This is a genomic window from Achromobacter sp., from assembly GCF_057314935.1.
Genome location: NZ_DBHKZA010000034.1, coordinates 1 through 53,672, shown reverse-complemented (window position 1 = coordinate 53,672; position 53,672 = coordinate 1). Strand labels below are relative to the sequence as shown.

At 66.3% G+C, this 53,672-nt stretch carries 57 protein-coding genes and 1 tRNA gene (1 of these 58 running past the window's edge); 33 read left to right on the top strand and 25 right to left on the bottom strand.

Annotation, left to right across the window (positions count from 1 at the left end):
* From tolA to ACO6D5_RS14635, 6 genes are all read left to right on the top strand, one after another.
* Nucleotides 1-910: the 3' portion of a cell envelope integrity protein TolA gene (tolA, locus tag ACO6D5_RS14660; protein ID WP_315527766.1), read on the top strand. 209 nt of this gene lie to the left of the window's left edge; only the last 910 of its 1,119 coding nucleotides appear in the window; its start codon lies off the left edge, out of view; it ends in the stop codon at nt 908-910.
* Nucleotides 911-926: 16 nt separating this feature from the next.
* Nucleotides 927-2,249: a Tol-Pal system beta propeller repeat protein TolB gene (gene tolB / locus ACO6D5_RS14655; protein WP_315527944.1), complete on the top strand. Its 1,323-nt coding sequence runs from the start codon at nt 927-929 to the stop codon at nt 2,247-2,249.
* Between the two features lie 31 nt (nt 2,250-2,280).
* Nucleotides 2,281-2,781, top strand: coding sequence for a peptidoglycan-associated lipoprotein Pal (pal, locus tag ACO6D5_RS14650; RefSeq protein ID WP_006217420.1), 501 nt, complete (start codon nt 2,281-2,283; stop codon nt 2,779-2,781).
* An 86-nt stretch (nt 2,782-2,867) separates the two neighbouring features.
* Entirely contained in the window at nt 2,868-3,554 is a 687-nt protein-coding gene (ybgF, locus tag ACO6D5_RS14645; RefSeq protein ID WP_315527770.1) for a tol-pal system protein YbgF, read from the top strand.
* Nucleotides 3,554-4,597, top strand: coding sequence for a FecCD family ABC transporter permease (locus ACO6D5_RS14640; RefSeq protein WP_485825777.1), 1,044 nt, complete (start codon nt 3,554-3,556; stop codon nt 4,595-4,597). Before ybgF ends, ACO6D5_RS14640 begins: the two co-directional genes overlap by 1 nt.
* Nucleotides 4,594-5,391: an ABC transporter ATP-binding protein gene (locus tag ACO6D5_RS14635; protein ID WP_485825776.1), complete on the top strand. Its 798-nt coding sequence runs from the start codon at nt 4,594-4,596 to the stop codon at nt 5,389-5,391. Before ACO6D5_RS14640 ends, ACO6D5_RS14635 begins: the two co-directional genes overlap by 4 nt.
* 51 nt (nt 5,392-5,442) lie before the next feature.
* Here ACO6D5_RS14635 and ACO6D5_RS14630 read toward each other — a convergent pair whose 3' ends face one another.
* Entirely contained in the window at nt 5,443-5,940 is a 498-nt protein-coding gene (locus ACO6D5_RS14630) for a YbaK/EbsC family protein (protein WP_485825775.1), read from the bottom strand.
* A 110-nt stretch (nt 5,941-6,050) separates the two neighbouring features.
* On the opposite strand from ACO6D5_RS14630, the gene ACO6D5_RS14625 reads away from it, so the two are divergent.
* Nucleotides 6,051-6,860, top strand: coding sequence for an alpha/beta fold hydrolase (locus ACO6D5_RS14625; protein WP_485825774.1), 810 nt, complete (start codon nt 6,051-6,053; stop codon nt 6,858-6,860).
* Nucleotides 6,861-6,872: 12 nt separating this feature from the next.
* On the opposite strand, the gene ACO6D5_RS14620 is transcribed toward ACO6D5_RS14625, so the two are convergent.
* Nucleotides 6,873-7,343: an Lrp/AsnC family transcriptional regulator gene (locus ACO6D5_RS14620; RefSeq protein ID WP_006225974.1), complete on the bottom strand. Its 471-nt coding sequence runs from the start codon at nt 7,341-7,343 to the stop codon at nt 6,873-6,875.
* A 244-nt stretch (nt 7,344-7,587) separates the two neighbouring features.
* Here ACO6D5_RS14620 and ACO6D5_RS14615 point away from each other — a divergent pair, with 244 nt between their 5' ends.
* Entirely contained in the window at nt 7,588-8,544 is a 957-nt protein-coding gene (locus ACO6D5_RS14615) for a DMT family transporter (RefSeq protein ID WP_315527780.1), read from the top strand.
* Nucleotides 8,545-8,559: 15 nt separating this feature from the next.
* Here ACO6D5_RS14615 and fusA read toward each other — a convergent pair whose 3' ends face one another.
* The 4 genes from fusA to ACO6D5_RS14595 form a co-directional block, all read right to left on the bottom strand.
* On the bottom strand, nt 8,560-10,671 hold the full coding sequence (gene fusA / locus ACO6D5_RS14610; RefSeq protein ID WP_315527783.1) for an elongation factor G: 2,112 nt from the start codon (nt 10,669-10,671) through the stop codon (nt 8,560-8,562).
* A 278-nt stretch (nt 10,672-10,949) separates the two neighbouring features.
* The gene (locus ACO6D5_RS14605) at nt 10,950-11,414 is read right to left on the bottom strand and encodes a universal stress protein (protein ID WP_315527787.1); all 465 of its coding nucleotides are present in this window, start codon (nt 11,412-11,414) and stop codon (nt 10,950-10,952) included.
* 99 nt (nt 11,415-11,513) lie between these two features.
* Complete coding sequence (locus ACO6D5_RS14600) at nt 11,514-11,858, bottom strand: TIGR01244 family sulfur transferase (RefSeq protein WP_315527788.1); 345 nt, start codon at nt 11,856-11,858, stop codon at nt 11,514-11,516.
* 29 nt (nt 11,859-11,887) lie between these two features.
* On the bottom strand, nt 11,888-13,303 hold the full coding sequence (locus ACO6D5_RS14595) for an aminotransferase class I/II-fold pyridoxal phosphate-dependent enzyme (protein ID WP_315527945.1): 1,416 nt from the start codon (nt 13,301-13,303) through the stop codon (nt 11,888-11,890).
* A 218-nt stretch (nt 13,304-13,521) separates the two neighbouring features.
* On the opposite strand from ACO6D5_RS14595, the gene ACO6D5_RS14590 reads away from it, so the two are divergent.
* Nucleotides 13,522-14,442 (top strand): DMT family transporter, encoded by a 921-nt coding sequence (locus tag ACO6D5_RS14590; RefSeq protein ID WP_485825773.1) that lies wholly within the window; start codon nt 13,522-13,524, stop codon nt 14,440-14,442.
* The gene (locus tag ACO6D5_RS14585; RefSeq protein WP_485825772.1) at nt 14,439-15,083 is read left to right on the top strand and encodes a LysE family translocator; all 645 of its coding nucleotides are present in this window, start codon (nt 14,439-14,441) and stop codon (nt 15,081-15,083) included. The genes ACO6D5_RS14590 and ACO6D5_RS14585 overlap by 4 nt, the downstream gene beginning before the upstream one ends.
* Before the next feature lie 10 nt (nt 15,084-15,093).
* On the opposite strand, the gene ACO6D5_RS14580 is transcribed toward ACO6D5_RS14585, so the two are convergent.
* Complete coding sequence (locus ACO6D5_RS14580) at nt 15,094-15,786, bottom strand: LrgB family protein (protein WP_485825771.1); 693 nt, start codon at nt 15,784-15,786, stop codon at nt 15,094-15,096.
* Nucleotides 15,776-16,180, bottom strand: a complete 405-nt coding sequence (locus tag ACO6D5_RS14575; protein ID WP_315527793.1) for a CidA/LrgA family protein — start codon at nt 16,178-16,180, stop codon at nt 15,776-15,778. Before ACO6D5_RS14575 ends, ACO6D5_RS14580 begins: the two co-directional genes overlap by 11 nt.
* A gap of 96 nt (nt 16,181-16,276) precedes the next feature.
* Here ACO6D5_RS14575 and ACO6D5_RS14570 point away from each other — a divergent pair, with 96 nt between their 5' ends.
* The 9 genes from ACO6D5_RS14570 (at nt 16,277) to ACO6D5_RS14530 (ending at nt 24,599) form a co-directional block, all read left to right on the top strand.
* The gene (locus ACO6D5_RS14570; RefSeq protein ID WP_315527794.1) at nt 16,277-17,164 is read left to right on the top strand and encodes a LysR substrate-binding domain-containing protein; all 888 of its coding nucleotides are present in this window, start codon (nt 16,277-16,279) and stop codon (nt 17,162-17,164) included.
* A gap of 38 nt (nt 17,165-17,202) precedes the next feature.
* On the top strand, nt 17,203-18,090 hold the full coding sequence (locus ACO6D5_RS14565; RefSeq protein WP_035213653.1) for an alpha/beta hydrolase: 888 nt from the start codon (nt 17,203-17,205) through the stop codon (nt 18,088-18,090).
* A gap of 211 nt (nt 18,091-18,301) precedes the next feature.
* Nucleotides 18,302-19,213, top strand: a complete 912-nt coding sequence (locus ACO6D5_RS14560; protein ID WP_315527795.1) for a dihydrodipicolinate synthase family protein — start codon at nt 18,302-18,304, stop codon at nt 19,211-19,213.
* Nucleotides 19,214-19,316: 103 nt separating this feature from the next.
* Nucleotides 19,317-20,072 (top strand): ABC transporter ATP-binding protein, encoded by a 756-nt coding sequence (locus tag ACO6D5_RS14555; protein WP_006225961.1) that lies wholly within the window; start codon nt 19,317-19,319, stop codon nt 20,070-20,072.
* Nucleotides 20,065-20,790, top strand: coding sequence for an ABC transporter ATP-binding protein (locus tag ACO6D5_RS14550; protein WP_485825770.1), 726 nt, complete (start codon nt 20,065-20,067; stop codon nt 20,788-20,790). Before ACO6D5_RS14555 ends, ACO6D5_RS14550 begins: the two co-directional genes overlap by 8 nt.
* Before the next feature lie 57 nt (nt 20,791-20,847).
* On the top strand, nt 20,848-22,053 hold the full coding sequence (locus ACO6D5_RS14545) for an ABC transporter substrate-binding protein (RefSeq protein ID WP_315527799.1): 1,206 nt from the start codon (nt 20,848-20,850) through the stop codon (nt 22,051-22,053).
* A 26-nt stretch (nt 22,054-22,079) separates the two neighbouring features.
* Complete coding sequence (locus ACO6D5_RS14540; RefSeq protein WP_315527801.1) at nt 22,080-22,982, top strand: ABC transporter permease subunit; 903 nt, start codon at nt 22,080-22,082, stop codon at nt 22,980-22,982.
* 1 nt (nt 22,983) lies between these two features.
* Nucleotides 22,984-23,949: a branched-chain amino acid ABC transporter permease gene (locus ACO6D5_RS14535; protein ID WP_006225957.1), complete on the top strand. Its 966-nt coding sequence runs from the start codon at nt 22,984-22,986 to the stop codon at nt 23,947-23,949.
* Nucleotides 23,949-24,599 (top strand): GntR family transcriptional regulator, encoded by a 651-nt coding sequence (locus ACO6D5_RS14530; RefSeq protein WP_006225956.1) that lies wholly within the window; start codon nt 23,949-23,951, stop codon nt 24,597-24,599. Before ACO6D5_RS14535 ends, ACO6D5_RS14530 begins: the two co-directional genes overlap by 1 nt.
* Here the strand turns inward: ACO6D5_RS14530 and ACO6D5_RS14525 are convergent.
* Nucleotides 24,586-25,071: a multidrug/biocide efflux PACE transporter gene (locus tag ACO6D5_RS14525; RefSeq protein WP_315527803.1), complete on the bottom strand. Its 486-nt coding sequence runs from the start codon at nt 25,069-25,071 to the stop codon at nt 24,586-24,588. The two genes, ACO6D5_RS14530 and ACO6D5_RS14525, sit on opposite strands and share 14 nt — an antisense overlap.
* 119 nt (nt 25,072-25,190) lie before the next feature.
* On the opposite strand from ACO6D5_RS14525, the gene ACO6D5_RS14520 reads away from it, so the two are divergent.
* Nucleotides 25,191-26,054, top strand: coding sequence for a LysR substrate-binding domain-containing protein (locus ACO6D5_RS14520; RefSeq protein WP_315527805.1), 864 nt, complete (start codon nt 25,191-25,193; stop codon nt 26,052-26,054).
* Between the two features lie 19 nt (nt 26,055-26,073).
* On the opposite strand, the gene ACO6D5_RS14515 is transcribed toward ACO6D5_RS14520, so the two are convergent.
* Nucleotides 26,074-26,889 carry a ChbG/HpnK family deacetylase gene (locus tag ACO6D5_RS14515; RefSeq protein ID WP_315527808.1) on the bottom strand — a complete coding sequence of 272 codons (816 nt, stop codon included), beginning with the start codon at nt 26,887-26,889 and terminating at the stop codon, nt 26,074-26,076.
* A 36-nt stretch (nt 26,890-26,925) separates the two neighbouring features.
* Here ACO6D5_RS14515 and ACO6D5_RS14510 point away from each other — a divergent pair, with 36 nt between their 5' ends.
* Nucleotides 26,926-27,321 carry a GtrA family protein gene (locus tag ACO6D5_RS14510; RefSeq protein ID WP_315527810.1) on the top strand — a complete coding sequence of 132 codons (396 nt, stop codon included), beginning with the start codon at nt 26,926-26,928 and terminating at the stop codon, nt 27,319-27,321.
* Here the strand turns inward: ACO6D5_RS14510 and ACO6D5_RS14505 are convergent.
* Nucleotides 27,281-28,867 carry a glycosyltransferase family 39 protein gene (locus tag ACO6D5_RS14505; protein WP_315527812.1) on the bottom strand — a complete coding sequence of 529 codons (1,587 nt, stop codon included), beginning with the start codon at nt 28,865-28,867 and terminating at the stop codon, nt 27,281-27,283. The two genes, ACO6D5_RS14510 and ACO6D5_RS14505, sit on opposite strands and share 41 nt — an antisense overlap.
* Nucleotides 28,868-28,869: 2 nt before the next feature.
* The gene (locus tag ACO6D5_RS14500; protein WP_485825769.1) at nt 28,870-29,922 is read right to left on the bottom strand and encodes a glycosyltransferase family 2 protein; all 1,053 of its coding nucleotides are present in this window, start codon (nt 29,920-29,922) and stop codon (nt 28,870-28,872) included.
* 273 nt (nt 29,923-30,195) lie between these two features.
* On the opposite strand from ACO6D5_RS14500, the gene ACO6D5_RS14495 reads away from it, so the two are divergent.
* The 5 genes from ACO6D5_RS14495 (at nt 30,196) to ACO6D5_RS14475 (ending at nt 34,371) form a co-directional block, all read left to right on the top strand.
* Entirely contained in the window at nt 30,196-30,702 is a 507-nt protein-coding gene (locus ACO6D5_RS14495) for a GNAT family N-acetyltransferase (RefSeq protein WP_485825780.1), read from the top strand.
* 166 nt (nt 30,703-30,868) lie between these two features.
* Nucleotides 30,869-32,077 (top strand): sodium/glutamate symporter, encoded by a 1,209-nt coding sequence (gene gltS, locus ACO6D5_RS14490; protein WP_315527816.1) that lies wholly within the window; start codon nt 30,869-30,871, stop codon nt 32,075-32,077.
* A gap of 2 nt (nt 32,078-32,079) precedes the next feature.
* Complete coding sequence (locus ACO6D5_RS14485; RefSeq protein ID WP_485825768.1) at nt 32,080-33,588, top strand: TAXI family TRAP transporter solute-binding subunit; 1,509 nt, start codon at nt 32,080-32,082, stop codon at nt 33,586-33,588.
* Nucleotides 33,589-33,630: 42 nt separating this feature from the next.
* Nucleotides 33,631-33,897: a hypothetical protein gene (locus tag ACO6D5_RS14480; RefSeq protein ID WP_088590330.1), complete on the top strand. Its 267-nt coding sequence runs from the start codon at nt 33,631-33,633 to the stop codon at nt 33,895-33,897.
* 6 nt (nt 33,898-33,903) lie between these two features.
* Complete coding sequence (locus ACO6D5_RS14475) at nt 33,904-34,371, top strand: YaiI/YqxD family protein (RefSeq protein ID WP_315527817.1); 468 nt, start codon at nt 33,904-33,906, stop codon at nt 34,369-34,371.
* A 25-nt stretch (nt 34,372-34,396) separates the two neighbouring features.
* Here ACO6D5_RS14475 and ACO6D5_RS14470 read toward each other — a convergent pair whose 3' ends face one another.
* The 7 genes from ACO6D5_RS14470 to ACO6D5_RS14440 form a co-directional block, all read right to left on the bottom strand.
* Complete coding sequence (locus ACO6D5_RS14470; protein ID WP_315527819.1) at nt 34,397-34,564, bottom strand: hypothetical protein; 168 nt, start codon at nt 34,562-34,564, stop codon at nt 34,397-34,399.
* 451 nt (nt 34,565-35,015) lie between these two features.
* Nucleotides 35,016-35,090: transfer RNA gene (locus ACO6D5_RS14465), tRNA-Val, on the bottom strand.
* Nucleotides 35,091-35,151: 61 nt separating this feature from the next.
* The gene (gene dnaQ / locus ACO6D5_RS14460; protein ID WP_088590327.1) at nt 35,152-35,874 is read right to left on the bottom strand and encodes a DNA polymerase III subunit epsilon; all 723 of its coding nucleotides are present in this window, start codon (nt 35,872-35,874) and stop codon (nt 35,152-35,154) included.
* A gap of 3 nt (nt 35,875-35,877) precedes the next feature.
* Nucleotides 35,878-38,994 (bottom strand): efflux RND transporter permease subunit, encoded by a 3,117-nt coding sequence (locus ACO6D5_RS14455; RefSeq protein WP_315527823.1) that lies wholly within the window; start codon nt 38,992-38,994, stop codon nt 35,878-35,880.
* Nucleotides 38,995-39,027: 33 nt separating this feature from the next.
* A complete protein-coding gene (locus ACO6D5_RS14450) occupies nt 39,028-40,110 on the bottom strand; it encodes an efflux RND transporter periplasmic adaptor subunit (protein ID WP_315527825.1) in 1,083 nt (360 codons plus the stop codon).
* Between the two features lie 176 nt (nt 40,111-40,286).
* Nucleotides 40,287-40,748, bottom strand: a complete 462-nt coding sequence (gene rnhA, locus ACO6D5_RS14445) for a ribonuclease HI (RefSeq protein ID WP_006225940.1) — start codon at nt 40,746-40,748, stop codon at nt 40,287-40,289.
* 52 nt (nt 40,749-40,800) lie between these two features.
* Nucleotides 40,801-41,580, bottom strand: a complete 780-nt coding sequence (locus tag ACO6D5_RS14440; protein WP_169273992.1) for a class I SAM-dependent methyltransferase — start codon at nt 41,578-41,580, stop codon at nt 40,801-40,803.
* A 20-nt stretch (nt 41,581-41,600) separates the two neighbouring features.
* On the opposite strand from ACO6D5_RS14440, the gene gloB reads away from it, so the two are divergent.
* The 3 genes from gloB to fabI all read left to right on the top strand — a co-directional run bounded on the left by gloB (nt 41,601) and on the right by fabI (nt 44,752).
* Nucleotides 41,601-42,422, top strand: coding sequence for a hydroxyacylglutathione hydrolase (gloB, locus tag ACO6D5_RS14435; RefSeq protein WP_315527830.1), 822 nt, complete (start codon nt 41,601-41,603; stop codon nt 42,420-42,422).
* Between the two features lie 7 nt (nt 42,423-42,429).
* Nucleotides 42,430-43,848: a transglycosylase SLT domain-containing protein gene (locus ACO6D5_RS14430; RefSeq protein ID WP_035213646.1), complete on the top strand. Its 1,419-nt coding sequence runs from the start codon at nt 42,430-42,432 to the stop codon at nt 43,846-43,848.
* Nucleotides 43,849-43,966: 118 nt separating this feature from the next.
* A complete protein-coding gene (gene fabI / locus ACO6D5_RS14425; protein WP_485825767.1) occupies nt 43,967-44,752 on the top strand; it encodes an enoyl-ACP reductase FabI in 786 nt (261 codons plus the stop codon).
* A gap of 43 nt (nt 44,753-44,795) precedes the next feature.
* On the opposite strand, the gene ACO6D5_RS14420 is transcribed toward fabI, so the two are convergent.
* Nucleotides 44,796-45,194, bottom strand: coding sequence for an OsmC family protein (locus tag ACO6D5_RS14420; RefSeq protein ID WP_315527839.1), 399 nt, complete (start codon nt 45,192-45,194; stop codon nt 44,796-44,798).
* A gap of 158 nt (nt 45,195-45,352) precedes the next feature.
* Here ACO6D5_RS14420 and ACO6D5_RS14415 point away from each other — a divergent pair, with 158 nt between their 5' ends.
* Entirely contained in the window at nt 45,353-46,042 is a 690-nt protein-coding gene (locus ACO6D5_RS14415) for a DUF533 domain-containing protein (RefSeq protein ID WP_315527841.1), read from the top strand.
* Between the two features lie 46 nt (nt 46,043-46,088).
* Here the strand turns inward: ACO6D5_RS14415 and ACO6D5_RS14410 are convergent, their stop codons facing one another.
* From ACO6D5_RS14410 to ACO6D5_RS14400, 3 genes are all read right to left on the bottom strand, one after another.
* Nucleotides 46,089-47,075 (bottom strand): tripartite tricarboxylate transporter substrate binding protein, encoded by a 987-nt coding sequence (locus tag ACO6D5_RS14410; RefSeq protein ID WP_485825766.1) that lies wholly within the window; start codon nt 47,073-47,075, stop codon nt 46,089-46,091.
* 79 nt (nt 47,076-47,154) lie between these two features.
* A complete protein-coding gene (gene nadC / locus ACO6D5_RS14405) occupies nt 47,155-48,039 on the bottom strand; it encodes a carboxylating nicotinate-nucleotide diphosphorylase (protein WP_315527844.1) in 885 nt (294 codons plus the stop codon).
* 82 nt (nt 48,040-48,121) lie between these two features.
* Nucleotides 48,122-49,051: an NUDIX hydrolase gene (locus ACO6D5_RS14400; RefSeq protein WP_485825765.1), complete on the bottom strand. Its 930-nt coding sequence runs from the start codon at nt 49,049-49,051 to the stop codon at nt 48,122-48,124.
* Nucleotides 49,052-49,263: 212 nt separating this feature from the next.
* On the opposite strand from ACO6D5_RS14400, the gene ACO6D5_RS14395 reads away from it, so the two are divergent.
* Nucleotides 49,264-49,494, top strand: coding sequence for a hypothetical protein (locus ACO6D5_RS14395; RefSeq protein ID WP_485825764.1), 231 nt, complete (start codon nt 49,264-49,266; stop codon nt 49,492-49,494).
* A gap of 14 nt (nt 49,495-49,508) precedes the next feature.
* On the opposite strand, the gene ACO6D5_RS14390 is transcribed toward ACO6D5_RS14395, so the two are convergent.
* Nucleotides 49,509-50,447 (bottom strand): LysR substrate-binding domain-containing protein, encoded by a 939-nt coding sequence (locus ACO6D5_RS14390; protein ID WP_315527847.1) that lies wholly within the window; start codon nt 50,445-50,447, stop codon nt 49,509-49,511.
* 140 nt (nt 50,448-50,587) lie between these two features.
* On the opposite strand from ACO6D5_RS14390, the gene ACO6D5_RS14385 reads away from it, so the two are divergent.
* Both ACO6D5_RS14385 and ACO6D5_RS14380 read left to right on the top strand, forming a co-directional pair.
* Nucleotides 50,588-51,577 (top strand): tripartite tricarboxylate transporter substrate-binding protein, encoded by a 990-nt coding sequence (locus ACO6D5_RS14385; RefSeq protein WP_315527849.1) that lies wholly within the window; start codon nt 50,588-50,590, stop codon nt 51,575-51,577.
* 71 nt (nt 51,578-51,648) lie between these two features.
* A complete protein-coding gene (locus ACO6D5_RS14380; protein WP_485825763.1) occupies nt 51,649-52,929 on the top strand; it encodes a hypothetical protein in 1,281 nt (426 codons plus the stop codon).
* On the opposite strand, the gene ACO6D5_RS14375 is transcribed toward ACO6D5_RS14380, so the two are convergent.
* Entirely contained in the window at nt 52,926-53,576 is a 651-nt protein-coding gene (locus ACO6D5_RS14375) for a DsbA family oxidoreductase (RefSeq protein ID WP_485825762.1), read from the bottom strand. The two genes, ACO6D5_RS14380 and ACO6D5_RS14375, sit on opposite strands and share 4 nt — an antisense overlap.
* Nucleotides 53,577-53,672 lie beyond the last annotated feature (96 nt).

Below are 53,672 nucleotides of genomic sequence, written 5' to 3'. Positions count from 1 at the left end.
GCCCCAGCCCGAACAACCCAAGCCGGCCCCCAAGCCCGAGCCCAAGCCGGAACCTGAAAAGGCGCCCGAGCCGCCGCCTCCGCCCCCTCCTCCGCCCAAACCCGAACCCGAGGTCCAGCCCAAGACCGAGGAAGTGGATCCCGAAATCGCGATCCAGGAAGCCAAGAAGAAGCGCGAGCAGGAAGAAAAGGCACGCCAGGCCGCTGAAGCGGCCAAGGAAAAGGCGCGCCTGGAAGAAGAGCGCAAGCAGGCTGAATTGAAGGAAAAGAAGCGCCTGGAGCAGGAACGCCAGGCCGCAGAGAAGGCGGCCGCCGAGAAAGCCGCGGCAGACAAGGCCGCCGCCGACAAGGCTGCTGCGGAGAAAGCCGCTGCCGACAAGGCCGCTGCCGAAAAGAAAGCCAAGGACGACGCTGCCAAGAAGGCCGCCGCGGACAAGGCTGCTGCCGACAAAGCGGCCGCCGAGAAAGCCGCTGCCGACAAGGCCGCGGCTGAAAAGGCTGCCGCCGAGAAGGCCGCCGCCGCCAAGAAGGCGGCTGCGGACAAGGCCTTGAAGGATGCGTTCCGCAACGATGCGCTGGGCGCCGCAGGCATTCCGGGCGGCACGGCCGACCGCAACCAGGCGGGCGGCGGACGCGACAACGGCTACGCCGCCAAGGTGCGCGCTTGCATTCTTCCGGGCGTGGCCTATCAGCCTCCGCCGCGCAGCGGCTCCGGGAATCCGACCGCACAATACCGGGTACAGTTAGGTACTGACGGGAAGGTTAACGGCGTTTCGCTGACCGAATCCTCCGGCAATCCGGCGTTCGACCGTGCGGTCGAGACCGGTATCCGCCGCTGCAACCCCTTCCCGAAGCCCTCCACGGGCAGCTACGAAAAGTTCATTGACGTAGTGCACAAAATGTATGATTGACAGGAGATTGATGAATATGACTCCCGCTTATAGCCGACGAGGCTCCCTCCTCGCTCTCTGGCGATCGTATGGACTCGGCTTGCTGATGCTTACGCTGGCCTGCCTGATGGCAATGAAACCGGTCCATGCCCAGTTGCGCGTTGATATTTCCGGTACGGGCGCAACGCAGTACCCAGTAGCCATCGCCGATTTCGCCGTGGACGACACCCACGGCCGCGCCTTGGCCGAAGTGATCCGCGCCGACCTGACCCGCACGGGCCAGTTCCGCCTGATCAACGCCGCCGGCTCCGGCCTGAACGTCGACTCGCCCATCGCCCATGACGACTGGCGCGGCAAAGGCGCCGATTTCCTGGCTTATGGCAGCATCACCCGTGGCGCCGATGGCCGCTACGACGTGCGCTACCGCCTGGCCGACACGGTCAAGAAGGGGCAATTGGACGGCGTGGCGTTCTCGGGCACCGAGCAGGAACTGCGCCGCGTGGCCCACCAGATCGCCGACCGCATCTACGAGAAGATCACCGGCGTTCGCGGCGTGTTCTCGACCCGTATCGCTTACGTCCTGAAGAAGGGCGCCACCTACGAACTGCAAGTGGCCGACGCCGACGGGCAGAACCCGCAAGTGGCCCTGCGTTCGCGCGAGCCCATCATCTCGCCGTCCTGGTCGCCCGATGGCGCCAAGCTGGCTTACGTGAGCTTCGAGTCCGGCAAACCGGTCGTCTACGTGCACACGCTGGCCACCAGCGCCCGCGTGCCGGTCGCCAACTTCAAGGGCAACAACAGCGCTCCCGCCTGGTCGCCCGACGGCTCCAAGCTGGCCGTGGCGCTGACGCGTGACGGTTTGTCGCAAATTTACATCGTTGGCGCGTCCGACGGGTCGAATCCCAGCCGAGTTACGCGTTCTCCCGGGATTGACACCGAACCGACCTTTACGCCAGACGGTGCTTCCATTATCTTTACGAGTGACCGCAGCGGCGGGCCGCAAATCTATCAGACCGGCTCGACAGGTGGCGACGCACGCCGCCTCACGTTTAATGGTGGTTACAACATATCACCCCGAATTTCCCCCGATGGATCGACGCTGCTGTACGTTGCAAGACGCGACGGCGCGTTTCGAATCGCGTCGTTGAACCTGTCCTCAGGCTCCGAATCCTTGATCACTGATGGTCGTGACGATCAGTCGCCAAGTTTCGCGCCGAATGGCATGCAAGTCCTTTACGCCGCCATCCAAAATGGACGTAGCGTACTTGCGGGTGTTTCGAGCGATGGCCGCGTACGGCAGACGCTTTCGGTACTGAACGGGGAAATACGTGAACCGACTTGGGGCCCATTTACCCGATAACACGTGTGACTCTCTTTGCAAAGGAACTATCATGAAGTCGCGCATTGCCAAAAGCCTGACCATTGCCGCTCTGGCTGCCACTCTGGCAGCTTGCAGCTCCGTCCCTCTCGACGATAAAGCGGGTCAGGGCGGAGGCGCTGGCCAAGGATCTTCGGCCTCTGGCCAAATCCTTGATCCCTTTAACCCCCAAAGCATCCTGGCGCAACAGCGCTCGGTGTACTTTGATTTCGACAGCTACACCGTGTCGGACCAGTACCGCGGCTTGGTCGAAACCCACGCCCGCTACCTGGCTTCGCACCAGCAGCAGAAGGTCAAGATCGAAGGCAACACCGACGAACGCGGCGGTGCTGAGTACAACCTGGCCCTGGGCCAGCGTCGTGCAGACGCCGTGCGTCGCATGATGACCCTGCTGGGCGTCAGCGACAACCAGATCGAAACCATCAGCTTCGGCAAAGAAAAGCCGAAGTCGACGGGTACGTCGGAAGCCGACTTTGCTGAAAACCGCCGCGCCGATATCAACTATCTGCGTTAAGATTTTCGTATAGTCCAAGAGCCCTACCACGCGTCGGGACGGTCAGCCGGCCGTCCCGACGTTTGTTTTTATACCCGGGAATATTCATGCGCGATAACGTTCTGTCCCTGCGTCCTCTGATTGTGGCCACTGGCCTGGTGCTTGCGGCCCTGACGGCGCCCGCTCACGCTTTTTCCGACGATGAAGCCCGTAAGGCCATCCTGGATTTGCGCCAGCAGGTTCAGCAGCAGAACGAGCAAAGCCAACGCGCCAAGCTGCAATTGGCCGACCAGATTCAATCCCTGCAGCAGGAAGTGGCGCAGCTGCGCGACCAGCTGGAACTGGTGTCGCGCCAGCAGCCCAGCGCCAAGCCGGGCGCGCCCAGCGGCACGAATCCCCCGGGCACCGCCGCAGGCGACCCGCAAGAGCAAGCCGCCTATGACGGCGCGATGGACCTGTTCCGCAAGGGCCAGTACAAGGACGCCGCCGAATCGCTGGCCGCGTTCACCGCGCTGTACCCGAACAGCCAGCTGGCCCCCAGCGCGCAGTTCTACCTGGGCAGCAGCCGCTATGGCATGAAGGACTTCAAGGGCGCCATCGAGCAACTGACCAGCATGGTGCAGAAGTCGCCCGAAAACGCGCGCGCCCCGGACGCCCTGCTGATCATCGCCGGCGGCCAGATCGAATTGAACAACCGCGCCGGCGCCAAAGCGACGCTGCAGCGCATTGTTCGCGACTACCCGAACGCCCCGGCGGCCGCCACGGCCAAGAGCCGCCTGCAACTGCTGCAGTAATGCTCCCCGCCGCAAGCGCGGTCAGCGCCTACCGGCACATCCTGCGCCGCCGCGCAGGGCTTCTTGCCCTGCTGCTGGCGGCGATTTTCATGGCGCTGCTGTTCGACTTCACGGTGGGTCCGTCGGGCCTGCCCTGGGGCGACCTGTGGCGCACCTTGAGCGCGCCCGCCTCCGCCGACCCGACCTACCGCGTGATCGTGTGGGACATCCGGCTGCCTTCGGCCTTGATGGCCGCCCTGGTGGGCATGGCGCTGGGCCTGGCGGGCGCCGAAATGCAGACCATCCTGAATAATCCGCTGGCCAGCCCGTTTACGCTGGGCGTATCGTCCGCCGCGGCGTTTGGCGCGTCGCTGGCCATCGTCCTGCAACTGGGGCTGCCAGGCGTGCCCAGCGGCTGGCTGATCGCCGGCAACGCGTTCCTGTTTGCGCTGGTGGCGGCGTTGCTGCTGGACGCCGTCGCCCGCTGGAGCGGCATGAACACATCGGGCGTCGTGCTGTTCGGCATCGCCATGGTGTTCACCTTCAATGCCCTGGTATCACTGGTGCAGTTCCTGGCCAGCGCCGAAGCGCTGCAGAACCTGGTCTTCTGGACGATGGGCAGCCTGGCCCGGTCCAGCTGGACGACGGCCGGCGTCGTGGCGCTGGCCGTGGCAATAGCATTGCCGTCGGCCATGCGCCAATCCTGGAAGCTGACCGCGCTGCGGCTGGGCGAAGACCGTGCCGCGAGCTTCGGCGTCGACGTGCGCCGGGTGCGCGTGGCGGCGCTGGCGCGCGTCAGCCTGCTGTCGGCGCTGGCCGTGGCCTTTGTCGGCACCATCGGATTCATCGGGCTGGTGGCGCCGCATATCGCGCGCCGGCTGTTCGGCGAGGACCACCGCTTTTACCTGCCCGGCAGCGCGCTGGTCGGCGGACTGATCCTGTCGCTGGCATCTGTCGTCTCCAAGAACCTGCTGCCCGGCGTGGTGGTGCCCGTAGGCATCGTAACGGCGCTGGTTGGGATCCCCTTTTTCGTGGCGGTGGTGTTGCGCCGGCAATTGCCATGACGCGCGACGCCGCATTGGACATCCACGGGCTGACCGCCGGCTATGGCCGCGGCGACGTGCTGCACGCGCTGTCAGTGCCGGCGCTTGCCGCGGGCCAGGTGACCGCCCTGCTGGGCCCGAACGGCAGCGGAAAATCCACCTTGCTCAAAGCGCTGGCCGGACTGGTCCGCACGCGGCAAGGCAGTGTCTTGCTGAACGGCCAGGACATGACCCGGCTGGGCGTGGGCGAACGCGCCCGGCACATGGTCTATCTGCCGCAGAGCCTGCCCGCCGCGGTGCACCTGCGGGTGTTCGAATCGGTGCTGGTCGCGGCCAAGGCGACGCAGGATGCGCTGGCGCCGCCCGTCGCCATGGCGGACATCGAGCGCCTGCTCGACCGGCTGGGCATCGCACACCTGGCGCTGCACTACCTGGACGCCTTGTCAGGCGGTCAAAAACAACTGGTGGGGCTGGCGCAGGCGCTGATCCGGCATCCGCGCGTGCTGCTGCTGGACGAACCCTTATCCGCCCTGGACCTGAACTACCAGTTCCACGTGATGCGCCTGCTGAAACAGGAAACGCAAGAGCACGGACTGATCAGCATCATCGTGCTGCACGACCTGAACGTGGCGTTGCAGCACGCGGACCGCGCGGTGATGATCTCGGGCGGCCGCCTGCACGCCGAGGGTGCGCCGGCCGACGTGATCACGCCGGCGTCGCTGGCTGCTGTTTATGGCGTGCAGGGCCGGGTGGAGGCCTGCTCGCGGGGCTTGCGGCAGGTGCTGATCGACGGGTTGGACGAGCACCCGCGCTGACCGCGCCCAAGCGCCGGACGCGGGTCGACCAGACACGGGCCGTTCAGGCGTTCAGGCGCGCAGGGCGACATCCACGACCGGCGCGCCGGTCATGTCCGCCAGTTGCCGGGGCGTCAGGTTGAACACGGCGTGTGGATGGCCTGCGGCCGCCCACAAGCTGTCGTAGTTGAACAGGTCTGCATCCAGCAGCATGACCGGCTTGACCGCATGGCCGATGGGGCAGACGCCGCCGATCGCGTAACCCGTGCTGTCGCGCACGAACTTGGCATCCGCCTTGGCCAGCGCCCCGACCTGCTCGGCCACCTTGGCCTCGTCCACGCGGTTGGCGCCGCTGGCGATGACCAGCACCGGCGCGTCATCGGAGGCCCGCCGGAAGATGATGGACTTGGCGATCTGCGCCACCTCGCAGCCCAGGCCCGCCGCCGCTTCCGCCGAAGTCTTGCCCGATTGAGGCAGGACGACGACGGGCTTGTCGTGGCCGATCTCCAGCAGGAGGCGGGCAACGCGTTGGGCGGATTCAGGCAAAGCGGCGAGGGACTCGGGGGACATCGTGACGGACTCCGTGAAAGACTGCGGACGAGTTTATCAGCGGCCGCCGGCGATGGCGCGCGGCGACGACGGGCTAGAATGCGGACCTGGCTTTCCCCTTCCTGCCCTCCATGCGTTCCGAACCCGTCCTGCCCCTGCAAACCGCGTTGATCGGCGGCTACGCCATGTCCTATACCGAGTACGGCAGCGGCACGCCGCTGGTTCTGGTGCATGGTTCGCTGTCGGACTGCCGCTACTGGAAGTCGCAGATGGCGCCCCTGGGCAAGTCGTTCCGGGTACTGGCAGTTTGCCTGCGCCGTTACTGGCCGGAAACCTGGGACGGCGAAGGCGACGGGTTTTCGATCGAGCAGCATGCCAGCGACGTGCTGGAATTCATCGACACCGTCGCCGGCGGCCCCGCCCATCTGGTCGGCCATTCCCGCGGCGGGCGCGTGGCGCTGGAAGCCGCGCTGCGCCAACCCGACGCGCTGCGCAGCCTGACCTTGGCCGATCCCGGCCTGCCGCTGCCCGGCGGCGACGATTCGCGCGGCGGTTTTCGCCAACGCGCCTTGGCACTGATCCGCCAGGGCGACGTCGAGGACGGCCTGGCGCTGTTCGTGGACACGGTGACGGGGCCGGACACCTGGCAGCGCATGGTGCCGTGGTTCAAGGAGATGGTGCGCGACAACGTCGGCACGCTTTTCGGCCAGGCGGAAGAAAAGCCCGAAGCCTTGACGCCCCAGCAGATCGGCACCCTGAAGCTGCCGACCCTGCTGATCGGCGGCGCGCTGAGCCCCGCCCCCTACCCCGCCGTGCTGGACGCCCTGTCGCAATGGGTACCGCACGCGCACCGCGTGACGGTCGTCGGGTCGTCGCACGGCATGAATTTGGGCAATCCCCGCGCGTTCAACGGCGCCATCGAAGCATTCATCGGGGGCTAAGCCCCAACCCGATTACGGTTCCACCGAAGGCGTGTGCTTCAGGCGCCGCAGGACGAACGTGGATCGGCTGTGGCGCACGCCCCGCAGCTTGTACAGCCGCTTGCGCAGAAATTCCTCGTAGCCCTCCGTGCCCGCGACGGCCACCTTGATCAGGTAGTCGTATTCGCCCGTGACCAGAAAGGCTTCGACCACTTCGGGCAGCCGGGTGATCTCTTCGCCGAAGCGGGCGAGCGACTCGTCGTCGTGGTGCTCCAGCGTCACTTCGATCATGACGGTATCCGGCAACCCCAGCGCCTTCTGGTTCAGCAAGGCCGCATAGCCTTCGATCACGCCGGCCTCTTCCAGCGCCTTGACCCGGTTCCAGCAGGGCGTGGGCGACAGCCCCACCTGCTCGGCAAGCTTCAGGTTGGTCAGCCGGCCGTCGGCGCGCAGGGCGCGCAGGATCTTGCGGTCGGTTTCATCGATTTTCGGGGTGGCGGACATGGCAGGCGAGCCCATTAAGAGAATATCCCTGTAAAAATCGATTCTACAAGATAAATATTTTCCTATACCCGTGAATTCGGCGTGAATCAGGAAACCTATTTTGTTCCCTCGGCCGTAGACTTTCCAGCAAGACGGGCCCTACCCCGCCCGTCGGATTTCGGCGCATGCACCGCGGCACAACCCGGCGCGCGCGCCGGCAGTTCCAACGCAGCAACCCGCGCGCCGATCCGCGCGGCTGGAAACCATGTCTCACGCAGCAGCACTACCTGCAAGAACCGGTCTGGGCCTGTCCGGCACCGCCATGCTCCTGACCGCCCCGGCGTTATTCGCATCGAATATGGTCGCCGCCCGCTGGGCGCACGACGCTAGCCTTCCCCCTGTTTTCCTTGCCTTCGGCCGCTGGCTGCTGGCCTTGCTGATCTTGCTGCCACTGGCGGCGCCCGCCCTGCGCGCACACCGCCGCGCCTTGTGGCGCGGCTTGCCCGCCCTGTTGCCGCTGGCGGTGCTGGGCATGGGCGTGGCGGTGGCGCCGCAATACATCGGCGCGCAGACCACCAGCGCCACCAATATCGCGCTGATCTTTTCATGCAGCCCCATCCTGGTGGCCTTGCTGGAAGCGCTGATCTGGCGCAAGCCGCTGTCCGCGCTGCGGGCGGCTGGCTTGGGCCTGGCGCTGGGCGGCGTGCTGGTCGTGCTGTCGCGCGGCGATCTCCAGGCTCTGAGCCGGTTGGCGTTCGGCCAGGGCGACCTGTGGGTACTGCTGGCCGCGACCGGCTGGGCGTTCTATACCGTCTTGCAGAAACGCCTGACTCTGCCCGCCGTACCGGACAGCGCCCGGCTGGCCACGATGATGCTGGGCGGCGTCCTGGCGCTGGCGCCGTTTGCCGGCATCGAAGCCGCGGCTGGCGCCACGCCGCCGTGGACGGACCCGCGCTTGGCGGCCGTGCTGCTGTTCCTGGCGGTGGTGCCCAGCCTGGGCGCCTATTACGTGTATGGCCGGCTGATCAGCCAGGCCGGTCCCGCCACTGCGGGGCTATCCATGTTCCTGGTGCCGGTGTATGCCGCTTTGCTGGCGTGGCCCTTGCTGGGCGAGACGCCGCAACTGTTCCACGCCTACGGCTTCGTGATGATCCTGATGGGCGTGAAGATGGCGTCTTCGCGCATGCGGGCGGGGGCAGCCACCGTGGCCGCCCCGGCCTGAACCCCGCAAGCAGGGTCAGCGGCCCGCGCCTTGGGCCGCGATGACCTCCTGCGCCACCTGGCGCGGCGCTTCGGCGTAGTGCTTGAACTCCATCGTGTAGGTCGCGCGCCCCTGCGTCAGCGAGCGCAGCGACGTCGAATAGCCGAACATTTCGGCCAGCGGCACTTCGGCGCGCACGACCTTGCCGCCGCCCCCCGCGATGTCTTCCATGCCCTGCACCATGCCGCGCCGTGACGACAAGTCGCCCATCACGTTGCCGGTGAAGTCTTCGGGTGTCTCGACTTCGACCTGCATCATCGGCTCGAGCAAGACCGGATCGGCGCGGCGCATGCCCTCCTTGAACGCCATCGAACCCGCCATCTTGAAAGCGTTTTCGTTGGAGTCCACGTCGTGGTACGAACCGAAGAACAGGGTCGCCTTCACATCCACGACCGGGTAGCCCGCCAACACGCCGGCATTCAGCGATTCGCGGATGCCCTTGTCGACCGCCGGGATGAATTCGCGCGGCACCACGCCGCCCTTGATGGCGTCAACGAACTCATAGCCCTTGCCCGGCTCTTGCGGTTCCAGCTTCAACACCACGTGGCCGTACTGGCCGCGCCCGCCCGACTGTTTGACGAACTTGCCTTCGACCTCGTTGCAGGCCTTGCGGATGGTTTCGCGGTAGGCCACTTGCGGCTTGCCGACGGTGGCCTCGACGTTGAACTCGCGCTTCATGCGGTCGACCAGGATTTCCAGGTGCAGCTCGCCCATGCCCGAGATGATGGTCTGGCCGGATTCCTCGTCGGTGCGCACGCGGAACGACGGGTCCTCTTGCGCCAGGCGGTTCAGCGCGATGCCCATCTTTTCCTGGTCGGCCTTGGTCTTGGGTTCCACCGCCTGGGAAATCACGGGCTCGGGGAAGACCATGCGTTCCAGGATGATGACGTGCGCCGGATCCGACAGGGTGTCACCGGTGGTGACGTCCTTGATGCCGACCGCCGCGGCGATGTCGCCGGCGTACACCTCGGTGATCTCGCGCCGTTCGTTGGCGTGCATCTGCAGGATGCGGCCCAGCCGTTCCTTCTTGCCCTTGATGGGGTTGAAGACCGAGTCGCCGGACTTCACCACGCCGGAATACACGCGGAAGAACACCAGCTGCCCGACGAAGGGGTCCGTCATGATCTTGAAGGCCAGCGCCGAGAACGGCTCGTTGTCGGCCGGATGGCGTTCGATTTCGCGGTCGCGCTCGTCGTGCCCCTTGATGGCGGGCACGTCCAGCGGCGACGGCATGTAGTCGATGACGGCGTCCAGCATCGCCTGCACGCCCTTGTTCTTGAAGGCGCTGCCGCACAGCATGGGCACGATCTCGTTGGCGACGGTGCGTATGCGCAAGCCCAGCTTGATTTCGTCTTCGGTCAGGGTCTCGCCCGACAGGTACTTTTCAAGCAGGGTCTCGTTGGCCTCGGCGGCCTTTTCCACCATTTTGTCGTGCCACTTCTGCGCCTCGTCCTGCAGGGACGCGGGGATGTCTTCGTACTTGAATTTCACGCCCTGGCTGGCGTCGTCCCAGAGGATGGCTTTCATCTTGACCAGGTCGATCACGCCCTCGAAATGGTCCTCGGCGCCGACCGGCAGCTGGATGGGCACGGCGTCGCCCTTCAGGCGTTCGGCGATCTGGCGCTGCACGCGCAGGAAGTCCGCGCCTACGCGGTCCATCTTGTTGACGAACGCCAGGCGCGGCACCTTGTACTTGTTGGCTTGCCGCCAGACGGTTTCGGACTGCGGCTGCACGCCGCCCACTGCGTCATAGACCATGACGGCGCCGTCCAGCACGCGCATGGACCGTTCGACTTCGATGGTGAAGTCCACGTGCCCGGGCGTGTCGATGATGTTGATGCGGTGTTCGGGGTAGTTGCCCGCCATGCCCTTCCAGAAGGCGGTGGTGGCGGCCGACGTGATGGTGATGCCGCGTTCCTGCTCTTGCTCCATCCAGTCCATCACGGCGGCGCCGTCATGGACTTCGCCGATCTTGTGGGTGATGCCGGTATAGAAGAGGATGCGCTCGGTGGTCGTCGTTTTGCCCGCGTCGATATGGGCGCTGATGCCGATATTGCGGTAAAGCTCGATACGCGTCTTGCGAGTCATGGCCTCTTCCTTGCAGTGAACCACTGTGCACGTACGGCAAGCCCGACCGGGCGCTGCCGCGGCGGGCGCCATGCCGCGTGTGGTACTTGGGGGAATGCGTAACCGCGCCCGCGCTGATGCGTAAATATTACGCGCCGCGCGGCAAGATACAAGAACCAATCGGCGGCGGAGCGGAAAAAGAAATTCATGGCCGCGATAGGGAATAGGCAAAAAAAAGCCCCTCGCGACGGAGGGGCCTTGCGGCGCATGCGCCGGCATAGTGCCGGGCGGAGCGGCGCTTACTTCTTTTCTTCCTTGACGCGATACACCAGCACGGCGGTGCTGGCCAGCGACAGCACCTTGGCGGTGACGCTGCCCAGCAGCAGGCGCGACAGGCCGCTGCGGCCGTGGCTGCCGATGAAGATCAGGTCGCAACCGGCGTCGGTGGCGGCCTGAACGATGCCGTCAGCCACGTTGAAGTTGGACACGGCGCGCGCTTCGGACTTGACGCCGGCGGTGTCGGCGCGGTCGGTGATCTGTTTCAGGTACTTGTCGGCTTGCTCGGCCGAGGCCTTTTCGTAGTCCTCATCGGTGATGGCGTAGGCCGCGGCCATGCCGTCAAAGCCGATCGTGGCCGCAAAAGGCTGCGTCACATAAAGGGCGACGACTTCGGCGCCGACGGAACGTGCGAAGGTAATGCCCGCGTTGGCGGCTTGGGCCGACAGCGGCGAACCGTCGGTGGGAATCAGGATCTTCTTGAACATCTTGCCTGCTCCTGTTTGAGAGGAATCTTTATGCTACCGGAAAGCCGCCAGGTTCACATCAAGGGAACCGGGCGGGCTTGATGCGCGTCAAGCGCCGGGTCAGCCCAATTGCTGGGCGGCGGCGAACAGATTGGTGCAGCGGGTGCCGGTGCGGCAGTAGGCCAGCACGGGGCCCGGCAGGGTCTTGAGCAGTTCGGCGAAGCGCACCACGTCGGACACGGTCATGGCGCTGCCCACCACGGGCTGGTATTCGACCGCCAGGCCGGCAGCGGCCGCGGCCCTGGACACGTCGGCAGCGGTGGGCTGGTCCGGGCCGCCTTCGAAATCGGGGCGGTTGATGATCACGCTCTTGTAGCCGGCGGCGGCGACATCGGCCATGTCGTCGGGACCCAGTTGAGGCGCGACGGCAAAGTTTTCGGTCAGGGGTTTGATGGGTGCGGACATGGCGGTTCCTTCAGATAGACAGCTGCATATTATTGATTGTAGGAGCCGTTTTGCGCGAAGAGTTTTTCCAATTCTGTCCAGACGCCGCGATCGTCCGCGATCGAGACCGAGAACCGCAGCATGGTCGAGGGAGCCTGGGACGGTGAAAACAGCGTGCCGGGCGCCAGCAGCATGCCCCGGTCGGCGGCTTCGCGCGCCAGCACTTCAGTGTCACGCCCGCAATCGGCCCAGACGAACATGCCCGCGTTGGGTTCGTGGTGCACCGTCAGTCCCAGCTTCAACAGCCCTTTCAGGCACCGCTGGCGCGCGTCGTCCACGCGGGCGCGCACGCGCTCGATGTGGCGCCGGTACTGCCCTTCCATCAGCACGCGGTGGACGACGCGTTCGCCCAGTTCGGGCGACGTCAGCCCGGCCAGCATTTTCAGGTCGGCCAGCTTTTGCAGGATGTCGGGGTTGGCGGCCACATAGCCCACGCGCAGGCTGGCGGCCAGCATCTTGGAATAGCCGCTGACCAGGATCACGCGGTTCAGCCGATCCAGCACCGCCAGCTTCATGGCGCCCCCGGGATGCAGTTCGCCATAGGTGTCGTCTTCGACCACCATGAAATCGTGGCGCTCGGCGATCCGCAGGATGTCGTAGGCCACGCCGGCCGACAGCGTGTGGCCGGTCGGGTTGTGCACGGCGCTGTTGATGATGAAGAGCTTGGGCTTGTGCTCGGCCGCCATGCGTTCCAGCATGGCGATGTCGGGGCCGTCGGGCCCGCGAGGCACGCCGATCAGCCGTGCGCCGAATGCGGCCAGGCGGCCGAAAATGACGAACCAGGCCGGGTCTTCGACCAGCACGGTGTCGCCCGGTTTGACCAGGTGGCGCGCGATCAGGTCCAGGCCATGGGTCACGCCGTTGGTAGTCAGCAGGTTCAGTTCCGGATGCGCCGGCACGCCATCGTTCTGCAACGACGCGGCGATCTGCTGGCGCAGGGGCGCAAAGCCCTGCGGATGGCCGTAGCTGACGAGGTTGGCGCGCACCGAGCGGCCCACTGCGCGCACGGCGCTGGCCACCATGTCCGGGTCGAGCCATTCGGCCGGCAGCAGGCCGGCTCCGCCCGGCATGCCCGGCGCGTTGGTTTCGCGGAACATGCTGCGCAGCAGCCAGGCGATGTCCACGCGGGCGGGCGGTGCCAGCGTGGTGGCGGGCGCGGTAGCCACGGCCGCCAGCGGGCCGCTGCGCGCCCGCACGAAAAAGCCCGCGCCGCGGCGCGACTGCACCAGGCCACGCGCCACCAGCCGGTCATACGCTTCGACGACCGTGAAGCGGCTGACGCCCGACTGTTCGGCCATCTTGCGGATGGAAGGCAATCGGGTGCCGGGCCGCAGGCCCTGTTCGTCGATGCGACGGGCCAGCCCATCGGCCAACTGCGTCACCAGGGAGGCGTCGGCCTGGCGCACGGGCTGCCAGGGCATGGACGGCGCGGAAGCGGAAGCGGAAGCGGAAGCAACTGTCATGGGGATTCGACCAGGCCAGTGATTAAAGTGATATGCCTAAGTGTACCGGTACTGTACCGATAACTATGCGTAGAGTGACAGCAATACGGAAAGCCCGCAACTGCGGGCATTACCCGCCCCGCAACAATTTCATCCCCGTCATACTTTCCCCGGCAGCTGTCATGACCCGATCCACGCTTTATCCGTCACCCCAGGCGGCGCCCCTCGCTCCCCCCTCCGTCTGGGAGGGCTACGGCTACGGCTTCCTGGGTGTACTGGTCTTTTCCCGGACGCTGCCGATGACGCGGCTGGCCGTCTCGGAACTGGCGCCGCTGCTGGTCGGGTTGGGACGGGCCCTGGTGGCGGCGGTGCCGGCGATCGCGCTGCTGTGGCTGACGCGCAGCCGGCGGCCGAACCGCCAGGAATGGCCCGGGGTCATCCTGGCCGCGCTGGGCATCGTCGTGGGCTGGCCGCTGGCCTCCACGCTGGCGATGCAAAGCGTGTCGTCCTCGCACGGCGCGGTGTTCAACGGCTTGCTGCCGCTATCGACGGCAGCATTCGCAGCGCTGCGCAGCGGCGAACGCCCCTCGGCCTCGTTCTGGGGCTGGGCGGTAGTGGGCGCCGCGCTGGTCACGACCTTTGCCTTGCGTCAGGGCCACGGCACGCTGTCCACAGGCGATCTGTGGCTGCTGGTGGCGGTGGTGCTGGGCGGCATGGGCTATGCGGAAGGCGCCCGCGCGGCGCGCACGCTGGGGGGCTCGCGCACCATTTGCTGGGCGCTGGCGATCAGCGCGCCGGTCGTGGTGGCGCCAGTCGGCTGGATGGCCGCACAGGCCCACTGGCCCAGCGCCACGGTCGTTTCCGCCTGCGCCTACCTGGCGTTCGGTTCGATGTTCCTGGGGTTCTTCGCCTGGTACCGCGGCCTGGCCGTGGGCGGCATTGCCCGTGTGGGACAAGTGCAGTTGCTGCAGCCCTTCTTGACGGTCGTGGCGGCGGCAGTGTTGTTTGGCGAATCCGTGGAGCCGTCGACATTCGTCTTCGCCGCTGCCGTGATCGCCGTTATCGCCGGCGGACGCCGTGCCATTGTCAGGACCAAAAAATGAATCTGCTCCCTACCAACTGGGCCGACGTGCCCTTGGCTTCCGCATCGCTGTTGGGCCCCCTGGCGCTATTCGCGCTGGTCAGCTCGATCACGCCAGGACCCAACAACGTCATGCTGGCGTCGTCCGGCCTGAACTTCGGTTTCCGCCGCAGCCTGCCGCATCTGCTGGGCGTGAACCTGGGTTTCACGCTGATGATCTTCCTGGTGGGCATCGGGCTGGGTTCGGTGTTCCAGCAAGTGCCCGAGCTGTACACGGTGCTGAAGTACGCCGGCGCCGCATACCTCCTTTACCTGGCCTGGAAGATCGCCAATTCGGGCGGCATGGAAGACGGCGACGCGCGCGGCAAGCCCTTCACGTTCCTGCAGGCCGCGGCGTTCCAGTGGGTCAATCCCAAGGCGTGGGTGATGGCCGTGGGCGTGGTGGCGACCTACACGCCGCAGAACGGCTTCTTCGCCAACCTGGTGATCGCCACGCTGGTGTGCGGCATCGTCAACCTGCCCAGCATCGGCGTCTGGGTGACCTTCGGCACCGCGCTGCGCCGGGTGCTGCACAAGCCCTGGGCGGTGCGTGCCTTCAATGTGGGCATGGCGTTGCTGCTGGTGGCGTCCCTGTACCCGGTCGCGCTGGAACTCCTGCACTGACGCCTGCGCGTCAGGCCAGCAGGCCGACGACGACGGCGGGGGTCACCAGCACATTGAACAATCCCGCCATCACCATCACCAGGCCCGCGACGGCGCCCTCTTCGGCCGCCAGTTCGCGGGCCTTTGCCGTACCGGCGCCATGGGCGCCCATGCCGAACAGCGCGCCGCGCGCCAGCGCCGATCGCAACGGCAACCAGCGCCGCATCAGTTGGCCGATGGCCGCGCCGAACACGCCGGTCACGATCACGAACACCGCAGTCAGGTCCGGCACGCCGCCCACGTGCGACGACACCGCCACCGCGAAGGGCGTGGCGACCGACCGCGGCAGCAGGCTCAGCCGCAGGTCCGGCGGCAGGTCGAGCAAGCTGCCCAGCATCCAGGCGCTGACGCCGGCGATCAGGCTGCCCACCGCCACTCCAGCCGCCAGCACCGGCCAATAGCGCCGGATCAGCGCGCGCTGCTCGTACAGCGGCAAGGCGAAGGCCACGATGACCGGCCCCAGCATCGCCATCAGCCAATGCGAGCCGGCCATGTAGTCCCGATACCCGGTGTGCAGGACGAGCGCCAAGGCCAGCAGCAGCGCGGGCGCCACGACCAGGGTCGACGTCCACCAGTACGCATGGCGGCGGTAGAACAGGCGCGCACAGACGTAGGCCGCGACCGTGGCCGCCGGCCAGAAGACCTGGTTGAATTCAAGCGGCATGGCGGTTCATCCAGCGATAGCAGAGCTCGATGGTGAGTGCGGTGCCGGTCATGACCAGGGCGGTGCCCAGCACGATCACGACCAGAAGCTTCACGCCCAGCATTCCGAGGAACTCGCGGTGGTCCAGCAGCGACATGACGGCGGGCACGAAGAACAGCAGCATTTCACCCAGCAGCCAGCTCGCCCCCCGATGGACGTTGCGCACGCGCAACCGGCGCGTCGCCAGCAACGCCAGCACCAGGGCCATGCCGATGACGCCGCCGGGGATGGGCAGGCCGAAAGCATTGGCCAGGGCTTGGCCCAGCAGGGCGAACAGGACGATCAGGGCGATTTGCAGCAAGCGGCTGCGGCGCAGCGCAAGGCGCAAGACGAGGGCGGTACGAGGGCGAGACATCAGACGGGTTCCAGCGACAAGCTGATGTTTTACGCCCGCGCGTCCCATAGATAAAATGAATTCGAAGAATTCAACTTATTCCATATAGGCATACCCATGGACTTGCGCCCCTTGCGCGCCTTGGTGGAAGTGATCCGCCAAGGCGGTTTTTCCCAGGCCGCCAAAACCATCTACGCGACGCAGCCCACGGTCAGCAAGGCCGTGCGCCAGTTGGAAGACGAGCTTGGCATGCCGTTGCTGGACCGCCACGCGCAGCCCGTCCGCCTGACGGAGGCGGGCGAAATCGTCTACCGGCGCGCCGTCGCGATGTTGGCCGAACGCGACGACCTGTACGCCGAACTGGACGACTTAAAGGGCCTCAAGCGCGGCGTCCTGCGCCTGGGATTGCCGCCGCTGGGCAGCAGTTCGCTGTTTGCGCCGATGTTCGCCCGCTTTCGCAGCCGCTATCCGCAGATCGAGATCAGCCTGGTGGAGCACGGCAGCCGCCGCCTTGAGGAAATGGTGATGGCCGGCGAAATCGAGTTGGCGGCGTCGCTGCAGCCCGTACCCGACAACGTGGCATGGCAGCCTGTGGCGCGCGAGCCGCTGATGGCGTTGTTGCCCGCCGACCACCCGTTCGCGCATGCCGAGTCCGTGGGACTGGCCGATCTGCGCGAATCGCCCTTCATCCTGTTCGAGACCGGCTTCGCCCTGAACCGCATCATCCATGACGCCTGCCAGCGCGCGGGCTTCACCCCGGCCATCGCCGCCCGCAGCGGCCAGATCGATTTCATCGTGGCGCTGGTGGCCGCCGGGCTGGGCGTGGCCTTCCTGCCGCGGCTAAAGGCGCAGGACGCCCTGCCTGCCGGCGTCTGCCGCGTGCCGCTGCGCGACCCCGGCACCGATTGGGAAATGGTGCTGGTCTGGCGGCGCGGCGGCTACCTGTCGCATGCGGCGCAGGCGTGGCTGGCGCTCACGCGGGAGGTGCATCCCGGAGTATCCTGATGCCGGAACCCAACCGGCCCGACAGGGTCATAGTTGTCATGCCCGCCTTGCCCCGACTCTCCGCCCGCCGGCTTTTCGTCGCCGCCCTGCTTGCCGCCGCCAGCGTGGTGGGCTGCTCGCAGCTGGACTCCTGGCAACGCCAGACGATCTTCTCGCCCCAATCCGAACCGCAGACCTGGTGGCGCGAACCCGCCGCCGGCACCGAGGTCTACGATCTGGCGCTGGCTAACGGCGACAAGGTGCGCGCCTGGTACTGGCAAAGCCCCAAGGCGGGCGCGCCCACGGTGCTGTACCTGCATGGCGCGCGCTGGAACCTGAACGGCAGCGCCTTCCGCATCGACGGCTGGACGCGGATGGGTTATTCGGTGCTGGCCATCGACTACCGCGGCTTCGGCGCCTCGACGCCTCGCCTGCCCTCGGAAGAGAGCGCGCTGGAAGACGCAATGGCCGGCTTGAAGGAACTGGCCCGGCTGCAACCCGACCCCGCGCGCCGCTTCGTCTATGGGCACAGCCTGGGCGGCGCCATCGCCATCGACCTGGCCGCCCGGCCCGAGCAGCCCGAATTCGCGGGCCTGATCGTGGAATCCAGCTTCACCAGCATCGGCGCCATGCTGGGGACCCTGCGCTGGGGCAAGGTGCCCGGGGCCGGCCTGCTGGTCACGCAGCCGTTCGATTCGGTGGACAAGCTGGCCCGCATGCACACGCCCATGCTGTTCATGCACGGCACGGCCGATCGCGTGGTGCCGCACACAATGAGCGACGAACTGTTCGCCGCCGCGCGCAACGTGGCGCCGGACCTGAAGCGGCTGGTGAAGATCGAAGGCGCCTCGCACTCGGGCGCCTTCCGCAGCGGTCCGCAGTACGACGCCGCGGTCAAGACGTTCATGCAGGACGCCACCCGGGCCTACACGCGCAAAGCGGGCTGACGCCAACCGCCCCCGCCGCCCCGCCCCTCGCGCGGGGCGTTTTCTTGTCCGCCCCGTCTCTTTCCCGCCCCATTCATGCCGACTCGCCGGGAAAACCCGATCTCGGGAAATTCCCAACTAAAAATATCTATTAAATATATTTAACGAATATTAGACTTTCTCCTGCTCGCCGCTCCGCCATTGAAGCGACGGCATCTTGAGGAGAAGCCAGTTGAACAACGTGCGTTGGCAGGGCGTATTTCCTGCCGTCACCAGTAAATTCCACGCCGACGAAACCCTCGACTTCGAAGCGATGCGCAAGCACTTCGGCTTCCTGATCGACAACGGGGTCCACGGCCTGGTCACCTGCGGCTCGCTGGGCGAAGCCAGCACCCTGACGCTGGAAGAAAAGCTCGAGGTCACGCGGTGCGCGGTGCAAGTCAGCGCCGGGCGCATCCCGGTGCTGGCCAACGTGTCGGAAACCAGCACCCGCGAAGCGCTGCGCTTCATCAAGGCCGCCGTCGACATCGGCGTGGACGGCTTCATGCTGATGCCGTCGCTGATCTACGTGGCGGACGCGCGCGAAGCGATGCAGAGCATCCGCACCATGGCAGAAGCGGCGCAAAAACCCTGCATGATCTACAACAACCCGGTCGCCTATCGCGTGGACCTGAAGACCGAGCACATGGTCGAACTGGCCGACTGCCCGTGGCTGGTCGCCATCAAGGAAAGCAGCGACGACGTGCGCCGCCTGACCGACCTGCGCAATGCGCTGGGCACGCGCTACCAGCTGTTCATCGGCGTGGACGACCTGTCGTTCGAAGCGCTGGCGCTGGGTGCGGACGGGTTGCTCGCCGGTCTGGTCACCGCCTTCCCGCGTGAGACTGTGGCGCTGTACGACCTGATGAAGGCCGGCAAATGGCAAGAAGCGCTGGCCCTCTATCAATGGTTCACGCCGCTCTTGCACCTGGATGTTTCCACCAAGCTGGTGCAGAACATCAAGCTGGCCGAAACGCTGGCCGGTGTCGGCAACGAGCATGTGCGCCGCCCGCGCCTGCCGCTGGTCGGCGCTGAGCGCGAACGTTGCACGGCCATCATCCAGGCCTCGCTGGCCAAGCGTCCCAAGCAATACCAGTCGACGTAAGCGCCCGTTCCCGGACGCAGCACCCCGCAGCACGAACCCTCCGCCGCGCGGCAAAACCGCCGCGCGCGGAGGCGCCTGTCCCCAAGCACGCCTATCGGACAACATGCAAAGCGACATCATCCTTCAGACCCGGGGCCTGACCAAGGAATTCCGCGGCTTCGTGGCGGTCAACAACGTCGACCTGAGCGTGCGGCGCGGCGCCATCCATGCGCTGATCGGCCCCAATGGCGCGGGCAAGACCACCTTCTTCAACCTGCTGACCAAGTTCCACATCCCGACGCGCGGAGAGATCCTGTACGACGGCGTGGACATCACGCAGGAACGCCCGGCGCAGACCGCGCGCCGCGGCATCGTGCGCTCGTTTCAGATATCCGCCGTATTTCCGCAACTGTCGGTGCGCGAAAACGTGCGCGTGGCCTTGCAACGCAAGCTGGGCGTGGACTATTGCTTCTGGCGATCGGAGCGCACGCTGGAAAGCCTGCACCACCGCGTCGAGGAACTGCTGGATCAGGTGGGCCTGCGCACCCATCTGGACGTGGCGGCGGGCGACCTGCCCTACGGCCGCAAGCGCACCCTGGAAATCGCAACCACGCTGGCGCTGGAGCCCGAACTGCTGTTGCTGGACGAACCCACGCAGGGCATGGGCCACGAAGACGTGGACCGGGTCAAGCACCTGATCAAGCAAGTATCCGCGGGCCGCACGATCCTGATGGTCGAACACAACATGAAAGTGGTGGCGGACATCTCCGACACCATCACCGTCTTGCAGCGTGGCGAGATCCTGGCTGAAGGTCCCTACGCGACCGTGTCGGAAAACCCCGCGGTGCGCGAAGCCTACATGGGAGCCGAAGATGAGTGAAGCCCCGGCCGGCGCGTCCGCGAACCTGCTGGAAATCCGCAACCTGCACGCGTGGTACGGCGAATCGCACATCTTGCACGGCATCGACCTGGACGTGAAGCCTGGCGAATGCGTGACGCTGCTGGGCCGAAACGGCGCGGGCCGCAGCTCGACATTGAAATCCATCCTGGGGCTGGTGGGCCGCCGCAGCGGCTCCATCAAGGTCCAGGGACAGGAAACGGTGGGCATGCCCACCCACAAGATCGCGCGCCGGGGCATCGGCTATTGCCCCGAGGAGCGCGGCATCTACGCGTCGTTGAGCGCCGAGGAAAACCTCATGCTGCTGCCCTCGGTGGGCCCAAGCGGCATGTCGGTGGAAGAGATCTACACGATGTTCCCAAACCTGAAAGAGCGCGCGCACAGCCCCGGCACGCGGCTCTCAGGCGGCGAGCAGCAGATGCTGGCGATGGCGCGCATCCTGCGCACCGGCGCCCGCTTGCTGCTGCTGGACGAAATCACCGAAGGCCTGGCCCCTGTCATCGTGCAATCGCTGGGCCGCGTGATCCGGCAGTTGAAAGAGCGCGGCTACACCACCGTGCTGGTCGAACAGAACTTCCGCTTCGCCCAGCATCTGGCTGACCGCCACTACGTCATCGAACACGGCCAGGTGGTCGCCGTGATCGACCGCGCCGAGGTCCAGCAGTCGCAGGACAGGCTGAACGCGTTGCTCGGCATTTGATGTCCCCGCTGTATTCCTTCCGACCGCAGTCCCCCTTCCTACACGGAGCGTAGTCAGATGAAATTGAATCGAATCGCAGCAGCGCTGCTTACCCTGGGCGCGGCCGGCGCGGTCCATGCGCAGGCCAAGATCAGCGACGATGTCGTGAAGGTCGGCGTGCTGACCGACCTGTCCGGCGTGTATTCCGACCTGGCCGGCAACGGCTCCGTGATCGCCGCCCGCCTGGCCGCCGAAGAGATGGGCAACAAGGTGCTGGGCAAGCCCGTGGAAGTGGTCGCGGCCGACCACCAGAACAAGCCCGACGTGGCCGCCAACCTGGCGCGCGAATGGTTCGACCAGGGCAAGGTCGACATGATCACCGACTTCCCCACCGCGTCCACCGCGCTGGCCGTGATGGAGATCGCCAAGCAGAAGAACCGGGTGACGATGCCGTCGGCCGGCCTGTCGACCGCCATCCTGGGCGAGAAGTGCTCGCCGCTGAACGCGCAATGGACTACCAACACCTACGCGCTGGCGGCCGGCACGGCGCGCGCGCTGGTCCAGGAAGGCAAGAAGACCTGGTACTTCATCACCGCCGACTACACCTTCGGGCACTCGCTGGAAAAGGATGCGACCGAGGTCATCAAGGAAAACGGCGGCACCGTCGTGGGCGTGTCGCGCCACCCCTTCCCCGGCAATGACTTCTCGTCGTTCCTGCTGAAGGCGCAAGCCTCGAAGGCGGACGTGATCGCGCTGGCCAACGCCGGCAACGACACCGTCAACGCCGTCAAGCAGGCCAACGAATTCGGCATCAACAAGAAGCAGATCGTCGCGCCGCTGCTGACGTACATCTCGGACGTGCACAGCATGGGCTTGTCCAAGGCGCAGGGCATGTACCTGACCGAAGCCTTCTATTGGGACTACGACGACGCCTCCCGCGCCTGGGCCAAGAAATTCTTCGAGAAAGCCAAGAAGATGCCGACGGCATCTCAGGCCGGCGTGTATTCCGCCACGTTGTCCTACCTGAAGGCGATCGAAGCCGCGGGCACGGACGACGCGCCCGCGGTGATGGCCAAGCTGCGCGAGATGACTATCAACGACGCCGTGATCCGCAACGGGAAACTGCGCGCGGACGGCGCCCTGGTGCACGACATGCTGCTGTTGCAGGTGAAGACGCCGGCGCAATCCAAGGCCCCGTGGGACTACTACAACGTGAAATCGGTACTCAAGGGCGAGGACGTCTTTCCCAAGCCCCAGGCCGCCTGCCCGTTGAACAAGTCGTAAGCCACCCACGCCGCCCGCTGCCCATCATGTTCGACATCTCGCTTCCCGCTCTGCTCGCCCAACTGCTGGTGGGGCTGATCAACGGCTGCTTCTACGCCATCCTGAGCATGGGCCTGGCCATCATTTTTGGCCTGCTCAACATCGTCAACTTCACGCATGGCGCCCAGTTCATGATGGCGGCGTTCCTGGCGTGGATCGGCTTCACGCAGCTGCCGCTGCTGCTGGGGCCCGGCGTGCAGATCAACTTCTGGGCCGCGCTGGTCCTGGCGCCGCTAGTGGTGGGCGCGGTCGGCGTCGTGATCGAGAAAACGCTGCTGAAGCGGCTGTATCACCTGGACCACCTGTACGGGTTGCTGCTGACGTTCGGCATCGCGCTGATGATGGAGGGCGGGTTCCGCTACTTCTACGGCATCTCGGGCGTGGGCTACGAGCCGCCCGAGATCCTGCAGGGCGGGTTCGACCTGGGCTTCATGTTCCTGCCGGCATACCGGGGTTTCGTGGTGGTGGCGTCGCTGACGCTATGCATCGCGACCTGGTACCTGTTCGAACGCACCCGGCTGGGCGCGATGCTACGCGCCGGCACCGAAAACCCGAAGCTGCTGCAGGCATTCGGCGTGAACGTGCCGGTGATGATCACGCTGACCTACGGCTTCGGCGTGGCGCTGGCAGGCGTGGCCGGCGTGCTGGCGGCGCCCGTCATGCAGATCAATCCGCTGATGGGCTCGAACCTGCTGAACATCGTGTTCGCCGTGGTGGTGATCGGCGGTCTGGGCTCCATCATGGGCGCCATCGTCACCGGCCTGGCGCTGGGCCTGCTGGAGGGCCTGACCAAAGTGTTCTATCCCGAAGCGTCCACCGTGGTCGTGTTCATCGTGATGGCCATCGTGTTGCTGATGCGCCCGGCCGGCCTGTTCGGCAAGGAGAAATAAGGTGCCGCGCATTCCCCTTTCGATCCGCATCCTGGCGTTGCTCCTGGTACCTGCGCTGCTGGTGCCCTTCTTTCCCCAGATCGTCTACCCCGTGTTCGTGATGAAGGTGCTGTGCTTTGCGCTATTCGCGCTGGCCTTCAACCTGCTGACGGGTTTCACCGGCCTGGTGTCGTTCGGCCACGCGGCGTTCTTCGGCTGGGCCGGGTATGCCGCCGGCGAAATGATGATCCTGTTCGGCGCGCGCGGCCTGCCGCCCGAAATCGCCATGCTTTGCGGCGTGGCCATGGCCGCCGCCATCGGCTATGCGATCGGCTGGCTGGCCATCCGGCGTACCGGCATCTACTTCGCGATGATCACGCTGGCGTTGTCGCAGGTGGCGTACTTCATGGCGGTGCAGGTGGGCTGGACGCGCGGCGAGGACGGGATGCAGGGCATCCCCCGCGGCAAGTTCCTGGGCCTGGTGGACCTGAGCGTGGACACGAACATGTATTACTTCGCGCTAGGGGTGTTCGTGCTGGGCTTCCTGTTCGTCTACCGGGTGATCCATTCGCCCTTCGGCCAGGTGCTCAAGACCATCCGGGACAACGCGCCGCGCGCCATTTCGCTAGGTTACGATACGGATCGGTGCAAGCTGCTGGCCTTCGTGCTGTCCGCCTCGGTCGCCGGCCTGGCCGGTTCGCTCAAGGCGCTGGTGCTTCAACTGGTGGCGCTGAACGACGTGTCGCTGGCCACCTCCACCGAAGTACTGCTGATGACGCTGTTGGGCGGCATCGGCACGGTGTGGGGCCCGGTGGTCGGCGCGACGCTGGTTGTGAGCTTGCAGAATTACCTTGCCACCCTGGGCGACGTGGTCACGATCGTCATCGGGCTGATTTTCGTGTTGTGCGTGTCGTTCTTCCGACGCGGGTTCGTCGGCGAATGGCTGGCCTACACGCAGTGGCGCAAAACGAAGGAAAACAATAATTGATGGCAGGAGCAGAACCCAAGCGGCGCGCCGCGGATGTGGCCTACGACCAGATCGAGAGCATGATCGCCACGCTGCAGTTGCAGCCTGGCAGCGCGGTCGTGGAAGCCGATCTGGTGGAAAAGACCGGCCTGGGGCGCACGCCGCTGCGCGAGGCGCTGCTGCGCATGGTGGCGGCCGGGCTGATCCGCCAGGAGCCCCGGCGGGGCTTGCGTGTGTCGATGATCCAGCTGGCGGACCACATGGACCTGATCCAGACCCGCCGCGCGTTGGAGCAATTGATCGCCGCCAGCGCGGCGCGGCGGGCCACGCCCGCGCAGCGCACCCAGATCGTGGACTGCGCGGCGCAGATGATCCGCGCCTCGGAAGGCGGCAACCTGGATGAGTACATGCACGCCGACCAGTTGCTGGATTACGTCTGCCACGAGGCGTGCCGCAATGCGTCCGCCGTGAACGCCGTGGAACCGCTGATCATCCAGTGCCGGCGATTTTGGTACGCCTATCAGCACGAGGGCGACATCGCCGAGGGCGCCCGCCGCCATATGCTGATGGCGCAGGGCATCGCTACAGGCAACGAATCCGCGGCCATCAAGGGCGCGGATTCGTTGATGGACTACCTGGAGATGTTCACGCGCAAGGTCATTGACGCGTAGCGGCCGGGACCGCAACCGGGGACACGGCGCCCGCCTTGCCCCGGTTCAGCCATTGCATGACCCGCGGACGCGACCGGTCGTAGGCCAGGTTGTACAGGAACGCATAGGGCAGGTAGAACAGCACCAGGGCGATATCCAGCACGAAGGCCTCCCACAGGCTGATGCTGAGCCACCAGGCCGCCAGCGGGATCACGATCAGGATCAGGCCCAGTTCGAACCCGAAGGCGTGCACGATGCGCACGCGCAGCGTGCGCGTCCAGCCGAAGCGGTTCTCGACGCGGTCGAAACCGGCGTTGTAGATCATGTTCCAGACCAGCGCGATCCACGCGATGACCGCGGTCAGCACACCCATTTCAAACAGGGATTTGCCCATGGCCCAGGCAGCGGCGGGCGCGCACAGGCCGATGGCGAGGATCTCAAACAGGAAGGCGTGGAAGAAACGTTCTTTAAGGGTTTTAGTGGCTTGCGTCATGACCCACCTGAGGTCGGTTGCTACAGAGTGGGGACGATTTTCGACGATATTTCCGGTACGATAAAGATAAGATCCATCGGAAAAGCCGATAACCCATCCCACTGCCCGTCCCACTGCCCATGCGCCACTCCCTTGAATCCCTGGCGGCGTTCGCCCAGGTGGCCTCGGAAGGATCGTTTTCCGCCGCCGCCCGAAAATTGGGCAAAAGCCAGTCCACGATCAGCGAAACCATCGCCAATCTGGAAGTGGACCTCAACGTGGCGCTGTTCGACCGCAGCCAGCGCCAGCCCGCGCTGACCGAGGCCGGCCAGGTGCTGCTGGGCCAGGCCCTGCAGGTGCTGGCCGCGAACGACCGCTTGAACCGCAGCGCCAGCCAGTTGGCTGAAGGGCTGGAACCTCGCCTGACGGTCGTGCTGTCGGACACGTTCCAGTCCGAGACCTTCGAAAACATGCTCAGCCAGATCGACCAGCGCTACCCGGCGCTGCGCTTCGAATGCCTGATCGCAGAGTACGAGGACGTGGTCGCGCTGGTGCAGCAGGGCCGCGCGCATGTGGGCCTGATGGCGGCGCAGGAAAGCTACCCGCCCGACGTGGCGCACGCCACGCTGACCGAGTTGTCGGAAATCGTCCTCTGCGTGGGGCGCAACCATCCGCTGGCGGGCCGTCAGCGGGTCACGGGCGACGAGCTCAACGCCGAACGCGAACTGCGCCTGAGCACTTACGAGCTTGACGACAAGGATGCCGCGCCGCCGCATTCGACCTGGTCGGCGCCGGGTTATCTGATGCTGCTTGAAATGGCCAGCCTGGGTTTCGGCTGGGCCGAATTGCCGCGCTGGATGATCCAGCGCTTCGGACGCGATCAACTGGTGGAACTGAACGCGCCCGGCTGGCCGCGCCATATCCGGGTCGACGTCGTGTGGTCCACGCGGCGCGCGCTAGGTCCCGCGGGCGCGTGGCTGCTGGACAGCCTGACGCGGGCATGACCCGCGCCAGACCGGCGCATCAGCGCGCAGCGACCGGCAGGCGTGCGATGCGCACGCCGTTGGCGCGCATCCAGTCGCCCAGCTTGGGGCTTGCCAACACATCGAACTCAGCGCGGCGCTGGCGCGACATCGGACTGCCTTCCTTGCAGTCCAACGCCGGGTGGCACATGAGCAGGTCACCGTCATGCGCATTGAACAGCCAGTTCTGCAGCAGGTCGGCATAGCGCCGCTTGCCGCCGTCGAACCCATAAACGCCCAGCAGCCGGCGGTTGGTCCGCAGGCCATCCTGGCGCGCCTGGCGGGCCAGCGCCCCCGCGCCCAGGGCGCCGATGACGCGCGCCTTGATCGATTCCTTCAGCGGAATGCCGCAAAGCGCGCCGGGCGCGGTCTGGCGCAGCCAGGGCCGCTGGTCGCCATAACGGCGCTTCAATTGCGACAACACCTGTTCGCGGATGCCGGGCAACTGATGCACATGCTGGTGGCCGTCCACATAATCGGGCGCGCGCCCGAGCGCGGCTTCGAAGGCATCGAATTGACGGGTCAGCTGCGCGTCGATCCAGTCGCGGTCCAGCCGGCCGGCATAGGCGCGCAAGATCAGCGCGCCAAGCGCAGGCATCGGTTCGGCATCCGCGCCAAGCGATTCGGAAAAGTTCACATGCAGGCCGACATCCACGTCGTGCGAAGCCAGGCGGCGCACGTTCGACACGAACGTGGGGCCCAGCGACAGGCAGCTGACAGCGCTGACGCGGCCCATGCCTGCCAGCGCGATCATGCCTTCATCGATGTCGGCATTCATGCCAAAATCGTCACCGCAAACCACGATTCGTTTGCTCATCGCTTCACCTCGAATTTCCATTTCACCACGGCTTCCATGCGCGCCTTGCTCCAACAGATCAGCCTTTTCGTTGCCGTCGGCTGCGCTGCGGCGGCGACCCACTGGGCGGTTGCCGTGGGCTGCGTCGAAGCGTTCGGCCTGCCGCCGCTGGCGGCCAACCTGGTCGGCTGGCTGATCGCCTTCGTGGTTTCGTTCTCCGGACACTACCGGCTTACCTTCCGACATTCCCGCACACCCTGGACCGTAGCAGCCCGTCGTTTCTTCTTGATTTCAGCCATTGGTTTCGTGATCAACGAATCCGCCTACGCGTTGCTGCTGCACATCACCGCCATTCCCTACGACCTGCTGCTTGCCTTGATCCTGGTCGGCCTGGCTTTCGCCACCTTCGCCGCTAGCCGGCTTTGGGCGTTCCGCCACAAACCCGCTGCCTGAACGCGTCGTTCACGTCCACCCGCCACATCACGTATTTCACGCTGCTGACCACCGGGTCCAGGCCGCGCAACGGCGCGTACACCGGCCCGTCCGAGTTCGTGCCCCATACCCAATAGCGGGCCCCGTCGGGCGCCGCGCAGAGCCGGGCGTTGAACTCGGCGGAGCCAACCAGCAGTTCCTTGCCCCGAGCGGGATCGAACGTCGCGGCGTCATATAGTTCCTTGCGCCAGTTGTCGCGCACCGGCACCTCCTGGTCCAGCCAGTCGTCCACGACCCACATGGGGTGCGGGGAGCGAGCGTACAGCGCCAGGTCGAAGGGATAGGTATGCAGGGCGACGAACGTGTCGGCCGGCAGCGCCTGCGCGCGGACCACCTCGGCCATCGACGCAGCGCTGCCCCGCACATTGTTGGCCGCCACCCCCACCGCCACCACGCAGATGCCGGCGGCGACAGCGGCGCTTGTGCGCACCAGCCGCGGCGACACCGGGTCGCCGGGTTCGCGCCAGGCGCCAAGAATCACTTCGGCCAACAGAAACGCCAGCGGCGCCAGCGCCGGCAGCACATAGCCCACCAGCTTGGACTGCGGCAAGGAAAAGAACACCAGCACCACGGCGAACCAGACCAGCGCCAGGCGGCGCAGGTCGCGCGCATCGCCTTCCTGCCAGAACGTGCGCCGCATGATGCCACCGGCCCACAGCGACCAGGGCAAACTCAAGCCGGCCACGACGGGCAGGTAGAACCAGAACGGCTGCGCGTTGTTGAATCCGCTTGCCGCAAAGCGCTGGAAGTGCTGGTAGACGAAGAAGTAGTCATAAAAACCCGGGTACCGCGCCTGCATCAGCACGAACCAGGGCACGGCCACGCCAGCGAAGACCAACAGCGCCGGCAGCCACAGCAACGCGGCCAGGCCGCGCCAGCTTCGGCGCCAGGCAAACCAGATCAGCAAGATCGCGCCGGGCAGCACCAGGCCGATCAGCCCCTTGGCCAACACCGCCAGTCCGGCCAGCGCCGAGGCTGCCACGGACATCCCGCGATAGGGCTGGCCGCGCTCGGCGCGCAGCACCGTGTCCACTGACGCCAACAGGCACAGGGTGATCATGCCGGCCACCAGCATGTCCAGATTCGCGAACTGCGCGCCGCCGTAGAAAAACGGGATGGTCGACAGGATCAGCACGGTCAACGCGGCGGCAGCGCCATCGCGGTAGCGGCGCACAAAATAGTAGAGCCCCGCGGCCGATCCCCAGGCCGCCAGCCACGAGGGCAACCGCGCGGCCCAAGGGTGCACGCCGAACACCGAGAAGGACAGCTCCGCCAGCCAGTAGTAAAGCGGTGGCTTGTGGAAATACGGCATGCCGTCCAGCAACGGCACGGCGTGCGATCCGCTGCGCAGCATGTCCCAGGCGACACCTGCGTAACGGCCTTCGTCCGGCAAAGTCAGCGGGCGGATCCACGCCAGGAACGCCAGCCAGAGGCCGACGGCCAGCAAGAGTCGCCCCGCCCGCGGGTTCCATTCGGAACGCGCCGGGGACAGGGTGCCGCTGGCCATCGTCAGCCCGTCGCCTTACCTGCGCGCGCGGCCTTGCCCTGGCGCCGGCGCACGACGTAGAGCGGGCGGCCCTTGACCTCATCGAAGATGCGGGCGACATACTCGCCCACCACGCCCAGCGAAATCAGGTTGACGCCGGCAAAGAAGAGCACGGCCGTGACGATCGTGGTCCAGCCCGAGACGGCGTTGCCCGACATCAGATACTCGCCGACCAGATAGGCGGCATATGACATGGCCAGCACGGCGAAGGCCACGCCGACCAGACTGACCAGGCGCAAGGGCCAGGTCGTGAATGCGGTCAAGCCGTCCAGCGCCAGGCGGAACAGCCGAAGGCCGCTGAAACGGCTATCGCCGTGCAGGCGTTCGTCGGGGGTGTAGGGCAACGCTTCGCCCTTGAAGCCGACCCAGGCGTACAGGCCCTTCATGAAGCGCGTGCGTTCGGGCAAGGCGATCAACGCATCCACCACGCCGCGGTCCATCAAGCGGAAATCACCCGCGTGCGCGGGCACATCCACGCCGCGCGCACTGCTCAGCAGCCTGTAGAACCAGCGCGCGCCAGCGCGTTTGAGCCAGGATTCGTCGGCGCGGGATTCACGCACGGCATAGACCATTTCAGCGCCCGCGACCCACCGCGCCAGCATTTGCTCGATCAAGGCGGGAGGATGCTGCAGATCGGCATCCAGGCAGATCACGGCATTGCCCGTGGCGGCTTCCAGGCCTGCGCTCAACGCGGCTTCCTTGCCGAAATTGCGCGACAGCTGCACATAACGGAATCCTTCGTGCTGCGTCCATTCGGCCATCAGCGCTTCGGTGCCATCCGTGCTGCCGTCGTCGGCCACGATGATTTCCCAGCTGGTGCACAGGGCGGACAGCCGGCTGCGCAGCAAAGGCAGCAGGATGCGCAGGTTCTCGGCCTCGTTCAGGCAGGGAATGACGCACGTCACGCACGTGTCATACGGCACGGCCGCCGCCTTGGAAGACCAGAGCGACTCCAAGGGATACGCTTTGGTCAACACTTGCTGCGGGATCGGATCGGACCGGAATTGGATGTGCATATGGCGCTTTCGCTCGTAATACAGGACGCTATGGCAAGCAGTATGCGGAGGGCTTCGTCGAATTTTCATGAAATGCGACGCGCCCTTCTGCCAACCAGCATTCGAGTGGATTCTAGGGATCCGGGCGGCAAAAACTATGAAGTCGCGTGCAAGCCTCGTTAACCTGTGTCCCCGATTTGTGAAACCTCGTAAAGCGGCCGCTCCCGCGACGCCGGTAAAATGCGCCGGCTTTTCTTGTTTTCACAGGTTGTCATGCAATACCGAGTCCGCCCTATGCTGGCCAGCGACGTGGACGGCATCTTGGATGCCCAGACCCTGGCCTACCCCGACTTTCTGCTGGAAAGCGCGGAGTTCTTCCTCAATCGCCTGGCGCTTGCGCCCGCCTATTGCTGGGTGGCGCGGGCGAACGCCGACGACACCCTGCTGGGCTACCTGGTTTCATACCCCTGGGACGCCGGCCTGCCTCCGGCGCTAGACGTGGCGCTGGCCGCCCTGCCGCCGCAAGCGGATCACTGGTTCCTGCATGACTGCGCCGTGGTGCCATCGGCACAAGGCCTGCGCGTGGGCCAGACGCTGTTGCGCACGGCAGCCAGCGGCGCCATGGAAAGCGGCCTGCGCCGCGCCAGCCTCGTGTCGCTGGAATCCGCGGTGGGCTATTGGCTGCGCCACGGCTACCAGCCCGTCTGCGGCGACGGCGGGCCCTTGCCTGCCGAACTGGCCGAAAAACTGGCGGGATATGGTCCCCAGGCCAGTTACATGTCGCGCGCGTTTCCGCTCTAGCCGACGCTTGGCTCCTGCGGTCCACGCACCGTGGGACCGCACGCGTTGCCGCGCCCTATGCGCCGTTCACAGGCGGCCGTAATATAGGGCCACCATCCCGAACGATGTGGCGGCAACGGTTCCGATAGTCTGCATTCCTGCGCCCCGCCGGGGCGCGAAGGCTCTTATGATTTCGCTTTCGCCCGTCCAATCCCTGCTTGCCTGCTGCCTTGTGCTCGTCATCGGCCGCGTGCTGACGACGCGGATAGGCATCCTGGCGCGCTACAGCATCCCGGACCCGATCGTGGGAGGCCTCCTGTTCGCGGTGCTGGCCTACTTGCTGTCCACCTGGGGCGGCGTGTCGGTCTCGATGGAGACCAGCATCAAGCCCACCCTGCTGCTGCTGTTCTTCGGCTGCATCGGGCTGACCGCGAACCTGAAGCTGCTGGCCAAGGGCGGCCCGCGGCTGATCGCCTTCCTGCTGGCGCTGATCCCCTTCCTCGTCCTGCAGAACGCCGTGGGCCTGGGCATGGCCTGGCTGCTGGACATGCATCCGCTGATGGGCCTGCTGGGCGGCACGATCACGCTGGTGGGCGGGCACGGCACCGGCGCGGCCTACGCGACGCGCTTTGCCGACTTCAACAATATCCAGGACGTGATGGCGCTGGCGATGACCTCGGCCACGCTGGGCCTTGTGCTGGGCGGCGTGGTGGGCGGCCCGGTGGCGGAGTGGATCATGCGCCGGCACAAGCTGGCCGGCAGCCTGGACCATCCGGCCAATGCGGACCACGCCGCGCCGGACCTGACCGAAGCCGCGGAAGCGCCCACGGCCGGTTCGTTCATCGTGTCGATGACGGCCGCTTTCGTGTGCCTGGTCGTCGGCGGCTATCTGGCGATGCTGGTCGAAGACGCCCCCGTCAGCCTGCCCAACTTCCTCTGGTGCCTGGCAACGGGCGTGCTCATCCGCAATGCGGGCGTGCCCCTGGGCCTGAAGCTGGATGACCGCGCCACGGAAATCATCGGCACGATCTCGCTGTCGCTCTTCCTGGGCATGACGATGATGACGCTGGATCTGTCCAGCGTGGCGCGCCTGGCCGGCCCCCTGGCCCTGATGCTGGCGGTGCAGACGCTGTTCTGCGCGCTATATGCCGCCTGGGTCGTGTTCCGGATGCTCAAACGCGACTACGAAGCCGCCATCATGTCGGCGGCCTTCTGCGGTTTCGCGCTGGGCGCCACCGCTACCGCCATCGCCAATATGCAGGCGTTGACGCGCCGCCATGGCCCGGCGCCCGAAGCCTTCATCGTGGTGCCGGTCACGGGCGCGTTCCTGGTCGACATCCTGAACGTGATCGTGCTGACGTCCTTGATCTCCTTGCCGTTCGTGGGGGGGATGTAAGCATGAGCCTGTCCCTCCTCAAACGCCTTGCCCTGATCGGCCTGTGCCTCGTGTTGGCCGCCTGCGGCCGAGCGCCTGATGCCGACGCCCTGCGCGCCGACGTCGAACGCAGCCTGGACGCCACCTACGGCCAGGGGCTGTTCCGCATCGCGGCGCTCAAGCGCATGGGTTCCGCGGCAGACAGCAACGCGCCCGCCGGCGAAACCCGCCGCGTGGTCTATTACGACGTCGAACTGGACCTGGGCCGGAACATCGCGCTGGGCGCCTGGGACCAGCCCGGCGCGGCTTCACTGGTGACGCTGCTGGGCGCGGGCCCGCGCAGCATCAGCGGCGTGAAGTCCGGCGGCAACCTGGCCGGCGACCGCATCGTCGCGCACGCCAGCGCCATCTACCGCCAGGAAGGCGACGGATGGAAGCTCGTCAACCCGGCCGGCTTCAAGGCGGCCGAAGCGCCGTCGCTGGATACCGGCGCGCCGCCGCCCGTCACCCGGCAACTGCTGGACACCCTGGACCAGATCACCCATTCCGTGGCCTACAGCGCCTCCAGCACCGCCCAGCACGTCGTGCAGCAGGAACTGGAGCGGTCGGTGTCGCGCATCAATGGCCGGCTGGCCCGGATGCAGCAAGGCTACCCGCTGGCGGGCGGCCCCGACGGCGGCGAGTACGTGGCGTTTGCGCGCGCCCTGGCCGCCGTCGGGCGCTCCCAGCAGATCCGCGTGATGCCGCTGATCACCGGCGGCGGCGCCGAGAACATCGCGCTGCTGCGCAGCGGCGACGCCGTGGTGGCCCTGGCGCAGGCCGACACCGCGCGCATGGCCTACGAGGGCCGTGGCCCGTTCGCGGCGCAAGGCCCCTTCGTGGCGCTGCGCGCCCTGGGCAGCCTGTACCCCGAACTGGTCCACATCGTGGTGCGTGACGACCCGGCGCTGCGCGGCGTGCGCGACCTGAAGGGCAAGACCATCGCGCTGGGGTCGGAGGGCTCTGCGGTGCGTGCGACGCTCGAAGCCGTTCTGGCGGCGCACGGCTTGCAGGCTGGCCGGGACTACACGGTCGCGGACACGCCCTTTGCGGCGTCCCTGCCCGCGTTGAACGCGGGCGCCGTGGATGCCGCGGCGCAGGTGATCGGCGTGCCCGCCACGCCGCTGCGCGACGCGCTGACCCAGGCCAAGTTGAAGCTGCTGCCGCTGGACCCGGCCGCCATCAAGGCGCTTGCCGCCAATGAAAGCGAGCTCATGCCGCTGGAGATCGCGGCCGGCACCTACCCCAACCAGCCCGATCCGATTCCCACCATCGGGACCGCGGCGCTGCTGCTCACCACCGCGGACCTGACCCGCGACGAGGCGCTGGTGGTCGTGCGCGCCGTCTACCGGACCGGCCAGGACCTGCTGGCCGCGGGTTCGCCCCAAGGCGCCCAGGTATCGGTAGCCAATGCCCGGCGCGGCCTGACCGTGCCGCTGCATGACGGCGCCGAAGAAGGATTGGCGCTGCTGGAGCATGCCAAACCGCGCTGACGCCGGTTGCGCTTATGATTGCGCTCCTAATCAGGAATTTCCATGAATAAATTCGATCTCCAAAAGAACCAGGCCTTGAAGCTGGCCGGCCAGCTCAAGCAGTCCGCCACCCCCGACCGCTTCGGCGTGGCCTCGCAAGCGCCCGACCGCCGCGAACAGCGCAAGCTGGATCAAGCGGCCGGCCTGGTGCCGTTTCCGCTGAAGCTGTCGCAAGCGCACGCCGACAAGCTGCGCGCCTTGGCCGCGGAACGCGGCGTGTCCACCAATGACATCGTGGCCGACGTGCTGCAGAAAGCGCTGGGCGAATAAGCGCTTATGCACATCTGGGTCGATGCGGACGCGTGTCCCGTAGTCATCAAAGACATCCTGTTCCGCGCCGCACAGCGCTGGCAGGTGCCGGTGACGCTGGTGGCCAACCAGCCGCTTTCCACGCCGCCCTCGCCCCTGATCCGCGCCGTGCAGGTGCCCCGCGGCTTCGACGTAGCGGATGCGCACATCGTCGAACGCGCGGCGCCGGGCGATCTCGTCATCACCGCGGATATCCCGCTGGCGGCAGAAGTGCTGGAAAAAGGCGCCATGGCGCTGAACCCGCGCGGCGAACGCTATTCGCCGGAAACCATCCGGGAACGGCTGGCGGTGCGGGACATGATGGAAGAATTGCGCGCAAGCGGCGTGGACACGGGCGGGCCGCCCTCGTTCAGCCAGGCCGACCGCAAAGCCTTTGCGAATCAGCTGGATACGCTCCTGGCGCGCATTGCACGCCAGGCGGCGCCGAAAGGCTAAGGGCAGTTGTCCTGCCCGGGCCCCATCAATAGAACGTGATGTAAGCCTTGTACAAGATGGAGCCGATGGCCGTGATCAGGCCCAGGCCCATCAACCCCATCCCGATATTGCGGTCACGCAGCCCGAAACCGACCAGCATCAGCGCGACGCCCGTGACGATGATGATCAGCATGGTGTTGGTGTTGGCATGCATGGACGTCTCCTGTTCGCTCCGGCCAGATCCCTGGAGGTTTCCTCCTGGAGAGTTGCCGTACAACAATGATAGACATGCAAAGACCCGACGTGACGCAAGGGCCAACGGCTCGATTGCGTCAGATCAATAGAATAATAGGATTCGCGCAAGGTGCAACGATTTCGGCGCGATAACTTTGGGGCAATGACTGCGGTGCCATGACTTCGGTGCCATAGCTGCGGTGCCATAGCTGCGGTGCCATAACTTCGGTGCACCGACTTCAGTGCCATAACTTCGGCCAGCCGCCTCGCCGCGGGCTGCCCCGCCAGCAGAAAACAAAAAAGCCAACCGGTAAAGGTTGGCTTGTTTGCTTTGCACCCGGCAACGCATCTTGCGATGCGGTTTGCTGTGCGACTTGATGACAACTCAAGGCTTGTTGGATATTGGGCCTGCGCTGTCTCTCAAGGGTCTTTGGTGGGTGGTACAAGTTTCGAACTTGTGACCCCTGCCGTGTGAAGGCAGTGCTCTACCACTGAGCTAACCACCCTGAAAGAGGCGAAATAATAGCATGTTTTTTAAAACGTGCGCAAGTCGCCTCGGAAAATTATTTACGCGGCCGCGACCGGCGCATCCAGCTTGCGCCACACGCACTCGCCGCCCACGGATTTATCCAGGGCAGCCAGGTACGTTTCGTGCTCGGCAAGTTCTTCGTCGCTGGCCTTGACGACCACCAGGCCCGACGCATCGAACCTGGCCAGCACGATGCCGTCGCTGCCGGCGCCGTCGTTGTCGTCCACGTCGATCAACAGCGCGTCCTGCCCGCGGGTCATGGCCAGCCAGACTTCCGCCAGCAACTGCGAGTCAAGCAATGCGCCGTGCAGCGTGCGGTGGGCGTTCGAGATGCCGAAGCGGTCGCACAGCGCGTCCAGCGAATTGCGCTTGCCGGGGAACAGCGACCGCGCATGCAGCAGTGAATCGGTGACCGTCTCGCAGTATTCGGTGATCGGGCCGCGGCCGGTCTTGGCCAGTTCGGCGTTGAAGAATTTCACGTCGAACGCGGCGTTGTGCGCGATAAGTTCCGCGCCCTGGATGAACTTGACGAACTCGTCCGCCACATCGGCGAAGCGGGGCTTGTCCGACAGGAACTCGGTCGTCAGGCCGTGCACCGCCAAGGCTTCGGGGTCGCTGTCGCGGTCCGGGTTCAGGTAGATGTGCAGGTTATTGCCCGTGGACATCCGGTTGACCATTTCCACGCAGCCGATCTCGACGATGCGATGACCCTGGGCAGGGTCCAGTCCGGTGGTTTCCGTGTCAAAGATGATCTGGCGCATAACTTATTCCGACGCTGGGTTGGCCGAGGCCGGCGGCGTGTGGGCGCCCGACGGGTGGGCCGGGGGATGCTCTGCGCTGCCGGCATGGCCGGGTTTCTGGCGCGCGGTGGCAATCAGCGTATAGGCCACCGGCACGACGAACAAGGTCAGTAGTGTACCCAGCATCAGCCCGCCGACCAGGACCCAGCCGATCTGCTGGCGCGATTCCGCGCCTGCCCCGGTGGACAGCGCCAGCGGCACGGTGCCCAGCACCATGGCGCCCGTCGTCATCAGGATGGGGCGCAGCCGCAGCACACTGGCCTCGGTGACGGCGGCGAACAGTTCGCGGCCTTCGTCGCGCAGCTGGTTGGTGAATTCCACGATCAGGATGCCGTGCTTGGTGATCAGGCCCACCAGCGTGATCAGGCCGATCTGGCTGTAGATGGACAGCGTGCCGCCCGTCAGCCACAGGGCCAGCAGCGCGCCCGTCATGGACAACGGCACCGACAGCATGATGATGAAGGGGTTGCGCCAGCTTTCGAACTGCGCGGCCAGCACCAGATAGATGAAGGCCAGCGCCATGCCGAAGACCAGGTAGATGCTGCCCGACGAATCCCGGAACTCGCGCGACTGGCCGTCCAGGTCCGTCACGATGGTGTTGGGCAGCACGTCGCGCGCGACCTGGTGCATGTGGGTCAGGACTTCGCCCAGGGCGTAGCCGGGTGCCACCGCCGCGTCGATCTTCACCGCGCGCAGGCGGTTGAAGTGGTTCAGCGACTGCGGCGACACGCCTTCATGCACGCCCAGCAGGTTATCCAGCTGCACCATGCTGCCGTCGCGCGCCCGCACGTAGATGCCCGAAATGTCGGTGGGGTTGGCGCGGTCGCGCGGCGTGACCTGCACGATCACGTCGTACTGCTCGCCTTCATCCTTGTAACGGGTGACCTGGCGGCCGCCCAGCATCGATTCCAGCGTGCGGCCCACGGTGTCCACGTTGGCGCCCACGTCGGCCATCTTGTCGCGGTCCACGCGCACCCGCAGTTCCGGGGTGTTCAGGCGCAGGTCGGTGTCCAGGTTGAGCAGGCCGGGATACTTGCGCAGCTCGGTCAGGAACACTTCCGTCAGCCGCGCCAGCTCCGCGTAGGACGCCTGGCTCATGATGATGAATTCCACCGGCTTGGAGCGCGCGGACTGGCCCAGCGACGGCGGGTTGGTCGGGAAGGCGCGCACGCCCGGCAGCGACGAGAACTGCGGCTGCAGCTGCTGCGTGATGGCCTGCTGCTTGCGGCTGCGCTCTTCCCAGGGCTTCAGGCGCAGGATGGCGGTGCCGTCGGTCACGGTCGGAAAGCCCACGGTGACCTGGCTGCCGCTGGCCTCGGGGATCTCGGAGTAGAACTTCTCGATGCCCAGCATGCTGTCCAGCGTGTAGTTCAGCGTGGCGCCTTCCGGCGAGCTGACGATGCCGAACACCACGCCGCGGTCTTCGATGGGGGCCAGTTCGCTCTTGACCACCTTGAACAGGACGCCGCTGCCGGCCGCCACGGCCAGGCCGATCACGACCACCAGCCAACGGTGGCGCAAGGACGCGCCCAGCAGGCGGCGGTAGCCGTTGCTCATGCCGTTCAGCCAGCCTTCGATCAGGTTGTACCAGCGGCTATGGCTGCTTTCGTGGCGCAGCAGCACCGAGCACATCATGGGCGTCAGCGTCAGCGCGACAAAGCCCGACACCAGCACCGCGCCGGCCAGCGCCAGCGCGAATTCGATGAACAGCCGCCCGGTGCGGCCCGTGGCGAACGCCAGCGGCGCATACACGGTGACCAGCGTCATGGTCATCGCGACCACCGCAAAACCGATTTCCTTCGATCCGCGCAGCGCGGCCTCCTTGCGCGGCATGCCCTCTTCGATGTGGCGGTAGATGTTCTCCAGCACCACGATGGCGTCGTCCACCACCAGGCCGATGGCTAGCACCATCGCCAGCAAGGTCAGCGTGTTGATCGAAAAGCCGAAGAGGTACATCAGCGCGCAGGCGCCCACCAGCGACACCGGGATGGTGACGATGGGGATGATGCTGGCGCGCAGGTTGCGCAGGAAGAAGAAGATCACCAGCACCACCAGAACGATGGCTTCGCCGATGGTGTGAAAGACGGAATCGATGGAGCGCTCGATGAACACCGACGAGTCGTAGGCGATGTTCAGCTTCATGCCCGCGGGCAGCGTCTCGTTCAAGCGCTCGACTTCCTGGCGCGCGGCCTTCGACAGCTCCAGCGGGTTGGCGGTGGATTGCCGCGTCACGCCGATGTTGATCGCCGGCTTGCCGTTAAAGCGCGACAGCACGCGGTCGCTGGCGGCCGCGATCTCGACCTTTGACACGTCGCGCAGGCGGACCGGATAGCCCTTCACGTTGGCCACGATCACGTCTTCGAACTGAGCGGGCGTCTGCAGGTCGGTGGACGACACCACCGAGAACTCGCGGGCGCGCGACTCGATGCGCCCGGCCGGGATCTCCACATTCTGGCTGCGCAGCGCGGCCTCGACGTCCTGCACGGTCAGGCCGTAGGCGGCCAGCTTGTCGCGGTCGACGTAGATGCGCATGGACGGCAGGCGTTCGCCGAAGACGCGGACTTCCGCCGCCCCCGGCAGCACCGACAACCGGGTCTTGATATAGCGGTTGATGTAGTCGGAGGTCTGGATCGCCGAGTACGTGCCGGACTCCACCGCGATGTAGATGATGGGCTGGGAATCGGCCTCGACCTTGCCGATGATGGGCTCGTCGATCTCGTCGGGCAGGAAGCGCCGGGCGCGCGAGACCTTGTCGCGCACTTCGGCCGCGGCCGCGTCCGGGTTGCGGGACAGGTTGAACTTGATGTTGATGAGGCTGCGCTCGGACCGGCTGCGCGAGGTCATCACGTCCACGCCTTCGATGCCGGCCAGCTGGTCTTCCAGCGGCTTGGTCACCTGCGACTCGATCACCTCGGGCGAGGCGCCCTTGTAGGTGGTGTCCACCGACACGATGGGCTCGTCGATCTTGGGGTATTCGCGCACCGTCAGGCGCGAATAGGAGATCAAGCCGATCAGTACGATGATCAGCGACAGGACCGACGCAAACACCGGCCGCTTGATGCAGGTTTCCGAGATACGCATTGCGCTATCGCCAAGAAAGAAGAAGGGCCGGCATCAGGAGCCGCCGCCGACGACAGCCACCGTGGCGCCGTCGGTCACGCGCTGCATGCCCGCCACCACCAGCTTGTCGCCCGCCGCCACGCCCGTCAGGATTTCGACGCGGCCTTCACGGCGTTCGCCGATGGTCACTTCGCGCCGTTCCGCGCGACCGTCCTTGATCCGGTAAACGTACTGCGTTTCGCCCGAGGGCGACAACGCGGCTTCCGGGGCCACCAGGGCCTTGTCCTGATTGAACAGCAGCTGCACGCGGGCGAACATGCCCGGCCGCAGCACCGCGTCCTTGTTGGCGACGGTGGCGCGCAGCAGGATGGACCGGCCGCCCGCGTCCACCAGCGGGCTGACGGCATAGACCAGCCCCTGGCGTTCCTGGCCCGGCAGCGCATCCAGGCGCAACGTCAGCTGCTGGCCGACGCCCACTTTGCTCAGATACATTTCCGGCACGCGGAAATCCACTTTCAGAGGGTCGATGGCCTCAAGCGGGGCGAGGTCCTGCCCCTGGTTGACGTAGTCGCCCACGGACACGCTGCGCAACCCCACGATGCCGCCGAACGGGGCCGTGATGGTCATCTTGTCCAGCCGGGCCTGCGCCAGCGCCACCGCGGCTTCCTGGACCTTGAGCGTGCTGGCGGATTCGTCGCGTGCCTGCTGGCTGACGAAACCCTTGCCCTGCAATTCCACGGCGCGGCGGTAGTGGCTTTGCGCCAAGGTCAGGTTGGCGCGAGCCTGCGCCAGTTCGGCGCGCGGCACGGAATCGTCCAGCCGGATCAGCGTCTGGCCGCGCGTGACGGGCTGGCCTTCCTTGAATTCGATCGCCTGGATGCGTCCGGCGACTTCCGGCCGCAACACGACGGACTCGTCGGACCGCAGGCTGCCCACGGCCGACAGGCCGCGCGCGAACGGGATTTCCTGGACGGCCGCCACCTCGACGCGCACGGGACTGGCCGGCGCGACCTGCGGCTTGGTGACGGTCTGGGTGGTCGTGGCGCCGGGCGCGAGCCAGCGCGGCACGAAAACACCAAGTGCGGCCCCCGCGGCCAACCCGGCCGCGACGGCGGCCAGCAGTACAGCTTTTTTCATGCGCGAATGTGGCAGTGGTGCGGCGCGGACCGTATCCCCACATGGCCGAACGCCGCAGGAACTGGAATGGGGAAGGCACTGTAGCACCCGAATTTACATACTGGAACAATCCAGAAGCCGGATGAAAGAACTAAATCCGCCCCAAACGGCGGAATTCAGGGTATATCCCGATGCCTTCAGCCCCGCTTGGCCGCTTCCACGCCCATATTGGCCAGTTGGTCGGCCCGCTCGTTGCCCGGATCGCCGGCATGCCCGCGGACCCAGCGCCACGACACCTGGTGCCGCTGGACCTGCTCGTCCAGGGCCTGCCAGAGCTCGACGTTCTTGACGGGCTTCTTGTCGGCCGTCATCCAGCCGCGGCGCTTCCAGTTCGCCAGCCACTCGGTCATGCCCTTCATCACGTACTGCGAGTCCGTGTGGATGGTGACGACGCAGGCGCGCTTGAGCGCGCGCAGGCCTTCGATGACCGCCAGCAGCTCCATGCGGTTGTTGGTGGTCTGGAGTTCTCCGCCGTGCATGGTCTTTTCGTGGCCGCCCGCGCGCATCAGCACGCCCCAGCCCCCCGGACCCGGATTGCCCTTGCAGGCGCCATCGGTCCACATTTCCACTTTCTGATCGTTCGGTTTGTTGTCCTGCATGGTGCTGCTTGGTAATCCTTGTTCGTGCAAAAAATAGGCGGACGCGGGCCGTTCAGGACGGGTCGAAGCCGTCGTCGGCCTGGCGGTTGACCACCACGGAGGCGGCGCGCGCGCGCTTGGGCTTGGTTTTCCAGGCAGGGCCGATGATACGCATGCCGGCCACCCGCTTGACCGCCGACACCATATAGACCGCCCCGCCCAGGCTCCACCAGCGGGCGCCGGCCGATTCCAGGAAGCCCCAGCGCTGCAGCCATTTCTCGCTGCGGCAGGCGGGCGCATAGCAGCCGAAATGGCTGGCTTCCACTTCCAGCGACAGCAGCTTGAACCAGTCTTTCAGACGCGGCAGCGACACCTGGGAAGACGGCGGCTGCGGCAGCCAGGGCTCCATGCCGGGCATGCGCGTGCGCGCGCCCCACATGCTCCAGGGGTTGAAGCCCGAAATCACGACCCGCCCTTCCGGCACCAGCACGCGTTCGACCTCGCGCAGGACGTTATGCGGGTCCTGCGTGCATTCGAAGGCATGTGGCAGGATCAGCAGGTCGACGCTCTGGGTTTCGAACGGCAGCGCTTCGGGTTCGGCCAGCACCACGCGGGACTGCCAGCCGGCGATGCTTTCCGCAGAAGGGGTCTCGGTGCCGACATAGCCTTTGAAGGGCATGCGGTTGGCCCGCAGCAGGTTCATGTCGGCCAACCCGACCTGCCAGGCGTAATATCCGAACACGTCCGCGACAGCCGCGTCGAACTGGGCCCGTTCCCAGGCCAGCGCGTACTGCCCCGGTGGCGTCTGGAACCATTCGGCCAGTTCTACAATCGGCGGAGTATCTTCTGCCACGTTTTTTTCCTTCGAATCTCATGCAAGCCTTGACCGCCCCCGCAGGCGGCCGCGAACGCAATGCCGCGGTCTTGCCTCTACCCGCCTTTACCGACAACTACATCTGGGCCATCGTCTACGGCGACAACGCCGCCGTGGTGGATCCCGGCCAAGCCGGTCCCGTGCTGCAATGGCTCGAGCAGGAAGGCTTGAGGCTGCGCGCCATTCTACTCACGCACCATCACGGCGACCATGTAGGCGGTGTTCTCGAATTGTCCCGCATCGCGGACATTACCGTATACGGTCCGGCGCGGGAACGGCTGCCGCGCTGCGACGTGCCGCTGACCGAAGGCGATCGCGTCGCGTTACCCGAACTGGACCTGGATCTGCGCGTGCTGGACGTGCCCGGCCACACCGCCGGCCACATCGCGTACACGGGCCGGGCGGCAGGAATGGAACCCGTGCTGTTCTGCGGAGACACCCTGTTTGCGGGAGGCTGTGGCCGGCTTTTCGAGGGCACTCCTACGCAAATGCATGATTCCTTAGGAAAATTTTCTGTTTTACCGCCAGATACACAGGTTTTTTGCGCGCACGAGTACACTCTAGCGAACTTGCGCTGGGCATTGGCTGTGGAACCCGCCAATCGCACCCTGCAACAGTGGTATCAGCGAGCCCAGCAACTACGAGCAGAAGGTCTTCCCACGCTTCCGTCGACAATCGGTCAGGAACGCGCGACGAACCCGTTTTTGCGTACGCAGCAAGTCGACGTCGTCCGTGCAGCAGCCAGCTGGGCCGGACGCAACCAACCTACGCCGGTAGAGGTCTTTGCCTCCCTGCGTGAATGGAAGAACGATTTCAAGTGACCGCCTGATGAATCTATCCCGACTCCTTCTGCCACTCATGCTGGCAGTCCTCGCCGGTTGCGCAGGAACCAAAGCCCCCGATAGCAAGAACCTCACCACCAATTCCCAAGGGCGATACATCGCCCGGGACACGTCCCGAACGGTTGACCTGACCAACCCGCCGTCCGACGCCTGGGACCGCATCCGCCGCGGTTTCGCCATCCCCAACCTGAACACCGACCTCTCGCAGCAGTGGACCGACTATTACGCGTCCCACCCCGAGGCGGTGCAGCGCATGGCCGAGCGCGCCGGCAAGTATCTGTATTTCATCGTCGACGAAATCAACCGCCGCGGCCTGCCGACCGAACTGGCGCTGTTGCCGTTCGTGGAAAGCGCCTACAACCCCACCGCCCTGTCGCGCTCGCAGGCTTCGGGCCTGTGGCAGTTCGTGCCGGCAACCGGCACGCACTTCAACCTGAAGCAGGACTGGTGGCGCGACGAGCGCCGCGACCCCATCGCCTCGACCAACGCGGCCCTGGACTACCTGGAAAAGCTGTTCGAGATGCAGGGCGACTGGTATCTGGCGCTGGCCTCCTACAACTGGGGTGAAGGCTCGGTGCAGCGCGCCATGGCCAAGAACGAAGCGGCCGGCCAGAACACCGATTACCTGTCCCTGAACATGCCGGACGAAACCCGCAACTACGTGCCCAAGTTGCAGGCCATCAAGAACATCATCGCCGACCCGCAGCGCTATGCGGTGGCGCTGCCCCCGGTGGGCAACACTCCCTACTTCGTGACGGTCCAGAAGAACAGCGACATCGACCTGGAAATCGCCGCCAAGCTGGCCGAAATGCCGCTGGACGAATTCAAGGCGCTGAACCCGTCGTTCAACCGCCCGGTCATCCGCGGCGACCACGGCCCGACCCTGCTGCTGCCGGCCGACCGCGTCGAGATCTTCAATGCGAACCTGACCAACTACAAGGGCGACCTGAGCGCCTGGAAGGTCTACCACTCGCGCCGCGGCGAATCCTATGCCGCGATCGCCAAGCGTTTCGGCGTGACCGAGTCCAAGCTGCGCGAGACCAACGACATCGGCTCGCGCCAGAAGTCGGCCTCCGGCCAGGCCCTGCTGGTGCCCGGAGAACCCGGCACGGGCGGCGTGCAGCTGGCGTCCCTGGCTGCGCCCGTCGGCGCGCTGGATCCGGCCCCGTCCGACAACAAGGCTGCCGCCCCGCGTGGCCGCGCCGCGCCGGCGCCCGCTGCCCGCGTGGCCAGCGCCCGCCCCAACGTGCGCACGCACAAGGTGCGCCAGGGCGACACGCTGTTCTCGCTGGCCAAGCAGTACGGCACGTCGGTCGACGCGCTGCGCGCGCTGAACAACCTGAAGGGCAGCGCCCTGAAAGTGGGCGCGCCGATCCGCGTGCCGGGCACCAACGCCCGCGGCTGATCCCCGCGCCTGACACGACAGCACGGCGCCCCCTCGGGCGCCGTTTTTTCAAGCACGCGAAACCGCCAAACTCCTTAAAATAGGCGGTCTTCAGCAGGTAAGAATCAAAGGAAAAAACATGGGCTTTCTCGCCGGCAAGCGCATTCTCGTCACCGGGGTGCTTTCGAACCGATCCATCGCCTACGGCATTGCGCGCGCCTGTCACCAGCAAGGCGCCGAACTGGCGTTCACGTATGTGGGCGACCGCTTCAAAGACCGCGTGAGCGAATTCGCCGCCGAATTCGGCAGCAAGATCGTGCTGCCGTGCGACGTGGCCGAAGACAGCCAGATCGACGGCGCCTTCACCGAGCTGGCCCAGCACTGGGACGGCCTGGACGGCCTGGTGCACTCCATCGGCTTCGCGCCGCGCGAAGCGATCGCCGGCAACTTCCTGGACGGCCTGTCGCGCGAAGGCTTTCGCATCGCCCACGACATCTCGGCCTACAGCTTCGCCGCCATGGCCAAGGCCGCGCTGCCGCTGATGGAAGGCCGCAATGCGTCGGTGCTGACGCTGACCTACCTGGGCGCCGAACGCGTCGTGCCCAACTACAACACGATGGGCCTGGCCAAGGCCTCGCTGGAAGCCAGCGTGCGCTACCTGGCCACGGCGCTGGGCCCGCGCGGCATCCGCGCCAACGGCATTTCGGCCGGCCCCATCAAGACCCTGGCCGCCAGCGGCATCAAGGACTTCTCGGCCATTCTGAAGTTCGTGGAAGCCCAGGCCCCGCTGCGCCGCAACGTCACCATCGACGACGTGGGCAACGTGGCCGCGTTCATGCTGTCGGACCTGGCTGCCGGCGTCACCGGCGAAATCACGCATGTGGACGCCGGTTTCTCGACCGTCGTCCCGGGCATGGAAGACTGACGTGCCCAAGGGGCGGGGCAACCCGCCCCGCCCGGCCGGCTGCTCAGGCCGGCCGCACCACCAGCGTGGACACCTGCACGTCCACCGCCGTCATCAGCTTGTGGATCGGGCACTTCTCGGCCACCGCCAGCAACTCGTCGATCTGGGCGTCGGACAGCTCGCCGTGCAAGGTCAGCTTGGCCGTCAGCCGATAGATGCCCTTGCGTTCCTCACTGGCGTCGCGCACCACCTCCACCCCCACCGATTCCAGCGGCAGTTCCTTGCGCTGCGCGTAGACCATCAGGGTCATTGCCTTGCAGCCGCCCAGCGCGGTATCGAAATAGTCGTGCGGATCAGGGCCCTCGCCCTGCGGCTGCGGCATCGCCAGCGGCAAGTCATGGCCTTCGGCCGTGGCGGTGAACTGCAACGTGTTCGGCGCATTCTGTCGGACGCGGATACTCATGGGTCGGATCTCCTGAGGGACGGGCGTCCGGCGCGGACGCCCATGCCACCTTGTAGCACTTGCTGCGGCATCTGCTTACTGACGGAAACCTGAACTTATTGCAGTGCGTCCGGTCGGATATCCCTATCCGCATACCCGCACAGACAAAAGAGGGCCACATGAGCGCCAGACAACTTCTTGATCAATTGCTGCAATCGGGCCAAGGCCTGCTTTCCGACGCGACCAACCGCGTGCAGGGCGCAACGGGCGGCTCCGCCGGCAAGGGGTCGTTCCTGACCGGATTGGGCGGCGGCGCGCTGGGCGCGGGCGCGCTCGGGCTGCTGATGGGCAGCAAGAAGGCTCGCAAGATCGGCGGCAAGGTCGCCATGTACGGCGGCATGGCGGCGCTTGGCGCACTGGCCTACCGCGCCTATGGCGATTGGCAGCGCAACCAGGCCGGCGGCGCGCCGGCCACGCCGCCGCAGACGCTGGACCGCCTGCCCGCCCCCGAGGCCGAGCAGCACAGCACCGCCGTCCTGACCGCCATGATCGGCGCGGCCAAGTCCGACGGGCACATCGGGCCCGAAGAGCGCACCCTGCTGGAAACCGAACTGGCGAAGCTGTCTTCGGACGCGCAGGACCGCCGCTGGCTGGAAACCGAACTGTCGCGTCCGCTGGACCCGGCCGCCGTTGCGCAATCGGCCAAGACGCCGGAGATGGCCGCCGAGATGTACCTGGCCAGCCTGCTCGTCGTGGACGAGGAAAGCTATATGGAACGCGCCTACCTGGATGAGCTGGCGCGCCAGCTCAAGCTTGCCCCGGGCCTGAAAGAACAGCTGGAGCAGCACGCCAAGACCGCCGTCGCGTAAGCGGCATGGCCTGGGGGCCACATCCAGGCCCCGCCCCTCTGCCGGATCAGTCCGCCCGCAACCCGATCGATTCGGTCAATGCCGTGTAGCGGTCGATGTCGGCATTGATCATCGTCTGGAATTCGCGCGGCGTGCTGCTGGCCGGCGTGAATCCCTGGTCGCGCAGCGACGCCTGCACCGCTGGATCGCGCACGATCTTCGCCACGGCGGCGTTCAGCTTGTCGACCACCGCTGGCGGCGTGGCGGCCGGCGTCAGCAGGCCGTGCCACTGGTCCAGCGCGTAGCCGGCGACGCCCTGCTCGGCCACCGTCGGCACGGTCGGCATCAGGGGAGACCGCGCGGGCGAGGTCACCGCCAAGGCTCGCAGCTTGCCCGCGGCGATCAACGGCGCGGCGCTGGACGCCGTCACGATGCCCATGCCCACCTGCCCCGCCGTCACGTCGGTCAACGCCGGCCCGCATCCCTTGTACGGCACATGCTGCAATACCGCGCCTGTCGCGCGCGCCAGCATTTCGCCTGCCAGATGCTGCGGCGTCCCGTTGCCGCAAGAGGCGAACGGCAGGGGCTTGCCCGGCTGGGCCGCGGCCAGCGCGTCGTCCACCTTCAGCAACGGCGACGTTGCCGGCACGACGAAGACGGACGGCACGAATGCCACGTTGATCACCGCCGTGAAGTCCCGCTTCGGCGCGAAGCCCAGATTCCGGTAGACCCCGGGGTTGATCGCGAACGAGCTGTTCACCATCAACAGGGTGTAGCCGTCGGGCGGCGCTTCCGCGACGATACGCGCGCCGATGTTGCCGCTGGCGCCGGGGCGGTTCTCCACCACCACCGGCTGACCCAGTTGCTCCTGCAGGCTGGCGCCGATGCGTCGCGCCAGCAGGTCGGTGCCCCCGCCGGGCGGGAACGTGACGACGATGGTGATCGGGTGCGCGGGATAGGACGCGTCGCCTGCGGCTTCGCCCGAAGGCGAATTGCCGCAAGCCGCCAGCGACAGCGCAAGCAGCGGAAGGGTCGATCGAAGCATACGTTTCATGATGCGGGCCTGTAAGCGCCGCGGCCGCGCCAGCCGGCGCGCCGTGTCGTAAGAAGCCGGCCGAGGCCGGCGGAAGGAATCAGGCGTCCAGCCCGATATCCAGGACCTTGGCGCTGTGGGTCAGCCAACCGACGGCGATCTGGTCGACGCCCGTCGCCGCCACCTCGGCGGCCGTCTCGGGGGTGATGCGGCCCGACGCTTCCGTGATGGCGCGGCCGCGCGCCATGGCGACGGCGCGGCGCAGGTCCTCCAGGCTCATGTTGTCCAGCAGCACCACGTCCACGCCCAACGACAGCGCCACTTCCAGCTGCGCCAGGGTGTCCACTTCCAATTCGATCTTGACCATATGGCCGACGCCGGCACGCGCGCGCTGCACGGCCGTGGCCACATCGCCCGCGAGCGCGATGTGGTTGTCCTTGATCAGGACCGCGTCATCCAGGCCGAAACGGTGGTTGCTGCCGCCGCCCACGCGCACCGCGTACTTCTGCACGGCGCGCAGGCCCGGCATGGTCTTGCGCGTGCAGGTGACACGGGCGCCGTACGCCGAGATGGCGCGGGCAATGGAGGCGGTGGCCGTGGCCACGCCGCTCAGGTGGCACAGGAAATTCAGCGCCACGCGTTCCGCGGTCAGCATCGCGCGGGCGTTGCCGCGAATCCGGGCGATCTCCATGCCCGGCCGCAGGTCGCTGCCGTCGGGCTGCGACACGGTGAACGCGATGGACGGATCCATCGCGCGAAACGCCAGTCGGGCCACGTCGAGTCCGGCCAGCACGCCTTCCTGGCGCGAGACCAAACGCGTTTCCGCAACGGCGTCCGCCGGCACGATGGCATCGGTGGTGAGGTCGCCGGCGCGGCCCAGGTCTTCCAGCAAGGCCGCGCGCACCAGCGGCTCCAGCATGACGTCCGGCAAGGGGGGGACAGCCAGGCGGGAGGCGGTCACGGGCGCTTCGGCTTTAATGCTCATTTTGAGTATTTGTGAGTTAAAAAAAGGCGCGCAGAGATTGCGCACCACTTATGCTAAAGACGAGCATAAGCCTTGTCAAGCGTCAAAGCGCTCGCGACAAGGGCAATTTGCTGCCGGCGATCGCGCGCTCCAGCAGCACGTCGCGGCGGAATCGGAACAGCTTGGCGGGCCGGCCCGCCGTGCCCGTCGCCATCTCGCCCGTCTCTTCCACCAGCGCCTGCTGCTCGATCAGGCGGCGGAAATTCTGTTTGTGCAGGCCCCGCCCGGCCAGCGCTTCCACGGCCAGTTGCAGCTGCAGCAAGGTGAATTGCGCGGGCATCAGTTCGAACACCACCGGGCGGTACTTGATCTTGGCCCGCAAGCGGGCGATGCCGGTGGCCAGGATGCGGCGGTGGTCATGACGCATCGGCTCGCCCGGCAACACCGCGCGGCCGGCGCCGCGGCGCGCGGCTTCGGGCACCAGGCCCGCTTCGAACAGCAGTTCGTAGCGCTGCAGCACCATGTCTTCGTTCCAGGCGGATCCTTCCAGCCCGAAGGTGATGGCGGCGCGCTGATGGCGGCGGGCCCGCAGGGCCGCATCGGCGCTGTCTGCGCACCAGGCCGCCAGTTGCGGCACGATCTGTTCTTCGACCAGCGCCGGCGTGCCGGCGCGGCGATCTTCCCAAGGGAAATAGCGGTACCAGTCCTGCCAGCCCACCTGCGCCACGCCGGTTTCACCGGCTTCGCGGGTCAGGCCCAGGTAGCTGACCGACATGACTCGCGCGCCCGACTCGTCGGAGCGGTCGCCGTCGGCGAAGGTGTAGAGCTGCTCGACATAGCCCAGCGGGTGATGCGTCTGCGTTTCCACCCACGCGCGCAATCCGGCCTGCAAGGACCGGTGAGACAGTTCGAACGGCCCGGCAGGCAAAGCCCGCGCGTCGTCCGTCGTCAGCACGCGAGGCTCGCCGTTGGTCACGGCGACAAGCACGGCAACGAGTTCGGCATGGACGGAGCGTTCGACGGATTCGGTCAAGTTGGGCGTAGGAGCAGGAAGTGGAAAAGTCAGGGTTTGGCGTGCGCGAACGCGGCACGTGCGGCGCGAAGCGAATTATAAGGTTCCGTCCCTGCAACAGCCCCTTGCAAACGTGACATCGCAATCCGCCTCAGCGCCGGTCCGACGGCCTAAGATGAAACGTGAATCAGGCGCGTCGCCATCCTGGGACGCCCGCAAGCGGAGTCGCCAACATGTTGAAACCCGCCCCCGAAGTCCCCGCCGACAAGCCGGCCGTCGCTGAGGAAAAACCGCAGGCCCCCGATCCCCGCAAAGGCACGGGCATCATGCCCATGCCGGACCAGAGCAAGATGGTCGCCGGCATGCCCCGGCGCGGACGCGCCATCGAAGAACCCGGCGACCCAGGCGTCATCACGCCCGAAGACGACGTGCTGGACACCTCTTACGAGAACCGCAAAGGCTAGGGCCCGCCCCCCGTTCATCCAGCCGGCCTCGGCGCCTGGGCGCCAGGGCTGGTTCCTTCGTCCAGCGCGGCGAAATGCGCTTCCAAAACCTGGACAAACGCCTCGGTCACGTCCGACGGCGCGATCTGCGCGGGATACGCCATGCTGACCTGCACCGGCAGCCGCGGCGTGAACGGCCGTATCGCCAGTTGACTTGAGAACACCCGCGCAATGTAAGCGTTGACCACGCCCACGCCGGTGCCGGCGGCGGCCAGCGCGCAGATGGTCGACGAGTAGGTCGTTTCGATTTCCCCCTGCGCCTGCACGGCGCGTGCGCGCATGGCGCCGCGCAATTGCTGGTGCACGTCGTCGTCCGCATTCAGCACCAGCAGTCGGCGCGCATTCAAGTCAGCGATGTCTACCGATTCCTGCCTCGCCAGCGCGTGGTCGGGCCGCATGACGCACACCGCCGAACTGCGGTGCAACCGGCGCAGCGACAGGTTCGCGTCGTCCAGTTCCGCCGTGGTGATGACGACGTCATAAGTGCCGTGCAGCAGGCCTTCGCGCAGGTACTGGCTGCCCACGGTCTGCATGTTGATGTGCACATCGGGATACTGCTGCAGAAAGGATTCCAGCGCAGCGGGCATCACGCCCAGGCCCAGCGCCGGCGTGCAGGCCAGCCGCAGCACGCCGGTGCCGCTGCGGCGCATCGCCGCCACGCGGTCCTCGATCCGCTCCAGCCCTGCGAAGTGGCGCTTGACCGTATCGAACAAGTCCTTCGCCTCACGCGTGGGACGCAAGCGCCCCCGCTCCAGATCGAACAGTTTCACGCCGCAGGCCTGCTGAGCCTGCCCCAATAGGCGGCTGACGGACGGCTGCGTGGTGTGCAGCATCTGCGCGGCGCCCGTTGTCGTGCCCGTCAGCATCACGGCGCGGAAGGCTTCTATCTGGCGAAAGTTCAGGGGCCGGCTCATAGGCGCTCAATGTATAGCAATCTTGCATAGCCTATGACTAAAAAAGAATTTTTTCAAATACTTGGCCACTCCTACACTCGGTTTTCCAAGGGCGCCATCAGACGCGCCCGTCACCGCATCAACCGATAGGGGAAAAACCCATGAGTCCATACCGTCCCTGGCGCCGCGCGCTGCGCGCCTTGTGCCTGACGCTCGCGGGCGCGGCGCTGCCGCTTGCCGTCCAGGCGCAAGCCAACTATCCCGACCGCCCGCTGCGCATCGTGGTGCCCTTCACCGCCGGCGGCAGCTCCGACATCCAGGGCCGTCTCTTGGCCGAGCACCTGGGCAAGCTGTACGGGCAGTCGGTCGTCGTGGAAAACCGCCCGGGCGCAGGCGGCCACATCGGCGGCAAGTTCGTGGCGGACTCCGGGCCGGACGGCTACACCCTCCTTCTGGGCTCCATCGGACTGCACGCCACCTATGGCGTGTACAAGTCGCTGAACTACCGGCCCGCCCAGGACCTGAAGCTGATCACCATCGTGGCCGAAATGCCGCACGTCGTGGTTGCCACGCCGGGGTTGCCGGCCAACACGCTGGCCGAACTCACCGCCCTGGCCCGTGCCAAGCCCGAATCGGTCCACTTCGGCTCGGCCGGGGTGGGTTCGTCGGTGCACATGGTGGGCGAGCTCTACAAAATGGCCGCGCAAGCGCCCATCGTGCACATTCCGTATCGCGGCAGCTCCGCCGCCACCAACGACCTGTTGGGCGGGCAGATCGAACTGCTCTTCGAGAACGTGCCCACCACCATCGGCTACATCCAGGCCAACAAGCTCAAAGCCCTGGCGATCACGGGCGCCACCCGTTCGCCCGCCCTGCCCGACGTGCCCACCGCCGCGGAAGCGGGGCTGCCTGGCCTGACGGTCACCTCCTGGACCACGCTGGCGGCCGGCCGCGACGTGCCGGACGCGCTGATCGAAAAGATCAGCGCCGACCTGCGCCGCGTGTATGCCGATCCGGCATTCCGAGCGGGGCTGGAGAAGCTGGGCATGACGCCGGTGGGCAACAGCCCCGCCGAGGCCCGCGCGTTCGTCGAGCGCGAACGCGCCCGCTGGAACAAGGTCATCGAAACCGAACACATCACCGCCGGCTGACGCCGGGGCGCGGCGGCCCGCCGCCGCGCGCCTTCCCACCCCGAGCACCGCCCCATTTTCCCGAATACTCCATGAACCGCATGATCGCCACGCCCATCGCGTGCCGCCGCCTGGGCGCGCGCCCGCACCACCACTTCTTCGGCTACTACAACAAGACCGTCTGGCACCGCGACGGCCGCTACGTGCTGGGCAACCGCACGCCGATGATGGACGCGGTGCTGACGCCGGCGCTGCGCGCCGAGGTCGGCTACTTCGACCGTCACGACGGCGACCGCTATCACCCGGTGGGCGCCACGACCGCCTGGAACTGGCAGATGGGCTGCCAACTGCAATGGCTGGACGGCGCGGCCTCGCCCCAGTTGATCTACAACTGCCGCAGCGACGACGGCAGCGGCTTCTATCCCGGCTTGCGCTCGGCGATCCACGACGTGGCCACCGGCCAAACGCGCTATCTGCCGCTGCCCATCTACGTCGCGGCGCCAAACAGCCGCTACGCGCTGTGCGTGGACTACCGCAGGCTCTACATCACCCATCAGACCATCGGCTATAGCGACAACGCGCCCGTCAAGGTCGCCCGCGCACCGGCCGACGACGGCATCCACACGCTGGATCTGGAGTCGGGCGCGCACCGGCTGCTGGTCAGCTACGCCGACCTGCGCAACTTCCACCCGCGTGCCTCGATGGAACGCGCCATCCACTGGGTCAGCCACATCGAAGTGAACCCGTCGTCGTCGCGCATCCTGTTCCTGCATCGCTGGACCGAGCGCGTGGAAGACGAGACCTGCTTCCTGCACCGCCTGATCACCATGAACGCGGACGGCAGCGACATGCGCCTGCTTGAGTGTTCCGACCACCCGCTGCCGCAGCTGGCCGACGACTTCGACCCCACCGCCGTGGGCACTTTCGATTACGAGAAATCCGAATACCAGATTTCCCATCCGCTCTGGCGCGACGACCATTCCATCATCGTGTGGGGTCCGCATGCCGGCAGCATCCACTACCACCTGTATGAGGACGCGCCGGGCGGCCGCGTGCAGGTCGTGGGCGAAGGCGTGCTGACGGAAAACGGGCATATGAGCTTTTCGCCCGTCGACCCGCGCTGGCTGTTGAGCGACACGTACCCGGATGCCGCCACGCACGAACGCATCCTGTTCATCTACGACATGCAGACCGGCCGGCGCCACGCGCTGGGCAGCTTCTACGCCGACCCGGGCCTGTCCAAGGAGAATCGCTGCGACCTGCATCCGCGATGGAGCCGCGACGGCACGCAGGTATGCATCGATTCCGTGCACGAAGGCGAACGGCAGATGTACGTGCTGGACGTCGCCGCCATCGTGCAGGCAGCGGACTAGCCCTCCTGCGCGACTTGGCGCAAGGCCTGCTCGAACGCCTCGGGCGGCTGACCGCCCGACACCAGATACTGGCCGTTGATGATCACCGACGGCACCGACGTGATGCCGAGCTTGCGCCATTCCTCTTCTTCGGCGCGCACCTCGTCGGCGTAGCGGCCGCTGGCCAGCACCTCGCGCGCGGCGGCCTCGTCCAGCCCCGCGTCGCGTGCAGCTTGCGCCAGCACGTCCGCATCGCTGGTGTCGTGGTTCAGGTAGTGATAGGTCTGCAGCAGGCTCTTCTTCAGCGCAATCTGTTGCGCCTGGCCTTGCAGGCCGGCCCAATGGATCAGGCGATGCGCATCGAAGGTATTGAAGGAGCGGTTGTCGTCGCCCATGCGCATCGGCATGCCGACGGCGGCCGCCCGTTCGCTGATGACCTTGCGGTTCGCCTGCACGCGCTCACGGTCATACCCGTACTTCGCCATCAGGCGCTCGATGGTGTTCTGCCCGCCGGCGGGCATGTCGGGGTTCAATTCAAACGGCCTGAAATGCAACGCGACCTCGGCCGTGCCTTCCAGCCGGCGCATGGCTTCCAGCAGTCCGCCCAGGCCTACCGCGCACCAGGGGCAGGCAACGTCGGACACGAAATCGATGGTGATCTTGGCCATGGCCTTCTCCGGAATGCCGACGGACGCAGCAGCGCGCCGCAGCCGTCAGCAACATGATGGTTGATATTCCAGAGAGTAAATCAAACCAGGCGCGCG

Excerpts from the sequence above, each read along its gene's own strand:
- tolB (WP_315527944.1), top strand. The coding sequence starts at position 927 with ATGACTCCCGCTTATAGCCGACGAGGCTCCCTCCTCGCTCTCTGGCGA.
- pal (WP_006217420.1), top strand. The coding sequence starts at position 2,281 with ATGAAGTCGCGCATTGCCAAAAGCCTGACCATTGCCGCTCTGGCTGCC.
- ybgF (WP_315527770.1), top strand. The coding sequence starts at position 2,868 with ATGCGCGATAACGTTCTGTCCCTGCGTCCTCTGATTGTGGCCACTGGC.
- ACO6D5_RS14640 (WP_485825777.1), top strand. The coding sequence starts at position 3,554 with ATGCTCCCCGCCGCAAGCGCGGTCAGCGCCTACCGGCACATCCTGCGC.
- ACO6D5_RS14635 (WP_485825776.1), top strand. The coding sequence starts at position 4,594 with ATGACGCGCGACGCCGCATTGGACATCCACGGGCTGACCGCCGGCTAT.
- ACO6D5_RS14630 (WP_485825775.1), bottom strand. The coding sequence starts at position 5,940 with ATGTCCCCCGAGTCCCTCGCCGCTTTGCCTGAATCCGCCCAACGCGTT.
- ACO6D5_RS14625 (WP_485825774.1), top strand. The coding sequence starts at position 6,051 with ATGCGTTCCGAACCCGTCCTGCCCCTGCAAACCGCGTTGATCGGCGGC.
- ACO6D5_RS14620 (WP_006225974.1), bottom strand. The coding sequence starts at position 7,343 with ATGTCCGCCACCCCGAAAATCGATGAAACCGACCGCAAGATCCTGCGC.
- ACO6D5_RS14615 (WP_315527780.1), top strand. The coding sequence starts at position 7,588 with ATGTCTCACGCAGCAGCACTACCTGCAAGAACCGGTCTGGGCCTGTCC.
- fusA (WP_315527783.1), bottom strand. The coding sequence starts at position 10,671 with ATGACTCGCAAGACGCGTATCGAGCTTTACCGCAATATCGGCATCAGC.
- ACO6D5_RS14605 (WP_315527787.1), bottom strand. The coding sequence starts at position 11,414 with ATGTTCAAGAAGATCCTGATTCCCACCGACGGTTCGCCGCTGTCGGCC.
- ACO6D5_RS14600 (WP_315527788.1), bottom strand. The coding sequence starts at position 11,858 with ATGTCCGCACCCATCAAACCCCTGACCGAAAACTTTGCCGTCGCGCCT.
- ACO6D5_RS14590 (WP_485825773.1), top strand. The coding sequence starts at position 13,522 with ATGACCCGATCCACGCTTTATCCGTCACCCCAGGCGGCGCCCCTCGCT.
- ACO6D5_RS14585 (WP_485825772.1), top strand. The coding sequence starts at position 14,439 with ATGAATCTGCTCCCTACCAACTGGGCCGACGTGCCCTTGGCTTCCGCA.
- ACO6D5_RS14580 (WP_485825771.1), bottom strand. The coding sequence starts at position 15,786 with ATGCCGCTTGAATTCAACCAGGTCTTCTGGCCGGCGGCCACGGTCGCG.
- ACO6D5_RS14575 (WP_315527793.1), bottom strand. The coding sequence starts at position 16,180 with ATGTCTCGCCCTCGTACCGCCCTCGTCTTGCGCCTTGCGCTGCGCCGC.
- ACO6D5_RS14570 (WP_315527794.1), top strand. The coding sequence starts at position 16,277 with ATGGACTTGCGCCCCTTGCGCGCCTTGGTGGAAGTGATCCGCCAAGGC.
- ACO6D5_RS14565 (WP_035213653.1), top strand. The coding sequence starts at position 17,203 with ATGCCCGCCTTGCCCCGACTCTCCGCCCGCCGGCTTTTCGTCGCCGCC.
- ACO6D5_RS14555 (WP_006225961.1), top strand. The coding sequence starts at position 19,317 with ATGCAAAGCGACATCATCCTTCAGACCCGGGGCCTGACCAAGGAATTC.
- ACO6D5_RS14550 (WP_485825770.1), top strand. The coding sequence starts at position 20,065 with ATGAGTGAAGCCCCGGCCGGCGCGTCCGCGAACCTGCTGGAAATCCGC.
- ACO6D5_RS14545 (WP_315527799.1), top strand. The coding sequence starts at position 20,848 with ATGAAATTGAATCGAATCGCAGCAGCGCTGCTTACCCTGGGCGCGGCC.
- ACO6D5_RS14540 (WP_315527801.1), top strand. The coding sequence starts at position 22,080 with ATGTTCGACATCTCGCTTCCCGCTCTGCTCGCCCAACTGCTGGTGGGG.
- ACO6D5_RS14530 (WP_006225956.1), top strand. The coding sequence starts at position 23,949 with ATGGCAGGAGCAGAACCCAAGCGGCGCGCCGCGGATGTGGCCTACGAC.
- ACO6D5_RS14525 (WP_315527803.1), bottom strand. The coding sequence starts at position 25,071 with ATGACGCAAGCCACTAAAACCCTTAAAGAACGTTTCTTCCACGCCTTC.
- ACO6D5_RS14520 (WP_315527805.1), top strand. The coding sequence starts at position 25,191 with ATGCGCCACTCCCTTGAATCCCTGGCGGCGTTCGCCCAGGTGGCCTCG.
- ACO6D5_RS14515 (WP_315527808.1), bottom strand. The coding sequence starts at position 26,889 with ATGAGCAAACGAATCGTGGTTTGCGGTGACGATTTTGGCATGAATGCC.
- ACO6D5_RS14510 (WP_315527810.1), top strand. The coding sequence starts at position 26,926 with ATGCGCGCCTTGCTCCAACAGATCAGCCTTTTCGTTGCCGTCGGCTGC.
- ACO6D5_RS14505 (WP_315527812.1), bottom strand. The coding sequence starts at position 28,867 with ATGGCCAGCGGCACCCTGTCCCCGGCGCGTTCCGAATGGAACCCGCGG.
- ACO6D5_RS14500 (WP_485825769.1), bottom strand. The coding sequence starts at position 29,922 with ATGCACATCCAATTCCGGTCCGATCCGATCCCGCAGCAAGTGTTGACC.
- ACO6D5_RS14495 (WP_485825780.1), top strand. The coding sequence starts at position 30,196 with ATGCTGGCCAGCGACGTGGACGGCATCTTGGATGCCCAGACCCTGGCC.
- gltS (WP_315527816.1), top strand. The coding sequence starts at position 30,869 with ATGATTTCGCTTTCGCCCGTCCAATCCCTGCTTGCCTGCTGCCTTGTG.
- ACO6D5_RS14485 (WP_485825768.1), top strand. The coding sequence starts at position 32,080 with ATGAGCCTGTCCCTCCTCAAACGCCTTGCCCTGATCGGCCTGTGCCTC.
- ACO6D5_RS14480 (WP_088590330.1), top strand. The coding sequence starts at position 33,631 with ATGAATAAATTCGATCTCCAAAAGAACCAGGCCTTGAAGCTGGCCGGC.
- ACO6D5_RS14475 (WP_315527817.1), top strand. The coding sequence starts at position 33,904 with ATGCACATCTGGGTCGATGCGGACGCGTGTCCCGTAGTCATCAAAGAC.
- ACO6D5_RS14470 (WP_315527819.1), bottom strand. The coding sequence starts at position 34,564 with ATGCATGCCAACACCAACACCATGCTGATCATCATCGTCACGGGCGTC.
- dnaQ (WP_088590327.1), bottom strand. The coding sequence starts at position 35,874 with ATGCGCCAGATCATCTTTGACACGGAAACCACCGGACTGGACCCTGCC.
- ACO6D5_RS14455 (WP_315527823.1), bottom strand. The coding sequence starts at position 38,994 with ATGCGTATCTCGGAAACCTGCATCAAGCGGCCGGTGTTTGCGTCGGTC.
- ACO6D5_RS14450 (WP_315527825.1), bottom strand. The coding sequence starts at position 40,110 with ATGAAAAAAGCTGTACTGCTGGCCGCCGTCGCGGCCGGGTTGGCCGCG.
- rnhA (WP_006225940.1), bottom strand. The coding sequence starts at position 40,748 with ATGCAGGACAACAAACCGAACGATCAGAAAGTGGAAATGTGGACCGAT.
- gloB (WP_315527830.1), top strand. The coding sequence starts at position 41,601 with ATGCAAGCCTTGACCGCCCCCGCAGGCGGCCGCGAACGCAATGCCGCG.
- ACO6D5_RS14430 (WP_035213646.1), top strand. The coding sequence starts at position 42,430 with ATGAATCTATCCCGACTCCTTCTGCCACTCATGCTGGCAGTCCTCGCC.
- fabI (WP_485825767.1), top strand. The coding sequence starts at position 43,967 with ATGGGCTTTCTCGCCGGCAAGCGCATTCTCGTCACCGGGGTGCTTTCG.
- ACO6D5_RS14420 (WP_315527839.1), bottom strand. The coding sequence starts at position 45,194 with ATGAGTATCCGCGTCCGACAGAATGCGCCGAACACGTTGCAGTTCACC.
- ACO6D5_RS14415 (WP_315527841.1), top strand. The coding sequence starts at position 45,353 with ATGAGCGCCAGACAACTTCTTGATCAATTGCTGCAATCGGGCCAAGGC.
- ACO6D5_RS14410 (WP_485825766.1), bottom strand. The coding sequence starts at position 47,075 with ATGAAACGTATGCTTCGATCGACCCTTCCGCTGCTTGCGCTGTCGCTG.
- nadC (WP_315527844.1), bottom strand. The coding sequence starts at position 48,039 with ATGAGCATTAAAGCCGAAGCGCCCGTGACCGCCTCCCGCCTGGCTGTC.
- ACO6D5_RS14395 (WP_485825764.1), top strand. The coding sequence starts at position 49,264 with ATGTTGAAACCCGCCCCCGAAGTCCCCGCCGACAAGCCGGCCGTCGCT.
- ACO6D5_RS14390 (WP_315527847.1), bottom strand. The coding sequence starts at position 50,447 with ATGAGCCGGCCCCTGAACTTTCGCCAGATAGAAGCCTTCCGCGCCGTG.
- ACO6D5_RS14385 (WP_315527849.1), top strand. The coding sequence starts at position 50,588 with ATGAGTCCATACCGTCCCTGGCGCCGCGCGCTGCGCGCCTTGTGCCTG.
- ACO6D5_RS14380 (WP_485825763.1), top strand. The coding sequence starts at position 51,649 with ATGAACCGCATGATCGCCACGCCCATCGCGTGCCGCCGCCTGGGCGCG.
- ACO6D5_RS14375 (WP_485825762.1), bottom strand. The coding sequence starts at position 53,576 with ATGGCCAAGATCACCATCGATTTCGTGTCCGACGTTGCCTGCCCCTGG.